The organism is Rhizobium sp. IY2 (genome assembly GCF_047532935.1).
Lineage (GTDB): Bacteria > Pseudomonadota > Alphaproteobacteria > Rhizobiales > Rhizobiaceae > Rhizobium > Rhizobium anhuiense.
The window spans coordinates 56244-111568 of sequence record NZ_JBLKNU010000002.1 but is presented as its reverse complement, the minus strand read 5'-3'; the positions used below and the strand labels follow the sequence as shown (position 1 = coordinate 111568).

Sequence of the window (55325 nt, the reverse complement as noted above, 5' to 3'; positions counted from 1 at the left end):
GTTCATGATCTTGGAAAAATGGCGCTCCCCGACGAAATTTTAACGAAACCCGGCAAGCTGACGGCTGAGGAAATGAGTCTCGTTCGCGGGCATCCTCAGCGGGGATATGAGCTGGTTTCTCATGTCGCCGATGTGCCCAAGCAGGTGCTCGACATTTGCCGCCATCACCACGAGAAATTCGACGGCTCCGGCTATCCTAGTCGGCTCGCGGGAAAGAATATCCCATACGTAGCCCGGCTCGCGGCCATCTGCGACGTGTATGAAGCCCTGACGACAATCAGGCCGTATAAGCGCGCTTTCTCACAAGCTGAGGCGATCAACATCATGATGAATTCGCCAGGTCATTTTGACAGCCAGCTGCTATCCGCGTTCGTGTCAAAAATGGTGATCAGCGGCACGCTTCACTAAGCATGTCGCGAAAAGGTGCCGCGGTGGCCCATCCGTCCAATTGCCAGAGTTGACCGAGAGGTCGGCCTTAGCGTTTGCCGATCGACGGACTAAACACCATGAGGCTCAGAATCTCGAAGAGCACCTGTGCTGCGGCGTGGGCCGTGTTGGTCGTTGCGTCATATTGCGGGGCGACTTCGACGACGTCCCCACCCACCAGGTTGATCCCTTTCAGCCCGCGTATCAGTTCCAGGACTTCACGCGTGGTCAATCCACCGACCTCGGGCGTGCCCGTGCCGGGCGCAAAGCTCGGATCAAGGCTGTCGACGTCGAAAGAAAGATAAGTCGGGCCATCGCCGACGATGGATTTTGCCTTGGCAATGACAGCGGCAATCCCCATTCCGCTGATGTCTTCTGCGTGGATCACCGTCATTCCCGACGCATAGGAGAATTCCCACAAATATTCCGCCGAACCCCGGATGCCGATCTGGATCGTCCTTGTCGGATCGAGCACGCCGTCCAGCACCGCATTGCGGAACGGTCCGCCGTGATGAAACTTCGTCTGATCGAAGGCGCCGCTTGTGTCGCAATGGGCATCGATGTGAATGAGGCCGACCGGTTGCTGCCGACCGATGGCCTTCAAAATCGGATGGCTGATGGAATGATCGCCCCCGACGGAAAGCGGGGCAACGCCGGCATCGACGATCTGGCCGACGCGTTTTTCGATGTCGTCGTGGCTGAGCTCCAGCCGGTAACGGCTCTGGAACTGGATATCGCCGATGTCGGCGACCCGAAGATCGAAGACCGGCGCCGTGGCGAGAACGTGATTGTAGGGGCCGATCCTTTCGATAGCGCGAAGTGCTCTCGATCCGAAGCGCGAGCCTGGACGATTGGTGACGCCAAGATCCATGGGGATGCCGGTGATCGCAACCTGGAGATTGCCGAAGTCCGGATCCTCGGCCGCAACCTGCATGTAAGGCGCGCTGAGGAAAGTCGGTATTCCGGCATAGGGCGCCAGTCTCGTGCCGTTCTTGGAGATGATCTTCTCCGCCACTTTCCGAAACTTCTCGTCGAAGATCTCGCCGCCATTGGCGTCCGCAAATTCTGCCCGCAGTTGTTCCAGCCGCGTTTTGTCCCACACCATGCGCTTGCGTCTCCGCTTCAGGTCCGTCTCGTCAGACAAAGAGGTTGAGAAAGCAATTGGTATCGTTGTAGCAATCGGTATCAAAGAGAAATCGACATGATCGCTGCAAAACCCAATTCCCTCGTTGCCCGCCTCTCTGCCCCGCCTATTCCTTCGGTCGTCGCCTGGAGCCGCGAATACAAAGGCGAAAAAGGACCGCTCATCGATCTGTCGCAAGCCGTTCCCGGCTATCCCACGCATCCGGAGATGCTTCGTCTTCTGGCCGAGGCGGCCGGTCAACAGGCGATGACCGGATACGGGCCGATCGAGGGCGAACCTCTGTTGCGCAAGACCTATGCGGCTCACCTTGCCGAGCTTTACGGCGCCGACCTTTCCGCCGGCAATATCCATATCACCGCCGGATGCAATCAGGCCTTCATGTGTGCGGCGATCGCGCTTGCAGGCGCCGGCGATACGGTGGCGCTCACCAATCCCTTTTATTTCAATCACGACACGACGCTGTCGATGCTGGGCATTGGGCGTCGATTGGTCGATTGCGACGCCGCCGGCGGGTTCCTTCCCGATCCGCGTTCGGCCGAGGCTGCACTTGCGGCCGGCGCGAAGATGCTTGCCGTCGTGACACCCAACAATCCCACCGGAGCGGTGTATCCGCCAAGCCTGCTGCACGAGCTTTTCGTCCTCTGCCGGAAATATGGCGCCTGGCTGATCCTCGATGAAACCTATCGCGATTTCCTTGGCGAGGATTATGGGCGGCCGCACTCTCTGCTGTCCGAGCCGGACTGGGAGGACACGCTCGTTCTTCTCTACAGTTTTTCGAAATCCTTCTGCATTCCCGGTCACAGACTGGGTGCGATCACGGCAGGCCCCAAGCTCATCGCCGAGATCGCCAAGGTCATGGACAATATGCAGATCTGCGCGCCGCGCTCGGCTCAGATCGCCGTTGCATCGGCCCTCCCGGCGCTCGCCGATTGGCGGGCCGGCAATCGGCTGGAGATCGCCCGCCGGGCCGATGCGTTGAGGCAGGTCTTTTCCGGGCTGCCGGATTGGAAGATCGGAGCGATCGGCGCCTATTTTGCCTTTGTCCGCCATCCCCACGCCGATCGATCGTCTTCAGAGGTTGCCGAAAAGCTCGCCAGGGAAGCCGGCATAGTTTGTTTGCCCGGCGCCTATTTCGGGGAGGGACAGGAGCGCTACCTCAGACTTGCCTTCGCCAACGCGGATGTCGCCTCGATCGGATTATTATCCGAGCGCCTTCGCTAGACCGCTGCGATCGGCCTCCGCCGGAAGTTGATGATAGCCACCGCGCCAGTAAAGCAGGGGTCCCATGCCCTGCCGGATTTCGATCGCGCAGACATGTCCGACCAAAATCGCATGGGAAGTGTAGTGGAATGCGGTTTCGAGCTTGCAGTCCAGGACCGTCAGAGCATTTTCAAGGGCGGCAGCACCCGTCTTGAGGCGATACCATCCTGCGCCGCCGTAACGTTCGGCGCCTTTTCGCCCGTCGAGACCGGCAAAGGATTGCGCCACCTGCTGCTGGTCGGCGGCGAGCACGTTGACACAGAAGCAGCCGTACCGCTGCAGCGCCGGCCATGAGGAAGACGCCCGGTTGACACTGACGATGACGGAAGGCAACGCCGCCGAAAGCGAGGACACCGAGGTTGCGGTGAAGCCGGTGCGGTCTTGCCCGTCGCCGACCGTAATCACGCTGACCGCCCCTGCCAGATGACGCATCGAAAGCTTGAAGTCCGCCTCGCTGATCAAAGCCTCGGCACTCATCGGGCTGACTCTTTCGTTTTGGCAAAGCGGTTTACAGGCATTGAAAGACCGAGGTTTTCACGCAAGGTCTTGCCCTCGTATTCCTCGCGGAACAGCCCGCGGCGGCGAAGCTCGGGCAGGACCAGCCGCACGAAGTCGTCGAGACTCGACGGCAAGGTCGGAAACATCAGGATGAAGCCGTCGGCGGCGCGCGTCTCGAACCATTCCTCCATGAAGTCGGCAATCTGGGACGGCGTGCCGGTGATGCCGTTTCCGGTATGTTTCTCGGCATAGTGCCGGATGAGTTCGCCGACGGTGTGGCCGCCTTTCACGAAATCGACCAGCTCGTCGAACAGAGCGCGTGACCCCTTCGGCGCCGCCGGCAGCCGATCCATAGGGAAGGGCTTGTCGAGAGCGACGTCGTGCAGGTCCGCTTCCAGGAATTCGGAGAGCATCAATCGGCCGACATCCGGATGCATCTTGTCGATCAGATAATCGACCTTGGCCTTTGCCTCGGCTTCGGTTTCACCGACATTGATCACGATGCCCGGCATGATTTTCAGATCGTCCGGATCGCGTCCATAGGCCGGCATCCGGCGCTTGACGTTTTCGTAGAAGGCCCGGTTACGCTCGATATTCGATGCGAGGCTGAAGACGATCTCGGCGGTTCGCGCCGCCATGTCCATTCCGGGTTCCGAACCGCCCGCCTGGGCGATGACAGGACGGCCCTGGGGCGTTCGCGCGATGTTGAGGGGTCCGCGAACCTGGAAGTGCTTACCTTTGTGATTGAGCGTATGGTGCTTGTCCTTGTCATAATAGACACCGTTTTCACGGTCGAGAAGCAGTGCGCCTTCCTCGAAGCTGTCCCAAAGACCGAACACGACATCGACGAATTCGTTGCCGCGCTCATAACGAAGCGCATGCGGGTCGAGCCCCTCGCGGTTGAAGTTGTAGCCGGTTTCGTCGTGATCTGACGTGACGACGTTCCAGCAGACGCGGCCCTTGCTCAGATGGTCGATCGAGGCGAACAGACGCGCGACATTGTATGGCTCGTAGTAACTGGTCGAGACGGTCGCCACGAGACCGAGATCGCTGGTGGTGACGGCCAGAGCCGAAAGCAGCGAGAGGGGTTCGAAACGGTTCATCTTGGTCGGAATGCGGGCAAGCGCATTGGCGTCGCCGACGGCAGCGGCGGGGGAATCCGCCATGAACATGAAATCGAATTTCGCCGCTTGGGATCGTTTGGCGACATCGAGCAGATGGGCGAAGTCGTTGGCGCCCTTGACGTCGCTTGCCGGATGCAGCCAGGAGGCAGGATGAAAGCCGAAGGTATAGACGAAAGTCCCGAGTTTCATCTTGTCGGTCCGCGCCATTGAGCTCTCCTGCTTTGTCGGGTCATGCCGCCAACGCAAGGCGACTGAGCGAATTATCGCCCGGCGCAAATTTTCATCAATATCGCCCAGCTGGGTTCCGTTTTAGTTTTTCTAAAGCATTAGCTTGGGCGCCGACGCCACAGCCTGCTGACGGGAAATAGCAACGAGCCAATCGCGGAATTCGCGCCCATGCGGCTTCTGCAACGCCGCACGATCCCAGGCGAGGAAATAGCTTTCACGCAGTGCAATGCGTATGTCGACCGGAATGACGAGCGTTTGCGCCGCGAGCTCATCCGAGATCATCGACATTTGCGCCAGCACGACGCCGCGTTTGTTGACGGCAGCGTCAATCGCACTGCTCGACAGGGTGAAAGAGAGGCCTGATATCGACGCATCGAAGGAAACGCCGGCCTTGGCGGCAAACTCCGCCCAGCTGGGATAGGGAGTGAAGTGTCGTTCCCACTCGACATGCAGGAGGGGCTGTTCGAAGAGATCGCGAGCCGCATGCGCGCGATCCTGCATCAGCGCCGGCGAGCAGGCCGGCACGACCCAATCCCGAAACAGTTCGGTGTAATGTTCGTGCTGCAGCACGTCCGACCCATAGCTCACGCGGAAATCGACATCATCGAAGCCGATCCGGGGCTCTTTGTCGCGTCCGATGATTCTCACCTGCACGTCGGGATGAAGGGCCTGCCAGTCGAAGATGCGCCTGCCGATCCATTTGTTGACGACAGAGGACAGCGCACTGAGGACCAGTGCCGTCTCATTGCGCGCCTTTTCCAGCAGTTGTTCGGCGCGCGCAAATTGCTCGAACCCCTTCGATATCTCCTGATGATAGAGCCGGCCCCAGGCGGTCAACTCGACGGTTCGTCCGCTGCGCTCCAGAAGTGAAACTCCCAGAAAGCTCTCGATCTTGCGAATCTGCTGGCTGATGGCCCCTGGCGAAACCTTGAGCTCCAGTGCCGCAGCCGTCACGCCGCCGCAGCGCCCCACGGCCTCGAAGGCTTGCAAACTCTTCAGCGGGATCGTCTTGAAGCGCTCATCGGTCACTTGCAGAGCCTCTCGTGATTTGCGCCACTCAATTTGCCATCGGATGAAAGGTCCCCGCAAACTGGAACCGGTTGCCTGGATGGACAAACTCGACATAAGTCACCGTGCGGCCATTCTGCCAGGTCTGGCGCATGAGGCTAAGGCAGGCCTCGCCTTTCTCTGTCTGCAGGATTCGGGCGGTCGCACTATCGGCCGAAACGGCACGAATGACATGTTTGGCCTTGGACCAGGGAACCTCCTGCAGCAGCCATTTGCCGGGGGGAGTTGAGGCAAAGCTTTCTTCTCTCGCCCGCGGGACGGCATCAAGCATGATGATGCGCCGCTCAATGGCATTCGGTCTGCCGTCGACGATGTGCAGGCATTGAAGCCTGAGGACTTCTGCATCGGCAGCTTCCGACAGCTGCTGCGCTTCCGCCTCTCCGAGGCGCTCGATCTTGCGGGCGAGGATTTCGAAGTGGTGTTCGTGCCCGGCCAGTTCCGCCTCGGTGCTGATATCCTGGATATCCATCACCGTGCGGTCGATCTGGGGGGAGGCGACGAACGAACCGGTCTTGCGCCTTCTGACGATCATGCCGCGCTCGGCCAGCGCCGACAGCGCCTTGCTGACCGTCATGCGCGAGCATTGATATTGCGCCACGAGTTCGCGCTCGACGGGAATGCAGTCACCTGGCCGCCAAATGCCGCTGATGATCTTCGTCTCGATATCCGTAAAAATACGCTGGTAAATCGATACCAAGTCCGCACCTCATCCGGCGTCAACGATCATAAGTTCCGGAACGGTCGGGTCGCGCCGGTGCAGATCGCTGCCGCCCGGCACAAATTTTGCGTTCCTCGTCTTTTACATTGACACTCTAGGCCCGCCTATATCTATTTGTATAGTCAAAAGCGGAGCATAGAAATCCGCGCAGAGGAAATCGAAGTCGAGAACCAAAACTCCTCCACCGGGGGAATGAAAACTGGAGAGATGATCATGAAGGCAAATTCACTGCTGAAGGGTCTGGTCGGCGCTGCGTTCCTCATCGGAGCAGCCGTTTCCGCCCACGCAGCCGACACGCTTGCGGCCGTCAAGGCAGCCGGCACCCTCAAGGTTGGCACCGAAACAGCTTTTGCCCCGTTCGATTATATCGATGCCGGGGAACATACGGGCTTGAACGTCGACCTCTTTGCCGAGATCGGCAAGGAACTCGGCGTCAAGATCGAGTGGGTCGCCCTTCCCTGGGACGGTGTCTTCCCCGCGCTCGAGGCCGGCAAATTCGATGTCGTCGCAGGTCCTGCAACAATTACCAAGAAGCGCTTGGAGCGCTATCGCTTCACGCCGCCGATCGCCGAAGCGACGATTGCCATTTTGAAGAAGGCTGGCGATACGACGATCAGCAAGCCGGAGGATATTGCCGGCAAGACGATCGGTGTCGGCAAGGCAACCGCTCAGCTCGACCAGTTGAAGGAGTTCTCCGCCACCCTGCCGACCAAAGTCGACGTGCGTGAATATCCCGCCTTTACCGAATCCTACGCCGATCTCGCCGCCGGCCGTATTGCCGGCGTTGCCAATTCGCTACCGAATATCGCCTTCGTCGCCAGCCAGCGAAAGGGCACGTTCGAAGTCGTTCTGCCGCCATTCGGCAAGAAGTCTTATTTCGGCTTTATCGGCCTCAAGGATGCCGATCATGCGCCCCTGATGGATGCGATCGATGCCGCGATGCTCAAGATCAAGGCAGATGGACGCATGGCCGAGTTGCAGAAGAAGTGGTTTGGTGCGTCTTTCGATACGCCTGATGCTGTCAAGGATCCGGCATTCTGATGAGCCACCGGTGAACGAACGCGCCCCGCCAATGGTCGGGGCGCAATCTGCCGTGGCATCAGAGCTCACGGCCGCAGCGCCAGGCAAACACCGCCCATGTCCATCAAACTTTTCGAACTGCTTCTGCAAGCGTCGATCTACACGGTAACGATCAGCGTGGTTTCTATCCTGATCGGCTTTGCGATCGCGATCGTTATTTCCGCCATGCTGCTGTCGCGACAGCAGCTCTTCGTCCTGCCGGCGCAAATTTTCATCAGTTTTTTTCGTGGCGTGCCGCTGCTGGTGCAACTGCTGCTGATCTATAACCTGCTGCCGGCGATTGGCCTCAACGTGCCGAGTATCGTTGCGGCCGTCGTTGGTCTTTCGCTGTGTACGGCAGCCTATCAGGCTGAAAATCTGCGTGGCGGTTTTGCCAGCGTTCCCATGGGTCTTGTCGAGTCTGCCGAAATGGTCGGCATGACTCCCGTTCAGATCTTCCGCCGGATCAAGGCCCCGATCGCCCTGCGCCTGACTTTCCCGGCGCTCGTCAACGAAGCGATCCTCATCTTGAAGGCATCGTCGCTGGTCTCGGTCGTCGGGGTCATCGAGCTGACGCGCATGGCCCAGGACCTTGCCGGCAGCACCTTCCTGCCGCTCGAGATTTTCGCGTCCGCTGGCCTGATCTATTTCGTCATCAATTGGATCGTCGCCCTTGCGGGCGGCCTTATCGAACGCTCCCTGCCGGGAGTGCCGCGATGACCTTCGACATCAATGTGATTTTCAACAACCTGCCCGATATCGTCAGCGGTGCATGGCTTACCCTCCTCATCTGGATCGTCACCACGCCAGTCGCTGCTGCGCTCGGCTTCCTTATCGCCGTTGCCAGACGTTTTGGCGGCGTCATCCCGGACAAGGCGTTCGGCATTGTCATTGCGGTGCTGCGCGGCACGCCCTTCCTCATCCAGATATTCCTCGTCTACTACGGCGGGCCCTTCGTCGGCTTGTCACTCGATCCGATCCCGGCCGGCATCATCGGCCTTTCCATCTACGGCGCGGCTTATTTCAGCGAGATCTTCCGCTCGGGTTTTGCCGCCGTCCCGAAGGGACATATCGAGGCCGGCCTGTGCGTCGGCCTGACACAAGGGCAGATCATCCGGCGCATATTGCTGCCGGAGATGACCATGCTGGTGCTGCCGCCTTCGATCAACATGACGATCATCCTCATGAAGGAGACGGCCGTGCTGTCCATCATCACCGTGCCGGAATTGACGGCGACGCTGAGTGCGATCGGCTCGCAGCAATATGCCTTCGTCGAGGCGCTCTTCGTGCTTGCCCTATTCTATTGGGCGCTGGTGGAAATCACCGGCTGGCTCGGTCATCTCGCCGAAACGAAACTCTCCAGATTCAGGTTTTTCAACATATGAGCGTTCCTGCGATCGCAGTCAAAAATCTCGTCAAGACGTTCGGCGGTTCCACCGTGCTGCACGGCATCGACCTCGATATCGTGCAGGGACAGGTTTCCTGCGTCATCGGCCCGTCCGGCTCCGGCAAGAGTACGCTGTTGCGCTGCATGGCCTTTCTCGAGGAATCGACGAAGGGGACGATCGCCATCAATGGCGAGGTGCTTGGCTTTACGGAAAACGCCAAAGGCGTCCGTGAGCGGGTGCCGGCGGCGGCGAACCGGCGGATCCGATCGCAGATCGGGATGGTTTTTCAGCAGTTCAATCTCTGGCCGCATATGACGGCGCTCGGCAATGTCAGCGAAGCGCTGAAGACCGTTCATAAGATGAGCCGTAGGGGTGCAGAGGAGCGGGCCATGGCCCAGCTCGTCAAGGTCGGCCTCGAGGCCAGGGCAGGGCACTATCCGTCGCAGCTTTCCGGAGGTCAGCAGCAACGCGTCGCCATCGCCCGGGCACTGGCCCTCAACCCGAAGATCATGCTGTTTGACGAGCCGACCTCATCGCTCGATCCCGAGCTGACCGGCGAAGTGCTGAACGTCATGCGCGATCTCGCCGCCGAGGGCATGACAATGGTCGTCGTTTCCCACGAGATCGGATTTGCCGCGACGGTCGGCCAGCAGATCGTCTTTCTCGATCACGGCAAGGTGCTGTTCACCGGCCCGCCGCAGGACGTCTTCAAACGGCCGAGAAACCCCCGGCTCGAACAGTTCCTGGACACCTATATCGATCGCGGAGCCTCGATGCTGCTCTGACGTTCATGTCCTTCTTGATCGTCGGAAAACCTCCAACTCCGACGTCGGGTTCAGGCAATATCGTCTTCGAGTATCTTCACGGGCCGGTCCCACTGGATGAGAACGACACAGCCGGCATCGCTCCAGACCGAGTGTTCGCTGCCCGGCGCATTGACGATATAACTGCCGCTGGCGTAATCGCCCGTCTCGTCAGATTGAACGCCATCGAGCACCAGGATGGTCTCGAGACCTTCGTGACGATGACGGGGAACGGAGGCGCCAGGCTCATATTTCAACAGCGCCACGCCCGGCTGGTCGCCCTCGAAGGGCCGGATCCAGTGAATGGTGACCGCGTCGCGAAAAGCGCCGAATTCCAACGCCCTCCAGCCGCCCGAGGTCAGCAGTTCGCGGGTCGTGTCAGGCATGGATAATGCTTTCCAGTATGTCGTCGACATGGGCGGTCCAGCCGACGATCGCGCCCTGAGCGCGGATCATGGCGATGGCTGCGGCTTTGAATTCCGGGAAATAGCTTTCCGTCGCCTCCTCGGCGAGCAGGCACTCATAACCGCGGTCGTTTGCTTCACGCATCGTCGTCTGCACGCAGACTTCGGTGGTAACGCCGGCAAAGACGAGTTGTTTGATACCCTTCTGCTGCAGCACGGTGCCGAGTTCGGTGGCGTAAAAGGCGCCCTTACCGGGTTTTTCGATGACGACTTCGCCCTTCACGGGCGCGAGTTCCGGCAGGATTGCCGTGCCGGGCTCGCCCGAGATCAGGATGCGGCCCATCGGGCCTTCGTCGCCGATCCTGAGCGCAGGATTGCCGCGGTCGCGTTTGGCCGGCGGCAGGTCGGAAAGGTCCGGCCGATGGCACTCCATCGTATGGATCACAGGCAGGCCGGCATTGCGGAAGCCCTGGATGAGGCGTTTGACATCGGGAACGATCCTGGTGATGCGGCTGACATCGTTGCCGAGGCTTGCACCGAAACCGCCGGGCTCGGCGAAATCGCGCTGCATGTCGATGACGATGAGGGCGAGCTCGTCGTGCTTCACCGGAAAGGCAAAAGGTTCGGCCTTGATCTTCACCATCAATGATGTCCCGCCATGTGGGCGCCGATCACGCCGATATCGGCCGAGCGTGCCGGTGTTTCGTAAACCAGCTTGCCTTCCGAAATGACCATGATGCGGTCGGACATCTCGAGCAGTTCGTCGAGGTCTTCGGACAGCAGCAGCACGGCGGCACCCAAATTGCGTGCCTTCATGATGCGGGCGCGGATTTCGGCAACGGCCGAGAAATCCAGACCGAAACAGGGGTTCGAGACGATCAGCAGATCGACATCGCCGGTCAGTTCGCGGGCGAGCACCGCCCGCTGCACGTTGCCGCCCGAAAGCGCTGCGATCGGCGAGGAGGAAGAGGCGGTCTTGACCTTGAAATCGGAGATCAGCGCCGAGGCGCGCTTCTTCATGCCGCCCCTGTTCAGCCAGATCGCGTCCTTGCCGTCCGGCTTCAAGTCGAAGGTGCGAAACGCAAGGTTCTCGCTCACGCTCATCTTGGGCGCGCAGGCATTCTGCAACGGCTCTTCGGGGATGAAACGCACCTTGTTCTTGCGGGTCTCGTCACGGGTGGCGCCGTAAGCCTCGCCATTGACCATGACCTCACCGGTATCGGTCGGGCGCTGGCCGGCGAGAATCTCCGTCAGCTCCTTCTGGCCGTTGCCCGATATGCCGGCAATGCCAACGATCTCGCCGGAGCGGACCGTCAGCGCGTCGATCTCGATCGTCTTCAGGCCGGAGCGATCGGGGGCCTTCACCTGGCTGACGGTCAGCACGGGTCTTGCCGCTTCGGCCACCGGCAGGCGGCTGTCGAGCTCGGCGAGCTTGACGTCGCCGATCATCATCGCCGCCATCTCGGCGGTGGAGAGTTCGCCGACCTTGCCGGTGCCGACCAGCTTGCCGCGCCGCAGGATCGAGACGGCATCGGCGAACTTCGTCACCTCGTGGAACTTGTGGGAAATCATCAGCACGGTGAGTTCGCCGCGCTCGGTCATTCCGCGCACGATGCCGAGCATCTCGTCGGCTTCGGCCGGCGTCAGCACCGAAGTCGGCTCGTCGAGCACGAGGAAGGAGCGGCCGAGATAGAGCTGCTTGACGATTTCGAGCTTCTGTTTTTCGCCGGCGGCAAGTTCACTTACCGGCCTGTCGAGCGGGATCTTGAACGGCATGCGCTCCATGAAACCCGCCAGGTCCTTGCGCTCCTTGGCCCAGTTGATCACCGCGGGGACTTCGGTGCGGCTGATGACCAGGTTTTCCGCGCCAGTCAGAGAGGGAACCAGGGTGAAATGCTGGTAGACCATGCCGAGCCCATAGGCTGCGGCATCCTTGGGGGAGGCGACCGCCACCTCGCGGCCGTCGACCGACAGCGAACCTGAGGTCGCGTGATAGAAGCCCATGATGCATTTGACCAGTGTCGACTTGCCGGCGCCGTTTTCGCCGAGAAGGGCGTGGAAAGAGCCGGCCGGAACGGCGATCGAGACGTTGTCGAGCGCGGTGAACGAACCGAAGCGCATGGTCATCCCGAGCGTATCGATACCGACCGCCTTGCCGGCCTTGGGGAGGGGCGTGTCGCGAACGGTGCTCATGGCAGCTGGCTCACAAAGGTTTCGGAATTGGAGACGGCGCCGAAGACGCCGCCCTGCATCTTCACCATCTTGATGGCGGCGAGGTGGTTTCCGTAGTCGGTCGCGCCGCAGCAGTCCTCCAGCAGCAGGCATTCGTAGCCGCGGTCGTTCGCCTCGCGCATCGTCGTCGAGACGCAGACATCGGTGGTGATGCCGGTGAGGATGATGTTCTCGATGCGCTTCCGGTTGAGGATGAGTTCGAGGTCGGTGGCGCAGAACGAACCTTTGCCGGGCTTGTCGATGATCGTCTCGCCTTCGACCGGGTAGAGTTCGGGGATGATGTCCCAGCCGGGTTCGCCCCGCGTCAGGATGCGGCCGCAGGGGCCGGGATCGCCGATACCGGCGCCGATCCGCTGCGAGCGCCAGCGTTTGTTGGCCGGCAGATCGGCGAGGTCGGGGCGATGGCCCTCGCGGGTATGGATGATGTGGTAGCCCTTGGCCCGCATAGCGGCAAGCACGCGTTTGATCGGTTCGATCGGCGCCTGCACCAGCGACAGGTCGTAGCCCATATGGTCGACATAGCCGCCCTTGCCGCAGAAATCCGTCTGCATGTCGATGATGATAAGGGCGGTGTTATCAGGCCTTAGAGCGCCGTTATAGGGCCACGGATACGGATCGGCGTCGATAAAATGCCCTTCGGTTTCGACCATCGCGTCCATCATTCTCTCTCCTATTCCGCGGCAGGTTTGGGGGGTTCGCCGTAGCGGCGCATCGGCTTGTCAAATCCGCAGGACGTGCCGTCCTTGACCTTTATCTCGTCTTCCCATGGCAGGCGGTATTTGCCTGCGACGAGGTCGTGCATGTAGGTATAGGGCGCATCCTGCGCGCCACCGGCGACGGCGACATAGCCGCGATGGCCGAACTGGTAGATATTGTTCTCCACGCCCCAGCCGAGCCGCGCCTCGCGCACCAGGTCAGGACGCACCTCGGCGGTGATGATCTCGTTGACGCGGCCGGAGGTGCCGTGGGCGATGATCGTGCCGTCGAAATTGCAGATCATGCCTTCACCCATGGAATCGAACGTGCCGTCCGAGCCGCACATGCAGACATTGGCGGTGATCATCAGATTGCAGAAGGCATTGGCCTGGTTGGTGAAGCGCCAGGCCTCGCGGATCGGCGCCGTGTAGCCGGCTGTGCGGATCATGATTTCGGCGCCCTTATAGGCGCATTCGCGCGCCATCTCCGGGAACATGCCGTCATGGCAGATGATCAGTGCGAGCTTGGCGCCTCGCGGGCCTTCGATGACAGGGATGCCAAGATCGCCGGGCTCCCAGGGCTCGACGGGGATCCAGGGATGCATTTTGCGGTAATAGAGTTTCAACTCGCCTTGGTCGTCGATGACGATGCCGGAATTGTAGGGCATGCCGCCAGGGTTCAGCTCCATGATCGAGAAGCAGCCCCAGATCGCATTGTCCCTGCAGGCCTTCCTGAAGGCCGCGACCTCCGGCCCGTCGAGCGTGCACATGATCTCCGGATTGATGTCCATGGAGAGGCCGTGCAGCGCATATTCGGGAAAGACGACCAGGTCCATGCCCGGCTGGTTGCGCCGCGCTTTGGCCACCAGATCGACGATCACCTGCGTCTGTTTTGCCAGATCCGCTTTGGTGACCGTCACCGGCAGCTGGAGCTGTGCCAGGCCGATACCCACACCGTGTTCGGATTTGTTGAGGCCGCCAAGTCCGTTCATCGGCAAGCTCCGTTATTTCGTAAGCGACAGCGCACCCGGCGCACCGGCGAGCGAGCGGGTGGGCGAGGACGTGGCGATCAGGATGATGAGGGTAAGCACGTAAGGTGCCGCGTAGAAGAGGTAGTAGCCTTGCGTGACGCCGACCGATTGCAGCGCCGGGCCGAGCGCGCCGGCGCCGCCGAAAAGCAGGGCAGCGAGAAAGCAGCCGATCGGGTTCCAGCGGGCAAAGATCACGAGCGCCACGGCCATCAGGCCCTGGCCCGACGAGATGCCTTCGTTCCACGAGCCCGGGTAGTAGAGCGACAGATAGGCGCCGCCGATCGCCGCCAGCGAGCCGCCAGCGGCCGTCGCCAGCAGGCGAACCCGGTCCGGGTCGATGCCCATGGCGCGGGCCGCGTCGGTGCTGTCGCCGACAACGCGCAGGATCAGGCCGATGCGGGTGTTCTTGAAGGCCCAGAACAGGAAGAGAGCCAGCGCTGCGCCGATGAAGAACAGCACGTTGATATTCAGTGCCGCCTGGATCTGCGGAGTGCTCGACCAGCCGCCGAGCGCAATCGAGGGCAGTTTCGGCGCCACCGGCTGGATGAAGGATTTGCCGAGGAAAAACGCCATGCCGAGACCGAACTGCATCATCGCGATGCCGATGGCGATGTCGTTGACCTTCGGGAATTTGCAGATCCAGCCGTGGATGAGGCCGAAGACTGCGCCCGCCGCCAAGGCGGCGAGCACGCCGAGGGTCGGCGAGCCGGTGATGACGGCCACCGCATAGGCCGTCATGGCGCCGAAGACCAGCGTGCCTTCCAGGCCGAGATTGATGCGGCCGGAGCGCTCGGTGATCGTCTCGCCGAGGCTGACGAAAATGAATGGTGTGGACACGCGGATGGCGCCTGCGAAGATCGCCAGCGGCACGCCCCAGATGCCGATGCCTGTCTCTTCCATCAGAGGCTCCTTTTCCAGAGGTCGGGATTGAAGATCTTGAAGCGGCCGTAGAAGGTCTCGCAGAAGAGAATGACGATGAAGAGCGTCCCCTGCAGCACCAGAACCGTCGCATCCGGCAGGCCCATGCGCCGCTGGATGAGGCCGCCCGAGGCGTCGATGCCGCCGAGCAGGATAGCGACCGGAATGATCGCCAGCGGATTGTGCCTGGCGAGGAAGGCGACGAGGATGCCGGTATAACCGTAGCCGGCGGCAAGCGAGGCGTTGGCGCTTCCCTGCACCGCCGCCACTTCAATCATGCCCGCCAGACCGGCAAAGCTGCCGGCAAGTGCGGTAAATCCCGCGATCAGTTTGCCCACAGGAAGTCCCTGGATCTGGGCGGCGCGCACGTTGCCGCCGGCGATGCGGGCGGCAAAACCGTAGCTCGTCGCCTCGATCACGATCCAGGACACAATGCAGGCGAGGATGCCGATGACGAGACCCCAATGCACGTCCATGCCGGGAATCTTGCCGAGCATATAGTCCGCCGGCAACGGCCTGGTCGACGGCTTGTTGAGGCTTGCAGGATCGCGGAGCATCCCTTCGACGAACTGGTTCATCAGGGCAATGGCGATATAGGATAGCAGCAGCGACGAGATGGTTTCGTTGACGCCGCGGTAGTGGCGCAGGAAACCGGCAAGACCGATCCAGATGCCGCCGACCACCATGGCGGCGATCGCCATCAGAATGAGGGTGAGGAAGACAGGCGCGGTGCCGGCAAGCGGCAGAGCCATGGCTGCGGCCGCAACGCCGCCCAGCACGACCGCTCCTTCCCCGCCGATGATGACGAGGCCGAGACGGGCGGGCAGGGCGACGCAGAGCGCCGTCAGGAGAAGGGGTGCGGCGCGGCTTAAGCTGTTCTGCACCGAAAACCAGCTGCCGAAGCCGCCGGTATACATCAGTTGGAAGAGGGTGACCGGCGACTTGCCGACCGCCAGGATGAAGAGGGAGAAGAGCGCAAGACCGATCAGTATGGCCGCAAGGCCGATGACGACAGGTTCGGCTCGCCGCGCGATCCATTCGAGGACGGGGCGCAGCGAAGCCGGTTTTTCCGCGATGGCGAGTGCGGGGTCATTGGCCTCGATGGTCATGGCGCTTATCCCTTCGCGGTTTACGCCGTGGACCCGACGACGCCCTCAACCAGGTAATTCATGCTCTCGAGCTCGATCGCATCTTCGGCGTAGCTCTTGTCGGCAGCCACGACGGTGTCGCCCTTATTGTCCTTCAACGGGCCCTTGAAGACCGAGAAGCCGCCCTTCATCATCTCCGCCTGCGTGGCTTCGAAAGCCTTGCGGCCCTCCGCCGACACGGCGGGGCCGAGCGCGCTCATCTTCACGAAGCCGTCCTTCAGGCCGCCGCGCACGAAGTTGCCGAGCTTTTCGCCGGCCTGCGCCTTCTTGACGAAATCGCTGTAGACGTTGCCCCAGGCCCATTCGGCGCCGGTGAGGTATTTTTTGGGAGCAAGCGGGCTCTGATTGGCGTGATAGCCGCAGACGAAGGCGCCGCGGCCGGCCGCCGTCTCGACGACCACTTTGGGGCTGTCGACGTGGCAGGTGATGACGTCGGCGCCCTGATCGACCAGCGCATTGGTGGCTTCGGCTTCCTTGACGGCGAGCGACCATTCACCGGTGAAGATCACCTGGCAGGTGATAGCGGGATCGACCGTGCGCGCGCCAAGCAGGAAGGCGTTGATGTTCTGCAGAACCTGCGGGATCGGCTTGGCGGCGACAAAGCCGATCTTTTTGCTCTTCGTTGCATGACCGGCGGCGATGCCGTTCAGATACTGGCCCTGGAAGATATAGCCGAAATAGGAGCCGGTATTGGCGGGGTTCTTGCCTTCCTGCCAGAGGCCGCCGCAATGGCGGAACTGGATATCGGGATATTTGGCGGCCATGGCCAGCATGTGGGGATCGAAATAGCCGAAGGAGGTCGGAAAGAGCAGGGTCGCGCCGTCGAGATTGATCATCGACTCCATGGTCTTCTGGACATCGACCGTCTCTGGCACATTCTCTTCTTCGACCAGCGTCACGCCCGGCAGCGCCTTGACCACGGCGGCACCTTCCGCATGCGCCTGGTTGTAGCCGTAGTCGTCCTTGGGGCCGACATAGATGAAGCCGACGGTCAGCGCGGTCTGGGCTGCGGCTGGAGAGCCGATCAGGCCCGGCATGGCGCCGGCGAGCGCACCGGCGGCGGAAGCCTGAAGGAAATTGCGGCGGTTCATGGAAAGGAGTTTGGTCATCGGAAATGCTCCTTGCGGCGCTGGGCCGGTTTCGAACGGGTACAGAAAAGTGCATGCAATGTGCGTGCCAGAAATCAATCTATTGTTTTTTATAATTTATTTGTTTCTGCAAAATGCACACTCCGAAAAGTGCATGCAGATTGATCGATTTCTTGCGCAAAAAGTAATCAACAGTTATTTCTTGGTCATCGTGACTGCGTGATTGCTGATACTTCGCGCAGGCGAAGCTCTCTTATTCATCAGAAAGCGAAAATTTAACAATATCTTCCCTGCTCGATTTGACTTATCGAGTCTCGGACGGCATCTGTATGCAGAGTGTTGATGTGAGCAGATTCGTATTGTGAAGCAGACTAGGCGCAGAGAAGTGATCCGCACCGGAACCACCGTCGAACAGATGGTGCGGGCGATTTCCGACATGATCGTCACAGGTGAAATCCTGCCGGGCGCGAAGTTGGACGAGGTATCGCTCGCGGTTCGTTTCGAGGTTTCGCGCACGCCGGTACGCGAGGCCTTGCGTGAGCTGGGCGCCATGGGATTGGTCGTCCGCGAGCCAAACCGCAGTGCCCTCGTGACCAATGTCACCGAGGCCTATCTGCATTCGATGTTCGAGGCGATGGCGGAGCTTGAAGCAATCTGCGCCAGGCTGTCGGCCGAGCGTATGACGGTCGATGAGCGGCGCGCGCTGGAGTTGGAGCATCGGGCGTCGGTGAGGCTGGTGCATGCCGGCGCCGAAGAGGAATATTCGGCTCACAATACCGAATTTCACACCCGGCTTTATCGCGGTGCGCATAATGATCATGTCTTCGAGATGGTGACGCAGACTCGGGCGCGGCTGGCACCTTTTCGGCGGGCACAGTTCCGTTTGCCCGGTCGCTTGGCAAAATCCTATGAGGAGCACGGCCGGATCGTGACCGCGATCATGCGCGCGGACGCCGCGGCCGCGGGGCAGGCGGCCTATTCCCATGTGGAAATTGTCAGCGATGCCAGCGCGGTATTTGCAACGGCCGGGGAGTAGAGAGGACGCGGCGCCTGAAATCAGGCGCCGCCCCCGCTACAAGACAAAGGCCTCCGACAACCAAACGCTCCAGTTGTTTCGCGGCATCTACTCCGCGGCTTCGACGAAACGGTGACGTTCGTAGAGGAACTTCAGCACGGCCTCGCGGCATTTGAGATATGTCCGGTCGGAGGCGAGTTCGATGCGATGGCGCGGACGAGACATGGTCACATCGAGCACTTCACCGATCCGGGCCGCCGGGCCATTGGTCATCATGACGATGCGATCGGACAGCAGAACCGCTTCGTCGACGTCATGGGTGATCATCACCATCGTATTGCCAAGCCGGGCGTGGATTTCCATCACCGCGTCCTGAAGATGGGCGCGGGTCAGCGCGTCGAGCGCGCCGAAAGGCTCGTCCAGCAACAGGATCTTCGGCTCCATTGACAGCGCGCGTGCAATGCCGACGCGCTGTTTCATGCCCCCTGATATTTCCGAAGGCCGCTTATCCCTGGCATGCGCCATCTGCACGAGGTCGAGGTTGGCCATGACCCAGTCGTGTCGCTCGGCCTTGGTCTTTGTTCGGCTGAAGACCTTGGTGACGGCGAGATTGACGTTCTCGTAGACCGTCAGCCAGGGCAGCAGCGAATGGTTCTGGAAGACGACGGCGCGTTCCGGACCCGGTTCGTTGACCTCGCGGTTTTCAAGCAGCACGGCGCCTGCCGATACCGGAGTCAGGCCGGCAATCAGGTTGAGCAGGGTAGACTTGCCGCAGCCGGAATGGCCGATGATCGAGACGAATTCACCCTCGGAAATCGTCAGGTTGATGTCCTTCAGCACCTCGGCGCGCACGCCGCCCCGATCGAAATGTTTGTCGATATGGTCGAGTTTGAGATAGGCGTTCATAGGTGCGTTCCTCAGTTGGCCATGGCGCCGCGGGTGATGAGTTTGCCGAGCGCAGCCACCAGCTTGTCAAGGGCGAAGCCGACGATGCCGATATAGGCGAGCGCGACGATGATGTCCGGAAGGCGCGACGAGTTCCATGCGTCCCAGATGAAGAAGCCGATGCCGACGCCGCCCGTCAGCATTTCGGCCGCGACGATGGCGAGCCAGGAGAGGCCGACGCCGATCCTGAGGCCGGTGAATATATAGGGCGCTGCCGAAGGCAGCATGATCTTCCAGAAAAACTCGAACTGGTTGAGGCGCAGCACTTCGGCGACGTTGCGGTAGTCCTGCGGGATATTGCGGACGCCGACGGCGGTGTTAATGATGACAGGCCAGATCGACGTGATGAAGATCACGAAGATCGCCGAAGGATTGGAATCCTGGAAGGCTGCGAGCGACAGCGGCAGCCAGGCGAGCGGCGGGACCGTGCGCAGCACCTGGAAGATCGGATCGAGGCCGCGCATCGCCCAGATCGACTGACCGATGATCGCCCCGATGATGACGCCGGCAACTGCGGCAAGGCCAAAGCCGTACACGACGCGCTGCAGCGAAACGAGCACGCGCCAGCCGAGTCCGATATCCTGGGAGCCGTAGTTGAAGAACGGATAGGCGATCAGGTCATAGCTCTCCTGCCAGACCTGATGCGGCGAGGGCAAGGACGCATCCGTCGATGAACAGAGCACCTGCCAGACGAGCAGGATGAGCGCCAGCACCACGGCCGGCGGAACGACATTGCGAAGTGCGGTCAGCGCCGCTCGACGAAAGTCGATCCGCGATCCATGCTTGCCGGAAAATGGCAGAACCTTTGCCGCCGGCTTGGCAGAGGCGACCGTGGAGGGATTTTGTTTATTTGCCAGGGCGGACATCGACGCGCTCCTCATACGAATGAAAGGCCGGCGCGCCGATCGCGCGCCGGAGCGGGTCAGGCGACGGCCTTGATCGAAAGGCTGTCGAGATAGGCGGAGGGATTTTCAGGGTCGAAGACCTTGCCGTCGAAGAAAGTCTCCTTGCCGCGAGACGACGATGCGGGAATATCGGCCGCCGCGACGCCGAGATCCTTGGCGGCCTCGCGCCAGATGTCTTCGCGGTTCACCTGGTTGACCAGCGCCTTGACGTCGGTGCTCGCCGGCAGATTTCCCCAGCGGATGTTTTCCGTCATGAACCAGGTATCGTGGCTCTTGAACGGGTAGGAGGCGCCGTCCTTCCAGAACTTCATGTAGAGGTCGGTGGCCTTGACCTCGCGGCCGTTGCCATAATTGATATCGCCCTTGAGGCGGCCGAGCACGTCCTTGGTCGGAACGTTGAACCACTGGCGCTTGCCGAGAATGTCGGCCATCTCCGCCTTGTTGTCCATGCTTTCGCACCATTGCTGAGCTTCCATGACAGCCATCAGCAGCGCCTTGGCAGCATTGGGATTCTTTTCGATCCAGTCGGCGCGCAGCCCGAGCGCTTTTTCGGGATGGCCCTTCCAGAGCTCGCCGGTGGTGGCGGCGGTGAAGCCGATGCCCTGGTTGACCAGCTGCTCGTTCCACGGTTCGCCCACACAGAAGACGTCCATGTTGCCAACCTTCATATTGGCAACCATCTGCGGCGGCGGCACGACGATGGTCGAAACGTCCTTGTTCGGATCGATGCCGCCGGCGGCGAGCCAGTAACGGATCCAGAGGTCGTGGGTGCCGCCCGGGAAGGTCATCGCGGCCTTGATCTCCTTGCCTTCCGCCTTCTTCTTCTCGAAGGCGGCCTTCAGCTTAGAGGCATCGAGCTGGACGCCGGTTTCGGCATATTCCTTGGCGACGGAAATGCCCTGGCTGTCGAGGTTGAGCCGGGCGAGGATTGCCATCGGCACCGGCTTATTGTTCTGCGTCACCTTGCCGGTGTGCATGAGATAGGGGAGCGGCGAGAGAATATGGGCGCCGTCAATGCCATTGGCTGCGCCGCCCAGCACGAGATTATCGCGGGTCGCACCCCAGGAAGCCTGTTTGGCCACATCCGCTTCCGGAAGGCCATGCTTGTCGAAAAAGCCCTTTTCCTTGGCGATGATCAGCGGTGCGGAATCGGTGAGCGCGATAAAGCCGAGCTTGACACCTTTCACCTCCGGCCCTGCTCCGGCTGCGAAGGCGCCCGATGGAAAGGCAGTCTTGACGGCGCCGATGAGGGCAGCCGCTGCAGTCGTCTTGAGCATGCCGCGGCGGGTCATGCCGGTTGTCGAAATCCCAGTCGTCGAATTTTTTGTCATGCGCAGGTTCCCTCTGCTGGCTGAATTTGGACACAAAAAAACGCCGCCGGAAATTGCGTCCAAGGATGAGAGATCCCGGATTGCAAAGACCTTGCGACGTCGGTGTCTAATGCAGGCGCTTATGCCGCGCCTATCCGCCCCGGTCGCCGTTGACCGGTGCATCTAAGAACGTGCAAGCAGCGTGCCAATTTCGAGAGGAGTTGGTAACAGCATGAAGCAAAAGGAGAAATGCGAAGAATTAACGATTGCCTATTTCTTGGGCGCTATCGTTTTCTGCTTCCGTTTTGTGCGATTGCCACGATAGTCACAGCCATGGAAGCGCTCTATTTGTGCAGTGCACGCAACATTAAAGCCGCGATGCAGCTGGCCGGATGGATGTCTTTCCAGCGGCAAAGCTCAACAGGAGAGGGGTAATGTGCGGCGATTGCCTTCGCTCTCACCCCATTCAGTGCAGCAAAGATACGAGTCCGTAGAACGCTGCGGATATTGCTGCCGCCGCCGGCATCGTGACGATCCAGGCGATCACGATGTTGCCGGCCAATCCCCAGCGCACGGCGGAAACACGGCGAGCCGCGCCCACTCCAACGATTGCTCCGGTGATGGTATGCGTCGTCGAAACGGGAATGCCGAGCCACGTCGCTCCGAACAGCGTCAGCGCTCCGCCCGTCTCCGCGCAGAAACCTTGCATGGGGTTGAGCCGGGTGATCTTCGACCCCATGGTATGAACGATCCGCCATCCGCCAAACAGCGTACCGAGAGCCATTGCCGATTGGCAGGTAATGACCACCCAGAACGGCACGTAGAATGTCGGGCCGAGATATCCCTGACTGAACAGGAGCACCGCGATGATGCCCATCGTCTTCTGCGCATCGTTTCCGCCGTGGCCGAGCGAATAGAGCGAAGCGGACACGAACTGCATGATGCGAAAGGTCCGATCCACCGCAAACGGCGTCTGCCGGACGAACAACCAGGAGACGGCGAGTACCAGCACCAGCGCAAGCAGGAAGCCGATGGCTGGTGAAAGGAAAATGGCGCCGACCGTCTTTAGGAGACCATTCCAGACGATCGAGCTGAAGCCCACCTTTGCCAGACCGGCCCCCACCAGCCCACCGACAAGCGCATGCGACGAACTCGATGGAATCCCGAAAATCCAGGTGAGGATATTCCAGATGATGGCGCCCATGAGCGCGGCGAAGATCAGTTGGGGCGAGACGATCGCGGGATCGATGATGCCAGTCCCCAGCGTCTCGGCGACATGCAAGCCGAAGAACAGGAAAGCGATGAAATTGAAGAACGCCGCCCAGGCGACCGCATATTGCGGCCGCAGGACGCGGGTCGAGACGATCGTGGCAATGGAATTGGCCGCATCATGAAGGCCGTTGAGAAAGTCGAAGAACAAAGCGACGACGATAAGGCCGACGAGCAGCGGCAGAGCGAGGGAGGCATCCATCAGACGTTCTCGATGAGAATGCCGCTGATCTCGTTGGCGACATCCTCGAAGCGGTCGACGACTTTCTCCAGCTCTCCGTAGATTTCGCTGCCGATCATGTAGGCCATCGCATTGCCGCTGGCGCCATGACGCAAGAACAGATCCTTCAAACCCTGGTCGTGGAGCTCATCGGAACGTCCCTCCACTCGGGTGACTTCCTCCGCGATGGCGGCGAGACGCTGCGCATTGGCCCCCAATCTGTCGAGCAGGGGTATCGCTTCCGCGACAAGATTTGCCGCCTTGACGATTTCGCTGCCCATCTCCTGCATGAGCGGATCGAAGCTGGATTGCTCGAACAAGCGGATCGTCTTGACTGTCTTGTGCATCATGTCGATCGAATCATCCATCGACTGGATAAGGTCCTTGATGTCTCCCCGGTCGAAGGGCGTGATGAAGCTTCGGCGAACGGCAAGAAGAACGTCACGCGTGATGTCGTCGGCCTCGTCTTCCAATGTGACGATACGTTCGCAGTTTTTCTCGACGTCATTGCCCTTCAGGAGTTGGTCGAGGGCGTAGGCTGCGGCAACGACGGTCTTCGAGTGCTTGGAAAACATGTCGAAGAATCTGTCTTCCCGTGGCATCAGCTTGCGAAAAATGCTCATCATGCCTGGGAACCTTCCTCGTGCGGCCGATTGTCATAAATCTGTCATAAACACGCTCAGGCAATTGAAGCAACATGCAAATTCGGTAATTCATCTACTATGACGCCGAGCAAGAAAAGCAGGAAGCCCCGACCGGACAAGTCCCAGCCACTGCTACGGCAGCTCGCTGCTGTTCCTGAAACGCTGTTCGCCGGTGCATTCCGTCAACAGTACGGCGCTCTTTGCTTCCGCTACGGCGATGCCGGATCCGCGATCGAAATCCTGGTGATCACATCGCGTGAGAGCGCACGCTGGGTCATCCCAAAAGGATGGCCGATGAAAGGGAAAAAGCCTTTCGAAGCAGCGGCAATCGAGGCGTGGGAGGAGGCAGGCGTGCGCGGTGTGGTGAAGAAGAAGCCGGTCGGCCGTTATACCTATCTGAAAGAACTCGACAATGGCGATGTGGCCCCCTGTATCGTCGACATGTTTCAGATTGAAGTCACTGATATCAGCGGCGATTTCAAGGAGCGGGGCCAGCGTATCCTCGAATGGGTCAGCCCGGATGAAGCGGCACGCCGCGTTCGCGAGATCGAACTCAAGTCGCTGCTCGTCCAATTCGAAGCGCGCGGCGTAAAGAAGCTCGACCGCGGCTGACCATCTTCGCCGGCAGATAGCAGCGCCGCGCGTCTTTATCGCTCGAATGGTTCGCCGAGCGAAGCAACGCCGTTCAGTTTCAGCAGGCGACGGTCGGCGGAGATGATGCCGAGCACGATGATCGTGACAAGATAGGGCAGGCTCGACAGCAGCTGCGAGGGAACATCCAGTCCGGTTGCCTGGGCTGCAAGCCCCATCAGCGAGACCGCCCCGAAGAGGCAGGCGCCGAGGAAGATACGGCCGGTGAGCCAAGTCCCGAAGACGACAAGGGCGATGGCGATCCAGCCGCGCCCGGCGATCATTCCATCGGCCCAGAGCGGTGTGTAGACCACCGACGCATAGGCACCGGCGAAGCCCGCCATGGCGCCGCCGAAGGCGATGGCGAGGACGCGGACTGAGATGACCGGATAACCGATGGCATGCGCGGCCTTGGGGTTCTCGCCGACAGCGCGGACGATGAGACCGAGCTTGGTGTAGGCAAATATGGCCCAGAGGGCGAGGGTCGCGGCGAGGGAAATCCACACGACGATGTCCTGGACGAAAAGGCCGCCGATAACCGGCAGTTCCGAAAGTCCGGGAAGGGCGAGCTTCGGAAGTCCTCTGACGGTGAGGCTTTCATAGGTCTTGCCGAAAAGTGCCGAGAGGCCCTGGCCGAGAATGCCGATGGCAAGGCCCGCCGCCACCTGGTTTGCCCGGAATCCGAGGGTGACGAAGGCGAAGAGCAGGGAAAGGACAGCGCCGCCGAACCCGGCGACGACGAAGCCCAGGAGATGTCCGCCGCCCTGATAGACGACGATGAAGGCGAGCACGGCGCCGAAGGCCATCAATCCCTCGACCCCGAGGTTGAGGACGCCGGCGCGCTCGGCCACCAGTTCGCCGAGGGCTGCGAGAAGAAACGGTGTCGCCGCCGCAAGCATGCCGGCAAGAATGAACTCGATGGCGTTCATGACGGGCTCCGGTGGGCGGCGCGGCGCCATTCCAAGCGGTAGCGCACGAAGGCGACGGCGATGAGATAGGCGAGCAGCAGACTGCCCTGGAAGACGCGGACGGCGGCGATCGGCAGGCCGGCCGAGACCATGGCATTGTCGCCACCGATATAGATGACCGCCATGACCAGCGCCGAGACCACGATGCCGATCGGGTGCAGGCCACCGAGATAGGCGACGATGATGGCCGCATAGCCATAACCGCTCGCGACCGAACGCTGCAGCTGGCCGAGCGGACCGGCGACTTCGGCAGCACCGGCAAGACCGGCGGCAAAGCCGCCGATCAGCAGCGACAGCCAGATTGCCCAACCCTCCTTGAAGCCGGCATAGCCGGCAGCCCGCGGCGCCAAGCCGCCGACCTGCAGCTTGTAGCCGATGAAGCTCTTCTGCATGAAGACCCAGGCGGCAACCGACAAAGCGAGCGTAATCAGGAAAGAGACGTTGAGGCGGGTCCCGGAAATCAGGGTCGGGACCATCGCATCATACTGGAACATCACCGACTGGGGGAAGTTGAAGCCGTTCGGATCCTTCCAGGGGCCGAGCAGCAGATAGTTCAGCAGCTGCGCCGCAACGAGGCTCAGCATCAGCGAAACGAGGATCTCGTTGGCGTTGAGGCGCACGCGCCAGAAGGCGGTGAGAGAGGCCCAGAGCGCGCCGCCGATGGCGCCGAGCAGCAGCATCGCCGGCCAGATCCACTGGCCCGTTGCCTGGGGAAACCAGACCGGAATGGCCGAGGCGAAGATCGCGCCGAGAATGAACTGGCCTTCGGCGCCGATATTGAAGACCTTGGCGCGAAAGCCGATCGCCAGTCCCTGGGCGATCAGCAGGAGCGGGCCTGCCTTTAAGAGCACTTCCGAAAATGACGCCCAGGAGAGGAAGGGCTCGAAAAGCATCGCGTAGACGACCGCGACCGGGTCGCGGCCCATCAGGATGTAAAGGCCGAGGTTGAGCGCGATCGCTATGACAAGCGCCATGACGGGCGCAAGCAGGCTCGCGGCAAGCGAGGCGCGCTCCCGGCGCACCAGGGTGGGAACGAAAGCAGGGGACCAAGCGCTCATAGACGGACTTTCTCGGGTGAGGCTTGTGCCCCGATCATGTATCGGCCGATCTCTTCGGGCTGTGTGTCCCGCGTTTTTAGCGGCGGGCTGAGCCGGCCGTGATGCAGCACCTGGATGGAATCGCAGAGCTCGAACAGTTCTTCCAGCTCTTCGGAAATAACAAGGATCGCCATGCCCTGATTGCGCAATGCGACCAGACGGCTGCGGATGGCGGATGCGGCGCCGATATCGACGCCCCAGGTCGGCTGCGCCACGAACAGCAATTTGGGAGCCAGCATGATTTCCCGGCCGACGATGAATTTCTGCAGATTGCCGCCGGAAAGCGTCCCGGCTTCCGCATCCGGGCCGGGTGTGCGGACATCATACTGACGGATGCAATCCTCGGTGAACGCCGTCGCCCGCGCCTTGTCGAGGAGACCATGGCGCAAAAGCTTCAGCGGATGGGCCGTCAGCAGGCTGTTGAGGATAAGCGACATTTCGGGCACGGCGCCGCGTCCGAGCCTGTCCTCCGGAACGAAGGCAAATCCGAGCGTCCGTCGCGCCGCGGCATCGAGCCTGCCGACATCCATCCCCATCATGTAGATCCGGTCGCGTTGGTCGCGCCCCAGCACCGTCTCGCCCGAGATCAACGCGGCAAGCTCGCTTTGGCCGTTGCCCGAAATACCGGCGATCCCCAGAATTTCACCGGCATGCACTTCGAGGCTGATGCCGGAGAGCGACACCGCAAAGGGATCGTCCGGCTGATAGTCCAGACCGATGATCTCCAGCCGCTTTTCCCCGCCGGACAGCGGCAGCGCCGACAAGGGTTCGGGCATGTCGCGGCCGATCATCATGCGGGCAAGGTCATGGGCATCATGTTCACGCGGGTCGACATTCCCGGTCACCCGGCCGCCGCGCAGAATGGTCGCCCGGTCGCAGATTGCCCGGATTTCCTCGAGCTTGTGGGAGATCAACAGGATGGAAACGCCGCCGTCGCGCAGCCGGCGCAGCGTGTCGAACAGCTTCTCCACCAGTTGCGGCGGCAGGACGGAGGTGGGCTCGTCAAGGATCAGCAGCTTCGGATCGGTCATCAGGCTTCGGATGATCTCCACCCGTTGCCGCTCGCCGACGGACAGCGCATGCACATGGGCGAGCGGGTCGACTTCAAGGCCGAACTCCCGTCCAAGCGTCCGGATGCGTTCCTTGAGCTCAGCCTTGCGGCCCGGCACGACCAGCCGAATATTCTCCAGGACGGTCAGGGTCTCGAACAGCGAAAAATGCTGGAAGACCATGCCGATACCGTTGCGCCTTGCCTCCGCCGGAGAGGCGAGGCGCAAGGGTTTTCCTTCCCAGACGACGTCTCCGTCATCCGGTTGCTCGACGCCGTAGATCAGCTTCATCAGGGTCGATTTTCCCGCGCCATTTTCTCCGAGAATCGCATGGATCGATTGCGGAGCCACGTCCAGATCGATGGCCTGGTTGGCGTGGATCTGGCCGTAGCTCTTCGAAATGCCGCGCAGCGACAGGAGCGGGGTCGTCATGACTTATTTCGGCAGCGGCGTGGACACGCCCTTGACGTGCCAATTCATGGCGATGATCTCGGGGTCGGCCATGGTCGCGCCGGATGCGACGCCTTCGCTGCCGTCGGCCTTGGCGATCGGCCCGGTGAAGGGCGAGAAGCTGCCGTCGGCGATCTTTGCCTCGATTTCCTTGATCTTGGTCATGACGTCAGCCGGAATATCCGGATTCCAGTCGACCACCTCGACGACCTTGTCGGCGACGCCGAGGAAGGCATTGGCGCCCTTGAAGGTACCGGCGAGATGGGCATCGACCGACGCCTTGAAGAACGGCGACCAATCCGTCGCGACGCAGCCGAGATAGGTTTTCGGCGCATATTTCTTCATCGAGGAATTGAGGTTGAAGGCGTAGACGCCGGCTTCCTCGCAGGCCGAGATGACGGACGGCGTGTCCTGGGCGTTGGAGAAGATCACGTCGCACTTCTGCGCAATCAGCGCCTTGGCGGCTTCCTGCTCCTTGGCCGGGTCGAACCAGGAGTTGACCCAGACGACCGAGACCTCGATGTCGGGCTTGACGGCCTGGGCGCCGAGCGTGAAGGCATTGATGGATGTGATGAGCTCGGGGATGGCAAAGGCCGACACGGAGCCGAGCTTGCCGGTCTTGCTGAGCGCTGCCGCTGCCATGCCGAGCAGATAGGTGCCCTGGAAATATTTGGCGGCGAATGGCGAGAAGTTCGGAGCGACCTGGAAGCCGGAAGCATGCAGAACCGTGACGCTCGGATCACGGCGGGCGATCTGCAGGGCGCCGTTCTGATAGCCGAAAGAGCCGGCGACCAGGAACTTGTTTCCATCGGCGACGGTCTTGTTCATGATGCGATCGGCATCTGGGCCTTCGGCAATATTCTCAAGCACGGTGACCTTCACCTTGTCGCCGTAAGCCGCCTTGATCGGCTCGAGGCCGGCGGCCAGTGCATGTCCCCAGCCGACATCGCCGATCGGCGAAGGGACGACGAGCGTGATGCCGAGCGGCGCGTCGGCGGCCAAAGCAAGGCGGCTGCCGAGCACACCGGCAAGGCCGGTGGCGGCAGCGGCCGTCATCAGGTTTCTGCGGGTCAGTTTGGTCATGGTCTCAGTTCCCTCTTTTGGTTTTCTAGAATTTCACGGCGGATAGTGCAGCTTCCGCCTCGGCAGCCAGCTTGGCCTCGTCGAGCCCGGGGAATTCGCCCTTCTGCCAGACGATGCGGCCATTGATCATGGTCATGTCGGTCGCCATGCCGATGCCGACGCGGGCAATCAGGCTCAGCGGGTCGTGCCGCGTGCCGACATAATCCATGCGGCGGGTGTCGATCGCAAACAGGTCGGCGGCCATGCCGGGCGCCAGTCGGCCGATATCGCGCCGGCCGAGCAGGCTGGCACCCCCTGACGTGCCGTAGCCGAGGAAATCGACCGGAGGCGGCACGGGGTGGGTGCGGGTGGATGATACGAGGCACTGCAGCATGTAGGCGGAGTGCAGGCAGTGCATCAGGTTGGAATTGTCATTGGAGGCAGCACCGTCGCAGCCGAGACCGACGCGCAGGCCGAAAGCGGCCATGGCGGGAATATCGGTGACTTCTGCGCCGACCAGATAGACGGGTTCCGGGCAGTGCGCCACCCCGGTGCCGCTGGCCGCCATCTTCCTGAGTTCGTCGTGGGTCAACTCCCAGCAATGGGCATAGAAGGCGTCGGGTCCGGCAAAGCCGAGTTCTTCCAGATAGTCGACCGTGCGCATGCCGTGACGCGCCTGGATGACCGGACTTTCGCCCTCGCCGACATGCGTGTGCATCATGACCCCGCGATCACGCGCCAGTGCCACCGATTCCACGAACGTCTCACGGTAGCAGTTCACCGGCTGGCAGGGCGCGACCACGACCTGGCGCATGCTGAAGCGGCTGGTATCGTGGTAGGCGTCGATCAGCCGGGCGCAGTCGGCGATGAATTCGTCCGTCGTTTCCAGCATCTCGTCGGGAATGGTCGAGCCTTCCGACTTCGGCAGGGTGTTGCCGCCGCGGCCGGCATGGAAACGCATGCCGAGCAGCTCGGCCGCTTCGAACTGGCGATCGATCAGCCGCTTCCCGGCATGCCGGGGGAAATTATACTGGTGATCCAAGGCCGTGGTGCAGCCATGCTTGATCATCTCGGCCATCGCGGTGACGGAGGAGTGGTAAAAGCACTCCTCGTTGAGCTGCGAAAAGATCGGGTAGATGCGGTCGAGCCACTCGATCACCGAGAGCTTCGTCCAGTCGAGATCGGCGCGGTTGCGCACGAAGCACTGGAAGAAGTGATGATGGGTGTTGACCAGGCCTGGATAGACGAACCAGCCGGCAGCATCCTGAACGGTCGTGCCGGCAGGCAGTGCGTCCGCCGCGAGATTTTCGCCGATCGCCACGATCTCCGGGCCGCTGGTCAGCAGATCGACATTGCGATGGACGACCGGTCCCTTGCCCTCGTCGACGATCACGGCCGCGCAATTCTTCAGGAGGTAGCCGGCCATCATCACGCCTCGCCCGGTTCGATCTGGGGTTCGGGCTTCAATTCGTGCAGCCGGTGAATGCCTGGCATCTCGATGAAGTTGTCGAGGGCGCGCAGCGCGCGGGACCAGAGCCGGATGGCGGGATAGGAATCCAGTATGACACCGCCATCGGGGGCCAGCGCCACATAGGGGAAGCAGGCGATATCGGCAATTGTCGGCCGGTCGGCTGCGAGGAAACGCATGCCGCGAAGGCCCTGCTCGACAAGCCCGGCTTCAAGCTCACGAAGCGCGGCGATGCCCTGGGCCTGCAGCGCGCCGATATCGCCTGGCCGCAGCAGCATTTCGTGAAGCCGCGCGGCCCCGAGGCTTGCCGTCAGCCGGCCGGAGAACGACAGCCACTGCTGCACCCGCGCCGCTTCCTCGGCCCTGCCGCCGCCGAGCCATTCGGGTACTGCCTTGGCGGCGAGATAGACGAGAATGGCCGAGGATTCGGTCAGGATCAGGTCGCCATCCTCCAGGATCGGAATCGAGCCTGCCGGGTTGAGCGCAAGCAGCTCGGGGCCGCGATGCTCGGCGCCGGGATGGAAATCGACCGGGCGGAGTTCCAGCTTCACGCCGGTCAGGGCCGCCATCAGGCGCACCTTGTAGCAGCTCGGCGAGAGAATGTAGTCGTAGAGTTTCATTGCGCCACCAGCTGTGCGCCATAGGTATAATTGTGGCGCTTCAGCCAGCGCCGATAGGCGATCGACGTCAGATCGGCCCGCGTCGGGATTTCCATCCCGGGGTCGAGCGGCAGCAGCCGCGGAATCTGATTTTCGAGGATCGAACGGTCCTGCAGAAAGATCGTCTGCTGGAAGTGGATGAGGTCGGTCATCGCGGTCTCGTCGTCAAAGAGCGCCATCCATGGCCAGACGTCGCAGAGGTCCTCGGCCAGCGGCTGCACGAAAAGCGTGATGACATCCCATTCGCTCGGGTGCGGCGGGCAGGTTTTGTAAAGCACGGAGCAGGTCGGTGCCGGCACGCGGTACATATATTCCGTGGTGATGCCGCCGCTTGCCGACTTGGCAGCCTGCGGCTGGTAGAATTTCACCTGCGTCGCCCAGACCTCGTCTTCTTCCTCGCGGATCTCGACCTTGTAGTTCTGAACCTCGGTGTGCGGCTCCGCGCCGAGAATGTCGGTGTGGACGAAGGGGAAATGGGCGATGTCGAGAAAATTCTCGACGGCACGCAGCGGCGAGCAGCGCACCCGCACCACGCCGACATCGACGAAGCGGCGGCCGGGCTGGTCGGCCTCGGGAATCGGGAAAAGTTCCTTCTTCGGCGCGCCGAGGGAAGACCAGACATGACCGTAACGCACGCGCACCGGCAGAACACGGCCGTCGCCGCCCGTCACCTTGGCATTGCCGTCGCCATCGCGCGCCACTTCGATCGGCTCGCCCATCAGTGCCGTCCTGCGACCAGCGCCGTCGAGCTGGCTGAAGAGCCCGACCGGATACCATTCGTCGGTCATCGCCTGCATGGTCATTGGCCGATCTCCTTCCTCTGAAGATCCTCGGCCTGGCGGCGCAGGCTCTCGGCGGCCCGCGAAGCGCCAATGCCCGCCGCAGGGCCGGTGGCCGCCTTCAGCAGCACATGGATCAGCGTCTGTCCATCTTCTTGAGCGGATAATAGCAGACTGATGGTCCCGGTTGTTGCATTGAACTCGAGCAAGCCTTCAGGACTTGCCTTCGCGCCAGCAGCCGCCTCGATCGCCGCGATGCCGGCCAACGCCGTCAGCGAACGCAGGGGAATGAAGCCCTCAAGCCGCGGCGGCTTCATGGCCGGCGTGCCCACGGCGACCCAGATCACGTTGTCCGCCTCCTCGACGTCATGGGTGGCGACGCGGATGGTTTCCGGTGGCGCCAGCCCTGGATGGGCCGGAATGCGGAGACAGTTTCCGGCCTGACCATAACTCCAGCCGTGATAGATGCAGGAGAGCGCCTCGCCGCGCACGAAGCCGTGAGACAGACGCATGCCGCGATGCGGACAGCGATCGGCCGATGCCGATATGCGCCCGGAAGCGCTGCGCCACAGGGCAATCGATCCGGCTGCCGTCCGTGCCGGCATGACGGTGCCGGCTGGCAAATCCCGGGACAGAGCGACTGGCGTCCAAAAGCCGGTCGTAGCGGATGGCATGACTAGAGTTCCCAAACAAAATCATATGCTTGCCGAGCACGTCCCGCCTCCGCATCGAGGCAATTCCGCTCAACCTTATCAGGTTTGCATAATTATTTCGCATTGGCAACATTGAGTAAATAATATGCACGGCGCAAAATACCCGGTAGCCGGTACTAGGCTCTTTCGTCGATGATCGTCGTGCGTTCTATGCTCTCGACCCATACGTCGATGGGCCCGAGAGAGCATCCCATCTCCATCATGTCGATCAGCTCCTCCGGCCCGGCAACCTCAAGTTCGATCCGCATGGGACTCGTATGAGAGATGGTGTGCGACAGCCCAAGCTTGGCGGCGTGGCGCCGGATCCAGGGGACAAAGGAGGCGGCCTCGAGATCACCGACGATCGTCATCCGTTCCAGGAGGTGGCTTGTATCTTGTCCCGTCATCACGCTCGCTCTTGCTTCCCCATACTATAACGCCTGGATGACCGTGCGGAAGGGGTCATCGTCAAGGCGAGGATGCTCGGCCGATCATGACGTGCTGCATTGACAAGCCTCTTCCGCTCAGGTCTACTGGTCCACTTACCGGACCAGTAGACCTGAGCGCGGGGAGGGGGAAAGCAATGGATGTTCGAGCAATGCTCGAAGACGACGTTGCGACGCTCGGCGGAGCGCCGAAGAAGTCGATGAAAGACTTCGTCGTCCAGAAGATTGCGACCTTCATAGCGACGGGCATCCTCAAAGTGGGCGATCCCTTGCCAAGCGAGCGCGAATTGGCTTCCGCGCTGTCGGTCAGCCGCGAGACCGTCCGTGGCGCGATCCTCATCCTTTCCACGCATGGGATTCTCTCCGTCGCGCATGGGACCCGAACCGTGGTGGCATCGGAGGATGTCGGCGAATTGGCTGTCCAGGCTGCGCGGTATCGCGACATTGCGGCCTACAGTCTCGACAATGTTCATGAGGCGCGACTTCTCATCGAAGCGCAGGTCGTCAGGGCTGCCGCGGTCAAGATGGAGCCTTCAACGCTTGATTATCTCCGCAAGTCGATCGCAGCACAGGAGGCCGCCTGTGACGATCCTGTCCGTTTTTTGATATGTGACCGGGAATTTCACACCGCTATCTACCGTTCCAGCGGCAACGCGGTGCTGGCTGATATGGCCGCCGACCTCTATTCCTATCTTCTCAGCCACCGAAGGCGCGTCGTATCGCAGCCCGGAAGCATCGCCACCAGCATCGCCGATCACCGGATGATCCTTGCCGGCCTGGAGACGCGGGACCCGGATGCTGCGGCCGCGGCCTTCGCAATCCACGAAACCCGTATTTATACGACGACCAAGTTACTCTTCTCGTAGTTCGCAGGGAGGCGAAACACGATGCATATTCTCATTATCGGCGCGGGAGGAATGATCGGCCGGAAGCTCGCCGCCACACTGGGGCGCAGCGGTTCCCTCGGCGGCGATACAATCACGCGCATGACCCTTGTGGATGTAACGCCTCCGCCGGTGCCCGCCGACATCTCCGTGCCGGCGGAAGCGCTGGCGGCCGATATTTCCGAAAGCGACGCAGCGGCAGCACTTGCGGCGGGTCGGGCCGATGTGATCTTCCATCTCGCCGCGATCGTTTCCGGCGAAGCCGAGCGCAATTTCGACCTCGGCTATCGGGTCAATCTCGACGGCACGCGAGCCTTGCTGGAAGCGATCCGCCGGGAAGGCAGTCGCCAAGCCTATGTCCCCCGTTTCGTCTTCTCCTCGTCGATCGCGGTCTATGGCGCGCCCTTTCCCGATCCCATTCCCGACGATTACGTGCTGGCGCCCCTCACCAGCTACGGAGTCCAGAAAGCGATATCGGAGCTTCTGCTTGCCGACTATTCGCGCCGCGGCTTCGTCGACGGCATCGGAATTCGGTTGCCGACCATCGTCATCCGCCCCGGCGCGCCGAACGCCGCCGCATCGGGCTTCTTTTCCGGAATCCTGCGGGAACCGCTCGCAGGCCAGCGTGCCGTTCTGCCGGTCGAAGAAACGGTCAAGCACTGGCTGGCGAGCCCGCGTTCGGCCGTCAGCTTCCTGATCCATGCCGCCACGCTCGATACAGCGTCGCTCGGTGTCCGGCGCACGCTCACCATGCCAGGGGTTGCCGCCACCGTTGCCGACCAGATTGATGCGCTGCGCCGTGCCGCCGGCCCCGAAGCGGCGGATTTGATCGATCGGCGCCGCGACGAGGTCATTGAGGAGATCGTCGCCGGGTGGCCGAAATCCTTTACGCCGCAACGCGCGGCGCAACTCGGATTTACCGCCGAAAGCAGCGTCGACGAGCTGATCGAGGTCTACCTCGCCGAAGATGCTCCGGCTGCATCCCGATGAGGTTGGGGACACGGCGCGAGCCGGATCATGAGGCAGGGGCCTGACCAGGCACCCCCACAGATGCGGGATTGCCGTGCTTGAGGAACTTGAGAGAGAAGATTGCGGCCGCCGGCAAGACATAACGACAATACGAATACATAGCACGTAGCGCTCGATATCTGGGAGGAGAGAGTATGGCAGGCGTTCAATTCGCGGATGTGCGGAAATCATTCGGTGCATTTCCGGTCATCAAAGGCGTGGATATCGATATCGCCGACGGTGAGTTCGTGATCCTGGTCGGCCCGTCGGGTTGCGGCAAATCCACCCTGCTGCGGATGCTGGCCGGACTTGAGAACATTTCCGGCGGCGAGATCAAGATCGGCGGGCGCGTGGTCAATACGCTGCCGCCCAAGGATCGCGACATCGCCATGGTGTTCCAGAACTATGCGCTCTATCCGCATATGACGGTGCAGCAGAACATGGGCTTCTCGCTGATGCTGAACAAGGCGCCGAAGGCGGAAGCCGAGAAGCGGGTGAAATATGCCGCCGGCATCCTCGGCCTCGACAAATTGCTCGACCGTTATCCGCGCCAGCTTTCCGGCGGCCAGCGCCAGCGTGTCGCCATGGGGCGGGCGATCGTGCGCGATCCGGAAGTCTTCCTGTTCGACGAACCGCTCTCCAATCTCGACGCCAAGCTGCGCGTCGCCATGCGCGCCGAGATCAAGGAGCTGCACCAGCGGCTGAAAACGACGACGGTCTACGTCACCCACGACCAGATCGAAGCGATGACCATGGCCGACAAGATCGTCGTCATGCATGATGGCGTCGTCGAGCAGGTCGGTACGCCGCTCGAGCTCTATGACAAACCGGCCAATCTCTTCGTCGGCGGCTTCATCGGCTCGCCGGCGATGAACATGATCAAGGGCCGGCTCGATCCGGAGAACCCGACACGATTCAGGGCACCCGACGGCACCGCGCTGCCGGTCGCCAATCCGCCCGCCGACGCCATCGGCCGCGATCTCGTCTATGGGCTTCGCCCGGAATACATCCTGCTCGATGCCAATGGCCTGCCCGGTGAAATCGTGGTGATCGAGCCGACCGGCTACGAGACGCATCTTATCCTCAAGCTCGGCGGCAGCGACCTCAGCTGCGTCTTCCGCGAACGTGTCAACGCGCGGCCGGGCGAAACCCTGCGCGTTGCGATCGACGCCGCGCATGTTCATCTCTTCGATGCCGAGAGCGGCCGGAGATTGACCGACTGAGGCCGGCCGGCGGCGGCGCGGGGCGGAGGAGCCCTCTCGTTGCCTGCAGGCAGGCACACATCCCCTCTCAGGGATGCAATGAGCGGCGTTCACCAAGCGGGAGGTGAGTGCCGGCAAGTTCGTACCCGCTTTTTTTGATGAGGAGGAATCTCATGAGGATCAGAAGACGTGACTTTCTTGCCGCCTCGGCTGCCGTCGCCGGCGCCGCCGGCCTCGGCATCCGGCCATCCCTGGCGCAGGCCGAGCCGACTTACACGCCGGAAAGCGGCGCCAGCCTTCGCCTGCTGCGCTGGACACCGTTCGTCAAGGGCGACGAGGAGGCATGGCTTGCCAACACCAAGAAATTCACCGAAGCGACCGGCGTCGAGGTGCGCATCGACAAGGAAAGCTGGGAGGACATCCGCCCGAAGGCCGCCGTCGCCGCCAATGTCGGCTCCGGCCCCGACCTCATCATGTGCTGGTTCGACGACGCCCACCAATATCCCGACAAGCTGGTCGATCTGACCGAACTCGGCAATTATCTCGGCAACAAGTATGAGGGTTGGTACGACGGCGTGAAGGGTTATGCCACACGCGGCGACACCTTCATCGCCATGCCGCTGACGGCCATCGGCAATGCCGTCGTCTATCGCGACAGCCACGTGAAGGCTGCCGGTTTCAACGAATTCCCCAATGATACCGCAGGCTTCCTCGAGCTTTGCAAGGCGATGAAGGCAAAGGGCACCCCGGCCGGCTTCCCGCACGGCAAGGCAGTCGGCGACGGCAACAACTATGCCCATTGGCTGCTGTGGAGCCATAACGGCATGATGGTCGACGAAAGCGGCAAGGTAACGATCAACAGCCCGGAAACGCTGGCGTCGATCAACTATGCCAAGGAGCTCTATGCGACCTTCATCCCCGGCACCGAAAGCTGGCAGGACGTCAACAACAACCGCGCCTTCCTCGCCGGCCAGGTTTCGCTGATCGCCAACGGCGTCTCGGTCTATTACACCGCCAAGAACGACCCGAAGCTCGCCGAGATCGCCAAGGACATCCGCACGACGAACTTCCCGATTGGTCCTGTCGGCAAAAGCGTGGAACTTTGCCAGACGAGTTCGCTGCTTCTCTTCAAGCACAGCAAATATCCGGAAGCGGCCAAGGCCTACATCAAGTTCATGATGGAAGCCGACCAGATGAATGCGTGGATCCAGGGCTCCAGCGCCTATTGCTGCCAGCCGCTCAAGGCCTTCGCCAAGAACCCGATCTGGACAGCCGATCCGGTCCACGCGCCCTATGCGCGCGCCTCGGAAAAGCTGCGCCCGAACGGCTATGCCGGCCCGCTCGGTTATGCCTCGGCAGCGACCATGGCCGACTACGTTCTGGTCGACATGTATGCGGCTGCCGTTACCGGCCAGATGTCGCCGGAAGACGCGATGAAGGAAGCCGAACGCCGGGCAAACCGCTACTATCGCGTCTGAGCCACACCTCGAACAAGCGGCATGCCGGCCTTCGGCATGCCGCAAGATCTGGGGGTTCAAAAGGCGATCTGGGAGATAAGCAATGTCGATGGCAAATTCGGGGGATAGACGTGGGCCGGTCTCTTCGCTCCTGCAGAACAACAATGTGCTCGGCTTCCTGTTCATGCTGCCGGCGGCAGTATTCCTCGTCTGTTTTCTGACCTATCCGCTGGGGCTCGGCGTCTGGCTCGGCTTCACCGATACGAGGATCGGTCGCGACGGCATCTTTATCGGACTGGAGAACTACCAGTTCCTGATGGACGACAGCGTCTTCTGGCTGTCGGTCTTCAACACCGTTCTCTATACCTTCGTCGCCTCCGTGCTGAAATTCGCGCTCGGCCTCTGGCTGGCGATGCTGCTCAACCAGCACCTGCCGTTCAAATCCTTCTTCCGGGCAATCGTATTGCTTCCCTGGGTGGTGCCGACGGTGCTTTCGGCGCTCGCCTTCTGGTGGATCTACGATTCCCAGTTTTCGATCATCTCCTGGTCGCTGATGCAGCTCGGGCTGATCAGCGGACCGATCAACTTCCTCGGCGACCCGATCAATGCGCGCATCTCCGTTATCGTCGCCAATGTCTGGCGCGGCATTCCCTTCGTGGCGATCTCGCTGCTTGCCGGCCTGCAGACCATTCCAGCATCGCTGCAGGAGGCTGCCTCGCTCGACGGCGCCACCAGCTGGCAGCGTTTCCGCTATGTGACGCTGCCCATGCTGACGCCGATCATCGCCGTCGTCATGACCTTCTCGGTGCTTTTCACCTTTACCGATTTCCAGCTCATCTACGTGCTGACCAAGGGCGGGCCGGTCAACGCCACGCATCTGATGGCGACGCTGTCGTTCCAACGCGGCATTCCCGGCGGCCAACTCGGCGAGGGGGCGGCCATCGCGGTCGCCATGGTGCCCTTCCTGCTCGGCGCGATCATGTTCAGCTTCTTCGGCCTGCAACGGCGCAAATGGCAGCAGGGCGGCCAGGATTAGGAGCCAAGATTAGGAGAATGACGATGTCGACACCTTCCAACACTGCCGATCAGGCCCTGACCGATAATGCCGAAGGCATGAGCTATCTGAACCGCCTGCCGCGGCGGATCGTGATGCTCTACCTGCCGATGGCCATCTTCGTCTTCGTGCTGCTCTTCCCGTTCTACTGGATGGCGATCACTGCGGTGAAGCCGAACGAGCAGCTGACCGACTATACCAATTACAGCCCGTTCTGGGTGGTAGGAGCAACGCTCGCGCATATCAAATATCTGTTCCTCGAAACCTCCTATCCGGGCTGGCTGTGGAACACGATGCTGGTGGCGGTCTGCTCCACCTTCCTCTCGCTGGTGGCCTCAGTCTTGGGCGCCTATGCCATCGAGCGCGTCCGCTTCACCGGCTCCCGATCGGTCGGCCTGGTGATCTTCCTCGCCTATCTCGTGCCGCCGTCGATCCTCTTCATCCCGCTTGCCTTCATCGTCTTCAAGCTCGGGATCTACGACTCGCGGCTGGCGCTGATCTTCACCTATCCGACCTTCCTCATTCCCTTCTGCACCTGGCTGCTGATGGGCTATTTCCGCTCGATCCCCTTCGAGCTGGAGGAAAGCGCACTGGTGGATGGCGCCAACAGGTGGCAGATCCTCACCAAGATCATCCTGCCGCTGGCCGTCCCCGGGCTGATTTCGGCCGGCATCTTCGCCTTCACGCTGTCCTGGAACGAATTCATCTATGCGCTCACCTTCATCCAGTCATCGGAAAACAAAACCATTCCGGTCGGCGTCCTGACCGAACTGGTGCGCGGCGACGTGTTCGAATGGGGGGCGCTGATGGCCGGTGCACTGTTCGGCTCGCTGCCCGTGGTCATCCTCTATTCGTTCTTCGTGGACTACTATGTCTCCTCGATGACCGGTGCAGTGAAGGAGTAGCTTCCGCTGGATTTCGCTGCGTGGCAGCGATGCGCAAACTGCGCCCTCGCAGTGAAACCAGCGTCCCGGGGTGGTTGTTCGATAATACTTGCTACGCCGCTAATTCGTGTAGGGGCTATTTAGAGATGCGACAGTCTCGCCTCTCGACGTTCTGATCAAGGTCAACGTTGAGCGCAAGGATGACGACCTCCGGCCCGGTCGAGACCATGAGGGGTCGGAATCTTGATGCCCTGTTTGACCACCATGTCGCATAAAGAATTGCATCGCCTCGAAGTTTATTCAGACGATCCGTGATCAGCGCCTGAGCGTCGTCCAGGCCGCTGAGCTGCTTGGGCTCAACCGAAGTCAGGTGCACAGGCTGTTGCAGGCCTCCTCTGCGCCGCCTCGCCGTAGAAGAACGTTCGCAGTGTCTTCTGCGAGAGCGGCGGAAGCAGCTTGTCGCGGAGGAGCTTCAGGTTGGCACGGCCGACTCCCGCTCCGCCCTTGCTACGACCGGGCTTTTTCGGCAAGACCGCCAGGACGCAAAGGGAGCATCCGCTTGAAGCATATCCAAATCATCGGCATCGGCACGGGCAACCCGGAACACCTCACCATACAGGCAATCAACGCCATGAACGCGGCCGACGTGGTCTTCCTGCCGGTCAAGGGCGCCGGCAAGGAAGAGCTTGCCGATATCCGCCGCGAGATCTGCCAACGCTACATCACGCGGCCAGCTGCCCGAATTTCGGAGTTCGCCGTGCCGCAACGGCAGACGGCAGAGAGGAGCTATGCGCAAAGCGTCGATGCCTGGCATGGCGAGATCGCCGGTATCTATGGAGAGCTGATCGCTAGTCTGCCGGATGAGGGCAGCGGCGCCTTTCTCGTCTGGGGCGATCCCAGTCTCTACGACAGCACGATCCGCATCATCGAACGCGTGCGACGGGAAAGCGGCCTGGATTTCGATTACACCGTCATTCCCGGCATCACCAGCATCCAGGCCCTGGCTGCCAGCCACAGGATCCCGATCAACCTCGTCGGCAAGCCGATCGAGATCACCACGGGGCGCCGGCTGGCGCAGGACGGGCTTCGGAGCGACAGCACCATCGTGATGCTCGACGGCGAACAGGCTTTTGCCAAGATCGACGATCCCGATGCCGAGATCTTCTGGGGCGCCTATCTCGGCACCCAGGATGAAATCGTCAGATCGGGCCGGCTTGGCGATATCGCCGCCGACATTGTGACGCTGAGGGCCGAGGCCAGGCAGCGGCACGGCTGGATCATGGACATCTATCTCCTGCGCAAGGGACGCGATTTCGAGGAATAGCCGTTCCGACCCGTTTCTCTCATGCTTTGCCGGCCCGGCCGCGATCATGTAAGAAATGCTCAGAGGATTGAGAATGAGTGTTGAGGCCGCAAGGGCAAACAACAGGACAGGCGAGGCGGATCTGCACGATCACCTGGCAGCAAAAATGCGCGCACGCGGCGCCTGCCCCGCCCTGTCAGCGCCGATGCCGACCGGCGACGGCCTGCTGGTGCGGCTGCGGCCAGCCGGCGGCGCGTTGACGCTGCCGCAATTTGCAAGCCTTGCCCGCTTAGCCGCAGTTCATGGAAACGGCATTCTGGAAATCACTGCACGCGGCAATCTGCAGATCCGCGGGCTCAGCGCCGAGACGGTCGGACCGCTCGCTGCCGATATCGATGCCGCCGGCATTGTCGTGCCGGAGGGGCCGGCGATCGAGATCTCGCCGCTGCACGGCATCGATCCGGAAGAAATAAACGATCCGGCCGCAATGGAATTGGCATTGCGCCGCACGCTCCGCGATCAGCTTCGCTCGCCACGGCTCGCGCCAAAACTATCGCTCGTCGTCGACGGCGGGGGAGCCTTCGGCTTGGCGGCGCTTTCCGCCGATATCCGTATCGTCGCGCAATCCCCCGCAGATTGGCTTGTGGCGATCAATGGCGACGGTGAAAGCGCAACGCCGGTCGCGATCGGTTCTGCGCAGGCGGCGATATCGGCCGTCGGCGACATTCTGAGCCTGTTGGCAGATCTCGGGCAGGCCAGGCGGGCACGCGATATCGATCCGGCGCTGCTGCGGGCGCGTTTTCCGGCGATGGATGGCATTCAGTTCTTTCCGTCCCGCGCGGCAGGGGTGCCGCTTTCCGGACCGCACAGGCTCGCCGACGGCAAAACCCTGCTCGGCGTCAGGCCGGAATTCGGACAGATGAGGACGTCCGATCTCTCCGCCCTGCTCGATCTCGCAGAGAGCCAGGGCGCGACAGCCATCCGGCTTGCGCCGGGTCGCGGTTTCTTCTTGATCGGACTTCCGGCTGATACCGTGCTGGCTATGCAGATTGCCGCGGCCAGACTTGGCTTCAGCGCCCAACCCGGCGACAACAGCGAGCATATCGCCGCCTGCGCCGGCGCCGGCGCCTGCGGCTCCGCCTTCTACGAGACGAGAACTCTGGCGCGCCGCATCATCGCTGCGGCACCTGCCCTCTTCGACGGTTCGCTGACGCTGCATCTGTCCGGCTGCGCCAAGGGCTGCGCCCATGCACGGCCGGCGCTGACCCTGACGGGCTCGCCGGAGGGTTATGACCTCATCCTCAATGGGCTTGCTGCGGATCGGCCGGACGAACGGATCGCTGGCGGTCGGATCGATTTCGCTATAGAGAGGCTCGCCCGCTCCATCGAAGACAACCGAGGCGCTGGCGAATCGGCCGCGGCCTGCCTTACACGGCTTGGCACAACCGGCGTTTCAAAGGCGCTGCGACAGGAATAGGAATGCCAGACTACGATTATATCCGCAGCGGCGACGCGATTTACGAGCGTTCCTTTGCGATCATCCGCGCCGAGGCCGATCTTTCGCGCTTTACCGAAGATCAAGCCGAAATCGCCGTGCGCATGATCCATGCCTGCGGGCTCGTCGAGGCGGCGGAGCATTTCCTGTTCTCCGCCGATGTCGTCGGCGCGGCGCGCGATGCGCTGAAAGGTGGGGCGCCGATCTTCTGCGACGCGGAAATGGTATCCCATGGTGTCACCCGGGCGCGGCTGCCCGCGCTGAACGAGGTGATCTGTACGCTGCGTGATCCCGCGACACCGGAGCTTGCACGCGAGACCGGCAATACCCGCTCGGCCGCCGCCATGCATCTCTGGCTCGATCGGCTCGGCGGAAGCGTTGTCGCCATCGGCAATGCGCCGACCGCCCTCTTCCATCTGCTCGAACTCCTGCGCGACGGCGCCCCGAAACCCGCGGCGATCCTCGGCATGCCTGTGGGCTTCGTCGGTGCCGCCGAATCCAAGGATGCGCTGGCGGAGAATTCCTACGGCGTCCCCTTCGCCATCGTCCGCGGCCGGCTCGGCGGCAGCGCCATGACGGCAGCCGCCATCAATGCACTGGCGAGGCCCGGCCTATGACCACAAGCGGCCGTCTCATCGGCGTCGGGACGGGTCCCGGCGACCCGGAGCTCCTCACCCTCAAAGCCGTGCGCGCCATCGAAGCCGCTGACGTCATCGCCTATTTCGCCAAACAGGGCAGGGGCGGCAACGGCAAGGCGATCGTCGAACCGCTGCTGAAATCCGGGGTGACGCTGCTGCCGCTCTATTATCCGGTGACAACCGAGATCGACAAGAACGACGAACGCTACCAGAGGCTGATCACTGAATTCTACGATCAGTCCGCCAAGTCGGTGGCCGACCATCTCGATGCCGGACTGACAGTCGCCGTTCTCAGTGAAGGCGATCCGCTCTTCTATGGCTCCTATATGCATCTGCATGTCAGACTTTCCCAGCGCTACCCGACGGAAGTGATCCCGGGCATCAGCGCCATGTCGGGCTGCTGGTCGCTGGCCGGCATGCCGATCGTCCAGGGTGACGATGTGCTTTCCGTACTGCCGGGTACGATGGCGGAAACCGAGCTGACACGTCGTCTTGCCGACACGCAAGCCGCCGTCATCATGAAGGTCGGCCGCAATCTGCCGAAGATCCGCCGGGCCTTGGCGGCAGCCGGCCGGCTTGCGGAAGCCGTCTATGTCGAGCGCGGCACCATGGCCAATGCGGCGATGGAAAAGCTTGCCGACAGGAGCGATGGCGATGCGCCGTATTTTTCGCTCGTGCTGGTGCCTGGCTGGGAGGCGAGCCGATGAGCGGCAGGCTTTTCGTGATCGGCACCGGCCCCGGCAATCCCGAGCAGATGACGCCGGAGGCTTTGGCCGTCGTCGACCAGGCAACGGATTTCTTCGGCTACGGACCCTATCTCGACAGGCTGCAACTCCGCGACGATCAGCTGCGCCATGCCTCGGACAATCGCGAGGAACTCGACCGGGCGGGGGCAGCCCTGGCCATGGCGGCTGACGGCGCGAAAGTCTGCGTCGTCTCCGGCGGCGACCCCGGCGTCTTTGCCATGGCCGCCGCCGTCTGCGAGGCGATTGAGAACGGGCCGGCCGCCTGGCGCTCGGTCGATCTCACCATTCTGCCCGGCATCACGGCAATGCTGGCCGTGGCGGCAAGAGCCGGCGCCCCGCTTGGTCACGATTTCTGCGCCATATCGCTGTCTGATAATCTAAAGCCTTGGAATATAATCGAAACCCGCCTTGAGCTGGCGGCGAAAGCGGGTTTCGTCATCGCGCTCTACAATCCGATCAGCCGGGCGCGGCCGTGGCAACTCGGCGATGCCTTCAAGCTGTTGCGCAACCATCTGCCGGCAACAACGCCGGTTATTTTCGGGCGCGCCGCCGGGCGCCCGGACGAACGCATCGCATTACAGCAGCTGTCGCAAGCGGACGCGTCGATTGCCGATATGGCGACCTGCATCATCATCGGCTCCGCCGAGACACGCGTCGTCGCGCGGCCGGGCAGGCTGGACCTCGTCTATACCCCGCGGTTCATGGCGGGAGGAAACAGGTGATCGATCACTGCCAGCGCCGCTTCGACCGTGTCGACCGTCGTGACCGCGGAGGCCGGCGCACGCGCGACCATCAACACCTCGATGCCGAGCAGCCGGGCTGCCTCGATCTTCGCATAGGTGGCGGCACCGCCGCTGTTTTTGGCGACGATGATGTCGATGTGGTGCTGCCTCAGGAGATCGCATTCGCCTTCCAGCGTGAACGGACCGCGATCAAGCAGATAATCGACATGATCAAGCGCAAGCGGCGGCTCGACAGGATCGACGCTGCGGACAAGATAGTGATGTTGCGGCGCGGCTTCCGCATGATGCGCGCCCTGCCGGCCCGTCGCCAGGAAGACCTGGCGGGGGGAAGGGCCGAGCGCTTCGATAGCCGCCGGAATGCTCTGCACCTCCCGCCAGCGATCGCCGGCTTCGCGTTGCCATTCGGGACGGCGCAGAGCGATCGCAGCGATACCGGTGACCTCAGCGGCAAAAGCGGCATTGGCCGAAATCCGTTCGGCAAAAGGATGCGTGGCGTCGATCAGCAGATGATAGCCGCCGGCCGTCAGGAAATCGGCGAGTGCGGCAGCGCCGCCGAAACCGCCGATGCGGACCGGAACAGGCTGTACGGCCGGTTTCTCGATGCGTCCGGCAAGCGACAGCATAACATCGCAATCGTCGCGCGCCGCGAGCGCCGCGGCCAACAAGCGCGCCTCGCTGGTGCCGCCCAGGATCAGGATGCGGGGTCTTCCCATGTCTGATGTCTCTCCTGCGTCCGGCCAGCGCTGGCTGACTATTATCGGCATCGGCGAAGATGGTCCAGAAGGGTTGGGTGAGGAGGCGAAGAGGCTGATCGCGGCAGCACCTGCGGTCTTCGGCGGTGCGCGCCATCATGCACTCGCGGCCTCGCTGATATCAGGCGAAAAGCTTTCCTGGCAGAGCCCGTTCGAACGCTCGGTCGACGCCATTCTTGAAAGGCGCGGCACGCCTGTTGTCGTGCTCGCCTCCGGCGACCCCTTCCTCTACGGCGTCGGCGCAACGCTCTCCCGCCACGTGGCGGCGGACGAGATGCGCATCATTCCGGCGCCCTCGGCCTTCAGCCTTGCTGCCTCCCGCCTTGGCTGGCCGCTGCAGGAGGTCGCGGCGGTCTCGCTGCATGGACGGCCGATCGACCTGATCCGGCCGCATCTGCATCCCGGGCGGCGCATCCTCGCGCTCACCTCGGACGAAAAGGGCCCCGGCGATCTGGCTGCCCTGCTTGCCGCGACCGGCTTCGGTCAGTCGCAGCTTACCGTGCTCGAGGCGCTTGGCGGCGCGCGGGAGCGGCAAAGACGTGCTGTGGCGGCGGATTTCGATCTCGTGGACATCGATCCTCTGAATGTCTGCGCCGTCGATGTTGCGGCAGGGGAGGGGGCTCGCATCCTGCCTTATGCTGCAGGGATCGAGGACGAGCTGTTCGAGCATGACGGACAAATCACCAAGCGTGAAATCCGGGCGATGACGCTTTCGGCGCTCGCGCCGCGTCACGGCGAACTGCTCTGGGATATCGGCGCCGGCGCGGGCTCGATCGGCATCGAATGGATGCTCGCCGATCCCAGTCTGAAGGCAATCGCTGTCGAGCAATCGCCGGAGCGGGCCGCACGGGTCGCCCGCAATGCAACCGCCTTCGGCGTGCCGCATCTTGCCGTTGTCGAGGGGACAGCGCCCCTCGCGCTGAAGGGCCTGCCGGAACCGGATGTGATTTTCCTCGGGGGCGGCGGCAGCGAACCGGGTGTTATCGAGACTGCGATCGCCGCGCTGAAGCGGGGAGGGCGGCTCGTTGCCAATGCCGTGACGCTGGAGATGGAAGCCGCGCTGCTCGGCGAACATGCCAAACGCGGCGGCTCCCTCACGCGGATCGAAATATCGCGCGCCCAGCCCGTCGGCGGCATGAGCGGCTGGCGGCCGGCGATGCCGGTGACGCAGTGGCGCTGGACGAAAGGATGACGAGATGACGGTGCATTTCATCGGCGCTGGCCCAGGTGCTGCGGATCTGATCACGGTGCGCGGCCGCGATCTCATCACCCAATGCCCGGTCTGTCTCTATGCCGGCTCGATCGTCTCGCCCGAACTGCTGCAATATTGCCCGCCGGGCGCACGCATCGTCGATACGGCGCCGATGTCGCTTGACGAGATCGAGGCGGAATATCTTCGCGCTGCCGCGGCCGGCCAGGATGTCGCCCGGCTGCATTCCGGCGATCTCTCCGTCTGGAGTGCGGTGGCCGAACAGGTGCGCCGGCTGCAAAAACACGGCATCGACTATACAATGACGCCAGGTGTTCCAGCCTTTGCCGCCGCCGCCTCGACGCTTGGGCGCGAGCTGACGATCCCGGCAGTGGCGCAGAGCCTGGTGCTGACCCGCGTTTCCGGCCGCGCATCACCGATGCCGAACGACGAGACGCTGGCAAAATTCGGCGCGACGGGCGCCACGCTGGCGATCCATCTGGCCATCCATGCGCTGAGCCAAGTGGTGGAGGAATTGACCCCGCTTTACGGCGTCGACTGCCCGGTCGCCATCGTCGTCAAGGCCTCCTGGCCGGACGAGCGCATCCTCCGTGGCACGCTCGCCGATATCGAAGCAAAGGTTGCGGTCGAACCGATCGAACGCACGGCGATCATCTTCGTCGGCCCTTCGCTCGCGGCCGAGGATTTCCGCGAAAGTTCACTTTATGATCCGGCCTATCAACGCCGGTTCAGAGGCAGGGAATAACTTCAAGCGATTGGCCGCGCCAGCGCGGCCAATCGTGACAATCGTTCCCCCGCCGTCCCGACACCAATAACAGTATCAGGCGACGTTTCACTCAGGTCTCAAACCCGTGCGCTGAGATAGTCCATGCTGGTGCGAAGCGCCCCGGACGGGTCCTTGACCGCATGAACTTCCGCTGCAAAGGGCTCAAGAGAGAACGGACCCTTATAGCCAGCCTGCAGCAGCGCCCTGATCTGCCCGGCATTATCGAGCCGGTCGTCGCCGTCCACGAGCACGCGATGGGAATCGCGCATATCGGCGACGGAAACTGTGGGATCACTGACTCCGGAGATGTGCACGAGGCCGGCCAGCTCAGGGAAGGTCGCCGCTTCGCCGGCAAGGTGATGGTGGAAGGTGTCGTGGACAAGCCTGAAGGTCGATTCCGCGCCGAGCTCCCTGATTGCCTCGGCCGCCTCGGTCTTCGAGCGAAGCGAGCAGATCTCGAAACCGAGCGGCTCGACGAGACCGATGATGCCGGCCTTCTCGAGCATCGGCTTCAGCGCCGCCAGAGACCGGCGCAGATTGGCCTGCCGTTCGCCATCGGCGCAGCCGGTGCCGTCGTTCTTCGGAACGAGGACGAGCGCCTTGGCGCCCGACGCGCTGGCATAGTCGATCAGTTCCTGCGCTTCGGCAGCCCTGGTCGCGTTCCACTCGTTGAAGCGCTGCAGGGCGTTGATCGAGATGATCGTTACGCCATGGCGGGCAGCCGCGTCCTTGATCGTTTCGGGTTTGGTGCCGTCAAGGATGGCATTGCCCGAAAGGTCGTTGCGGATCTCGACGGCATCGATGCCGAGCGATCTGGCCAGTGCAAAAAAGTCGTCGATGGCAAGCGATGGGGCGGCCATGTGGTTGAGCGCAAAACGGATCGTAGTCATGCTTGATATCTCCTCCTGATCTCCGCGTCACGCCGGAGCAGTCCTCATGAATGGGTCAGCGAATCTCTATCGGAATTCGCGTCGCAATCCATCCGTCATTGCCGGCGGTCGCTTTCATTCCTGAGAGAATTTCCAACGAAATGATGGAATTCCATCATTGTTTAGATGTTCTCCGAGATATGAATGTCGAAAGGCAGGAAGAGTTGTCCGGGAACCGCCGTTTCGCCGTTTTCGATGGCGCTCGTCATCAGCACCATCAGCTCCTTGCAGAGGGCAGGCAGGGGCGTGCCGATCGCCATGGCGACGACATCGTCGGCAAGGCCGGCTTTGCTGTCGGGGGTCAACTCGTTGACCACCAGCACGATCTTGCCGCCGACGCCTTCTTCGCGGAACGCCGAGATCGCCCCCTCCATGCCGCCGCCGCAGACATAGAGACCGACGAGATCGGGATGTTTCTGCAGCAGCGTCAACGTCGCCTCATGGGTGATTTCGGCAGTCTCGAGATTGATCAGCGTGTCGACGACATCGAACTCCGGCGCATTCTCGCGAAAATAGGAGCGGAAGCCGATTTCCCGCAGCTCATGGCCGTGGAAGCGGTGGCTGCCGACGAAACAGGCGACCTTGCCAGGCTGGCGCGCCGTGCGCGCGATCGTCCAGGCGGCGGTGCGCCCGACCTTGCGGTTGTTGACGCCGACATAGGCGTCGCGCACGCCCGTGGCGAGATCGGAGAGCAGCGAGAAGACCGGAATGCCGCGCTCCTTCAGTTCCTCCACCGCCGTCGTCACCGCCGGATAATCCGGGCCGACGAGCGCAACGGCCTGGTTGCGGGCACCAAGCGTCTTGATCTTTTCGACGATCGCGGCCGGTGTCGCCGCGGAGGGAAACTCGATCTGAGTCTGGATGCGCGCCGTCGTCAGCGCCCGCGCTGCGGTTTCGATCTCGCGCGCGAAGCTCTGGTAGAAGGACTGCGTTGGTTTCTGCAGCAGGAAGGCGAGCTTGTATTGCGGCAGATCCTCGAAGACGCGCTGCTTGATCAGGCCGACGGCGTGATAGCCGATCGACTGCGCCGCATCATAGACCCGCCGCGCTGTTTCCTCGCGCACCCGGTGGCGCGCGTTGAGAACACGGTCGACGGTGGCGACGCTGACGCCGGAGGCGCGGGCAAGATCGGATATGGTTGGACGGCGCATGAGCGTTCCTGATGGATTCAATCATGAATGCAAGCCATTCATGATGGCTTTTGATAGAATATATCAAGCCTGCATTGAGCGCCTGCCAAAGTCAACCTATTCTCCCAGGCAAGGGCATAACGGGAGGCGGATAATGGCGACCCAGACAAAGAAACGTGACTACGACCTGCTCGGCGAAAGCGGCCGCACCGCCGTCGAGACGGGGCTGGCGGCAGCCGAATGGTATCACACCGACATTCCGCGCAAGGAGATGAAGGCGCTGATGCAGCGCTCCGATGCGCCGGCGATCCGCGACACGGTCATCTGGCTCGGCAGCATGGCGGTCTTGGCCGGGCTCGTCATCTATTTCTGGGGCTCGTGGATCGCGCTGCCATTCTTCCTTGCCTATGGCGTGCTCTACGGTTCGGCCTCCGACAGCCGCTGGCATGAATGCGGTCATGGCACCGCCTTCAAGACGCGCTGGATGAACGATGCCGTCTATCAGATTGCCTGCTTCATGATCATGCGCAATCCGGTGACCTGGCGCTGGAGTCATGCGCGCCATCACACCGATACGGTGATCGTCGGCCGCGATCCAGAGATCGCCGTCATGCGGCCGCCGGATCTCTTGCAGCTGGTGCTCAATTTCTTCGGCATCCTCGACGCCTGGCATGCGGTCGTCGACATGCTGCGCAATGCCTTCGGCGGCGTCAGCGCGGCGGAAAAAACCTTCATTCCCGAGATGGAGCAGCCGAAGGCGATCCGTTTCGCCCGCATCTGGCTGGCGATCTATGTCGCGACGATCGCCGCGGCGATCGCCACGGGCTCGATCCTGCCGCTGATGCTGATCGGCCTGCCGCGCCTTTACGGCGCCTGGCACCATGTGCTGACCGGACTGCTGCAGCATGGCGGCCTTGCCGACAATGTGATCGACCACAGGCTGAACAGCCGTACGGTCTACATGAACCCGATCAGCCGCTTCATCTACTGGAACATGAACTACCACGTCGAACATCACATGTTTCCGATGGTGCCCTACCACGCGCTGCCGCAGCTGCATGCGATGATCAAGCACGACCTGCCGGCGCCGAACCCGTCGATCTTGTCGGGTTATCGCGAGATGATCCCGGCCTTCCTGCGCCAGCTGCGCAACGAGGACTATTTCCTGAAGCGCGAATTGCCGGCCACCGCGCGGCCCTATCGCGAGGAATTCCACAACGAGCTGGCTCCGGCCGCGCAATAACGACAATCGAGGGAGGATAAGATGAGCGGAAACTGGATTCAGGTCTGCGGTAAGGACGAGATCGACGAGGAGGATGTCATCCGCTTCGATCACGACGGGCGCACCTTCGCGGTCTATCGCAGCCCGGATGACGAATTCTTCGCCACCGACGGGCTCTGCACCCATGAACATATCCATCTCGCCGACGGGCTTGTCATGGATGAGATCATCGAATGTCCGAAACATAACGGCCGCTTTAACTACAAGACGGGCGAAGCCAAGGGTGCGCCGGTCTGCGTCAATCTCAAGACCTATCCGGTCAAGATCGAAGACGGCGCCGTCTTCATCTCGCTCTGAGGGAGGCCGGCATGGCTCATTACGTCATCCTGGGCGCGGGCGAATGCGGTGCGCGCGCTGCCTTCGCCTTGCGGGAAAAGGGCTTTGCCGGCGAGATAACGCTAGTCGGCGCCGAGCCGCTTCCGCCCTATGAACGGCCGCCGCTCTCGAAGGCCGGCTCCACCGATGCAAGCGATCCGAAATTCATCGCCGCGGCGGAAACATATGTCGAAAACGGCATCCGGCTGCTGACCGGCCTCGTGGCAAGCGATCTCGACACCGCGTCCAGGACCGTCACGCTTTCGGACGCTACCGTGCTTTCCTACGACAAGCTTCTGCTTGCCACGGGCGCCGCCGCGCGTTCTTTCCCCGGCGCGCCGCAGGGCAGCCCGCATATTCGCGCGCTGAGGACGCATCACGATGCAGCGGCGCTGCGTGATGTCATGAAGCCGGGACGGCATGTCGCCGTCATCGGTGGCGGGTTCATCGGACTGGAGCTTGCGGCAACGGCGCGGCTGCTCGGCGCCGAGGTCACGGTCATCGAAGGGCTGGAGCGCGTGCTGAAGCGCGGCGTGCCGGAGGAGATCGCCCATCTGCTGACCGAGCGCCACCGCGCCGAGGGAGTCGATATCCGCTGCGGTGTCTCCATCGAGGCGCTGACTGCGGAAAACGGCAAAGCCCAGATAAGATTGTCGAGCGGTGAGGCGATCGAAGCCGATCTCGCCCTTGTCGGCATCGGTGCCCGGCCGAATGTCGAGATCGCCGAAAGAGCGGGGCTTACTATCGAAAACGGCATTGCCGTCGATATTCATCTGCAGACCTCGGCGCCGGATGTCTTTGCCGCCGGCGACTGCTGCTCCTTTCCGCTGTCGATCTATGGCGGCCGGCGGGTGCGGCTCGAATCCTGGCGCAACGCCCAGGAGCAGGGCACATTGGCTGCGGCCAACATGCTCGGCCTCGACGAGGCCGTATCGGCCGTGCCGTGGTTCTGGTCGGATCAATACGACATGACGCTGCAGATTGCGGGCCTTGCCGAAGGAGCCGCCACGCATCAGCGCCGCGATCTCGGCGCAGGCGCCTTCATTCTTTTCCATCTCGACGCCACCGGCCGATTGATCGCCGCAAGCGGCATCGGACCGGGCAATGCCGTGGCGCGTGACATCAGGCTCGCCGAAATGTTGATCGCAGCGCGCGCCCATCCGGATCCGGCAGCGCTCACAGCCAGCGACATCAAGCTGAAATCCCTGCTGGCCGCGTGAGCTGGCGGATATTTTCACCCGCTTTTTTTAAAGGAATTTGACGATGAAGAAACATAGACGCGCAACAGTCGCCGATCTGCTTGCGGAAAAAGGCAAGCGCCAGCTCACCATGCTGCGCGTCACCACGCTGGAGGAGGCGGAAGCCGCCGAAAAAGCGGGCATCGATATCGTCTCGGTGCCGCCCTCGCTGCTCGGGCCGGTCTTTCGCGAGGCCGCGCCCACTCCCTTTGCCATTCCGGGGCTCGAATATGGCGACCATGTCTCGGCGGAGGATTATCTGCGTGCGGCTTTCGCGGCGCTGAAGGCCGGTGGCGATGCGGTCTATTGCGCCGCAAGCCTGCAGACGATCCGGCGCCTGCGGGACGAGGGCATCCCTGTCTGCGGCCATCTCGGGCTGATCCCTTCGAAGGCGACCTGGACCGGCGGCTTCCGCGCCGTCGGCAAGACGGCGGCGAGTGCGGCCGAAATCTGGCGGCAGACCAAGGCGCTGGAAGAGGCCGGCGCCTTCGCCGCCGAAATCGAAGTCGTGCCGGGGGATGTCGCTGCCGCCATCAGCAACAACACCTCGATGCTGATGATCTCCATGGGGGCCGGCAGCGGCTGCGACGCCCAATATCTCTTCGCCGACGACGTGCTCGGCGCCAATCGCGATCACTATCCGCGCCATGCCAAGGTCTATCGCAACTTCGCCGCCGAACATGACCGGCTACAGCGCGAACGCATCGCCGCCTTCACCGAGTTCGCCGAGGATGTCAGGACCGGCGCCTATCCGGAAAAGCGCCATCTCGTCAGCGTCGACGACGCGGAGCTGAAGGTTTTCCTGGATCGGTTGAGGAGTGAGACGGGCAATAGCTGAGGGCAAACCCGCTCTCTTGTCTCGATGATGTGGGAAGCGCCGCAAAGGCGCTTCCTTTCCATTGGCTTCCGTCCCGGCCTGTGTCAGGAATGATCCGTTCGACCCATTCGGAACGGAGTATTCGGTCCCCTGTGACGATCGGCTTTGCGCATGCGGAATTGATTGCGGTGCTCGTCGCGGTGACGGGGGACGAGCCGCGCGTGATGACCATCCGCTCCGGCAATGCGCTGCCGTCAGGCCCCTTCGAAATGGGGCATCGCACGCTGCAATCGGGGCTGCGCGAATGGGTGCAGGAGCAGACGGAACATCCCGTCGGCTATCTCGAACAGCTCTATACCTTCGCCGACCGCGACCGGAACAACGACATCCCAGGCGGACGGACGATCTCGATCAGCTATCTCGGCCTCGTCAACGAGCAGTCGGGCGCCGGCCGGCCGGGATGGCACGGCTGGTACGAATATTTCCCCTGGGAAGACCATCGCCAGGGCCGACCGCCAGTGCTCAATGAAATCATGACGCGCCTGAAGATCTGGGCCGATGCCGATCCGGCAAGGCGCGACCATCGCCATCGCCGGGCGGATTTCACCTTCGGCCTCGACGGCGGCGGCTGGAACGAAGATCTGGCGCTGCAGCGCTACGAATTGCTTTACGAGGCGGGGCTCGTCTCGGAGGCCGGATGCGGGGCGGAGGCCAATCTCGGCCGTGCGATGTTTGCCGATCACCGCCGCATTCTCGCGACCGGGATCGCCCGGCTGCGAGCCAAGATCAAATACCGTCCCGTCGTCTTCGAGCTGATGCCGGAGAGTTTTACCCTGCTGAGACTGCAGCGCACCATCGAGGCCTTGGCGGGGCTGACGCTGCACAAGCAGAACTTCCGCCGGCTCATCGAACAGCAGGAATTGGTCGAGGAAACCGGCGGAACCGAAAGCGAAACCGGCGGCCGGCCGGCCAAGCTCTTCCGCTTCCGCCACACGGTGCTCGAAGAACGGGCGCTTGCCGGAACGAAATTACCTCTCTCCCGCAATTGACATATGCTCACTGTGAGAATATCTCTTTGCCTATGATATGCTCAAAGAGAGCATAATTAGGAGCCGGTCATGAATTATCCTGTTTCCGCATCCTCGCTCTATGAGCGCGTTAGCCGCGTCATTCCCAAAGCCGAATGGATGACGTTCGAAAATGACGTCGACGCGATCCTCGAGCTCAAGCGCCGCCGCAACGCCGTCATTCTCGCGCACAATTACCAGACGCCGGAGATCTTCCACGGCGTGGCCGATATCGTCGGCGACAGTCTGGCGCTTGCCCGCAAGGCAATCGAGGTTGATGCCGATGTCATCGTGCTGGCCGGCGTGCATTTTATGGCCGAGACCGCCAAGCTGCTGAACCCCGAAAAAACCGTGCTGATCCCCGATCTCGGCGCCGGCTGTTCGCTGGCGGACTCGATCACGCCCGAGGATATTGCGCTGCTGCGCCAGGCCCATCCCGGCGTGCCCATCATCACCTATGTCAACACATCGGCCGCGGTGAAGGCCGCCTCCGACATCTGCTGCACATCCGGCAACGCCAAACAGGTCGTGGAATCGCTCGGCGTACCGAAGGTGCTGATGATCCCGGACGAATATCTGGCGCGCAACGTCGCCCGCGAGACGGATGTCGAGATCATCGCCTGGCATGGCCATTGCGAGGTGCATGAACTCTTCACCGCCGAGGATGTGCGCCAGCTGCGTGAAAACCATCCCGGCGTAACGGTGCTCGCCCATCCGGAATGCCCGCCCGACGTCGTGGCCGAAGCCGATTTCGCCGGCTCCACCGCCGTCATGTCGGACTATGTCGGCAGGCAGAAGCCGGCGCGCGTCGTGCTGCTCACCGAATGCTCGATGAGCGACAATGTCGCCGTGCACCATCCCGATGTCGAGTTCATTCGCCCCTGCAATCTCTGCCCGCATATGAAGCGGATCACGCTTGCCAATATCCGCGCCGCCCTTGAGGAAAACCGCCACGAGGTGACGGTCGATCCGGCAATTGCCGTGGCCGCCCGCTGCGCCGTCGAGAGGATGCTGGCGATATGACCGAGGTCCTCGAGCATCTGGCCGGACGCACGGTGATCGTCGGCAGCGGCCTTGCGGGGCTGATGACCGCACTGACGTTGGCGCCCGAACCCTCGGTGATCGTCACCCGCGCCGCCCTTGGCGCGGAGACGTCGAGCGCCTGGGCGCAGGGCGGCATCGCCGCCAGCATGGGCGCCGACGACAGCGCGGCGCTGCACCTTGCCGATACGCTTGCCGCCGGTGACGGGCTCTGCGATCCCGTGACCACCACCGGCATCATCGCCGAAGCACCAGCCGCAATTGCCGCGCTGGAGCGAGCCGGTGTGCGTTTCGACCGGAATGCCGCCGGCCAACTGTCGCTCGGGCTGGAGGCGGCCCATAACCGCCGCCGCATCGTCCATGCCGAAGGCGACGGGTCGGGTGCTGCGATCATCGCCGCGCTGATCGAGGCGGTGATGAAAACACCTGTGATAACAGTCCTCGAAGGCTTCGAGGCGCGGCGGATTCTGATGGATGGCGAAAAGGTCGCCGGCCTGCTCTGCGCGACTGCGAAGGGGGCTGCC

58 protein-coding genes and 1 pseudogene (2 of these 59 cut by a window edge) are annotated in these 55325 nt (G+C 62.2%); 29 read left to right on the top strand and 30 right to left on the bottom strand.

The window, feature by feature from the left end; genetic code table 11:
- Positions 1–408, top strand: partial view of an HD-GYP domain-containing protein gene (locus tag ACMUVN_RS09260; RefSeq protein ID WP_025570087.1) — the end only. The gene continues 552 nt to the left of window position 1, outside the view; only the last 408 of its 960 coding nucleotides appear in the window; the start codon falls outside the window, past its left edge; it ends in the stop codon at positions 406–408.
- A gap of 67 nt (positions 409–475) precedes the next feature.
- On the opposite strand, the gene speB is transcribed toward ACMUVN_RS09260, so the two are convergent.
- Positions 476–1531 carry an agmatinase gene (gene speB / locus ACMUVN_RS09255; RefSeq protein WP_414815031.1) on the bottom strand — a complete coding sequence of 352 codons (1056 nt, stop codon included), beginning with the start codon at positions 1529–1531 and terminating at the stop codon, positions 476–478.
- Between the two features lie 96 nt (positions 1532–1627).
- On the opposite strand from speB, the gene ACMUVN_RS09250 reads away from it, so the two are divergent.
- Entirely contained in the window at positions 1628–2791 is a 1164-nt protein-coding gene (locus tag ACMUVN_RS09250) for an aminotransferase (protein WP_414815030.1), read from the top strand.
- Here the strand turns inward: ACMUVN_RS09250 and ACMUVN_RS09245 are convergent.
- The 4 genes from ACMUVN_RS09245 to ACMUVN_RS09230 form a co-directional block, all read right to left on the bottom strand.
- The gene (locus tag ACMUVN_RS09245) at positions 2771–3307 is read right to left on the bottom strand and encodes a flavin reductase family protein (protein ID WP_047612067.1); all 537 of its coding nucleotides are present in this window, start codon (positions 3305–3307) and stop codon (positions 2771–2773) included. The genes ACMUVN_RS09250 and ACMUVN_RS09245 overlap by 21 nt on opposite strands.
- Complete coding sequence (locus tag ACMUVN_RS09240; protein WP_047612066.1) at positions 3304–4659, bottom strand: LLM class flavin-dependent oxidoreductase; 1356 nt, start codon at positions 4657–4659, stop codon at positions 3304–3306. The genes ACMUVN_RS09245 and ACMUVN_RS09240 overlap by 4 nt, the downstream gene beginning before the upstream one ends.
- Positions 4660–4770: 111 nt before the next feature.
- Positions 4771–5709, bottom strand: coding sequence for a LysR family transcriptional regulator (locus ACMUVN_RS09235; protein WP_414815029.1), 939 nt, complete (start codon positions 5707–5709; stop codon positions 4771–4773).
- Between the two features lie 28 nt (positions 5710–5737).
- The gene (locus ACMUVN_RS09230) at positions 5738–6445 is read right to left on the bottom strand and encodes a UTRA domain-containing protein (RefSeq protein WP_414815028.1); all 708 of its coding nucleotides are present in this window, start codon (positions 6443–6445) and stop codon (positions 5738–5740) included.
- A gap of 234 nt (positions 6446–6679) precedes the next feature.
- Between ACMUVN_RS09230 and ACMUVN_RS09225 the strand changes: the two genes are divergently transcribed.
- The 4 genes from ACMUVN_RS09225 to ACMUVN_RS09210 all read left to right on the top strand — a co-directional run bounded on the left by ACMUVN_RS09225 (position 6680) and on the right by ACMUVN_RS09210 (position 9698).
- A complete protein-coding gene (locus ACMUVN_RS09225) occupies positions 6680–7507 on the top strand; it encodes a transporter substrate-binding domain-containing protein (protein WP_025570099.1) in 828 nt (275 codons plus the stop codon).
- Positions 7508–7603: 96 nt separating this feature from the next.
- Positions 7604–8245, top strand: a complete 642-nt coding sequence (locus tag ACMUVN_RS09220) for an amino acid ABC transporter permease (RefSeq protein ID WP_025570101.1) — start codon at positions 7604–7606, stop codon at positions 8243–8245.
- A complete protein-coding gene (locus ACMUVN_RS09215; RefSeq protein ID WP_025570102.1) occupies positions 8242–8910 on the top strand; it encodes an amino acid ABC transporter permease in 669 nt (222 codons plus the stop codon). The genes ACMUVN_RS09220 and ACMUVN_RS09215 overlap by 4 nt, the downstream gene beginning before the upstream one ends.
- Complete coding sequence (locus ACMUVN_RS09210; protein ID WP_063475752.1) at positions 8907–9698, top strand: amino acid ABC transporter ATP-binding protein; 792 nt, start codon at positions 8907–8909, stop codon at positions 9696–9698. The genes ACMUVN_RS09215 and ACMUVN_RS09210 overlap by 4 nt, the downstream gene beginning before the upstream one ends.
- Positions 9699–9748: 50 nt before the next feature.
- Here ACMUVN_RS09210 and ACMUVN_RS09205 read toward each other — a convergent pair whose 3' ends face one another.
- The 8 genes from ACMUVN_RS09205 to ACMUVN_RS09170 are packed head-to-tail and all read right to left on the bottom strand — an operon-like array spanning position 9749 to position 17253.
- Positions 9749–10102, bottom strand: a complete 354-nt coding sequence (locus ACMUVN_RS09205) for a cupin domain-containing protein (RefSeq protein ID WP_414815027.1) — start codon at positions 10100–10102, stop codon at positions 9749–9751.
- The gene (locus ACMUVN_RS09200; protein WP_025570106.1) at positions 10095–10763 is read right to left on the bottom strand and encodes a cysteine hydrolase family protein; all 669 of its coding nucleotides are present in this window, start codon (positions 10761–10763) and stop codon (positions 10095–10097) included. The genes ACMUVN_RS09205 and ACMUVN_RS09200 overlap by 8 nt, the downstream gene beginning before the upstream one ends.
- Positions 10763–12313 (bottom strand): ABC transporter ATP-binding protein, encoded by a 1551-nt coding sequence (locus tag ACMUVN_RS09195; protein WP_097630187.1) that lies wholly within the window; start codon positions 12311–12313, stop codon positions 10763–10765. Before ACMUVN_RS09195 ends, ACMUVN_RS09200 begins: the two co-directional genes overlap by 1 nt.
- A complete protein-coding gene (locus ACMUVN_RS09190) occupies positions 12310–13011 on the bottom strand; it encodes a cysteine hydrolase family protein (protein ID WP_025570110.1) in 702 nt (233 codons plus the stop codon). Before ACMUVN_RS09190 ends, ACMUVN_RS09195 begins: the two co-directional genes overlap by 4 nt.
- Before the next feature lie 11 nt (positions 13012–13022).
- The gene (locus ACMUVN_RS09185) at positions 13023–14039 is read right to left on the bottom strand and encodes a formamidase (RefSeq protein WP_063475747.1); all 1017 of its coding nucleotides are present in this window, start codon (positions 14037–14039) and stop codon (positions 13023–13025) included.
- Between the two features lie 12 nt (positions 14040–14051).
- Positions 14052–14978 carry an ABC transporter permease gene (locus ACMUVN_RS09180; RefSeq protein ID WP_414815026.1) on the bottom strand — a complete coding sequence of 309 codons (927 nt, stop codon included), beginning with the start codon at positions 14976–14978 and terminating at the stop codon, positions 14052–14054.
- Positions 14978–16105: an ABC transporter permease gene (locus tag ACMUVN_RS09175; protein ID WP_047614568.1), complete on the bottom strand. Its 1128-nt coding sequence runs from the start codon at positions 16103–16105 to the stop codon at positions 14978–14980. The genes ACMUVN_RS09180 and ACMUVN_RS09175 overlap by 1 nt, the downstream gene beginning before the upstream one ends.
- 20 nt (positions 16106–16125) lie before the next feature.
- Positions 16126–17253 (bottom strand): BMP family ABC transporter substrate-binding protein, encoded by a 1128-nt coding sequence (locus tag ACMUVN_RS09170; protein ID WP_414815025.1) that lies wholly within the window; start codon positions 17251–17253, stop codon positions 16126–16128.
- Positions 17254–17593: 340 nt separating this feature from the next.
- On the opposite strand from ACMUVN_RS09170, the gene ACMUVN_RS09165 reads away from it, so the two are divergent.
- Entirely contained in the window at positions 17594–18268 is a 675-nt protein-coding gene (locus tag ACMUVN_RS09165) for a GntR family transcriptional regulator (RefSeq protein ID WP_025570068.1), read from the top strand.
- An 87-nt stretch (positions 18269–18355) separates the two neighbouring features.
- Here ACMUVN_RS09165 and ACMUVN_RS09160 read toward each other — a convergent pair whose 3' ends face one another.
- From ACMUVN_RS09160 to ACMUVN_RS09140, 5 genes are all read right to left on the bottom strand, one after another.
- Positions 18356–19153, bottom strand: coding sequence for an ABC transporter ATP-binding protein (locus ACMUVN_RS09160; protein WP_025570514.1), 798 nt, complete (start codon positions 19151–19153; stop codon positions 18356–18358).
- A gap of 11 nt (positions 19154–19164) precedes the next feature.
- The gene (gene ntrB, locus ACMUVN_RS09155) at positions 19165–20058 is read right to left on the bottom strand and encodes a nitrate ABC transporter permease (RefSeq protein WP_414815024.1); all 894 of its coding nucleotides are present in this window, start codon (positions 20056–20058) and stop codon (positions 19165–19167) included.
- Between the two features lie 56 nt (positions 20059–20114).
- Positions 20115–21428 (bottom strand): CmpA/NrtA family ABC transporter substrate-binding protein, encoded by a 1314-nt coding sequence (locus ACMUVN_RS09150; protein WP_047612030.1) that lies wholly within the window; start codon positions 21426–21428, stop codon positions 20115–20117.
- 445 nt (positions 21429–21873) lie between these two features.
- On the bottom strand, positions 21874–22878 hold the full coding sequence (locus ACMUVN_RS09145; RefSeq protein WP_025570519.1) for an inorganic phosphate transporter: 1005 nt from the start codon (positions 22876–22878) through the stop codon (positions 21874–21876).
- Positions 22878–23522, bottom strand: coding sequence for a DUF47 domain-containing protein (locus tag ACMUVN_RS09140; protein ID WP_025570521.1), 645 nt, complete (start codon positions 23520–23522; stop codon positions 22878–22880). The genes ACMUVN_RS09145 and ACMUVN_RS09140 overlap by 1 nt, the downstream gene beginning before the upstream one ends.
- Positions 23523–23618: 96 nt before the next feature.
- On the opposite strand from ACMUVN_RS09140, the gene ACMUVN_RS09135 reads away from it, so the two are divergent.
- The gene (locus ACMUVN_RS09135) at positions 23619–24152 is read left to right on the top strand and encodes an NUDIX hydrolase (protein ID WP_025570523.1); all 534 of its coding nucleotides are present in this window, start codon (positions 23619–23621) and stop codon (positions 24150–24152) included.
- A gap of 35 nt (positions 24153–24187) precedes the next feature.
- Here ACMUVN_RS09135 and ACMUVN_RS09130 read toward each other — a convergent pair whose 3' ends face one another.
- The 9 genes from ACMUVN_RS09130 to ACMUVN_RS09090 all read right to left on the bottom strand — a co-directional run bounded on the left by ACMUVN_RS09130 (position 24188) and on the right by ACMUVN_RS09090 (position 32801).
- Entirely contained in the window at positions 24188–25099 is a 912-nt protein-coding gene (locus ACMUVN_RS09130) for an ABC transporter permease (RefSeq protein ID WP_025554754.1), read from the bottom strand.
- Entirely contained in the window at positions 25096–26196 is a 1101-nt protein-coding gene (locus ACMUVN_RS09125) for an ABC transporter permease subunit (protein WP_025570524.1), read from the bottom strand. The genes ACMUVN_RS09130 and ACMUVN_RS09125 overlap by 4 nt, the downstream gene beginning before the upstream one ends.
- Entirely contained in the window at positions 26193–27716 is a 1524-nt protein-coding gene (locus ACMUVN_RS09120; protein WP_028757903.1) for an ABC transporter ATP-binding protein, read from the bottom strand. The genes ACMUVN_RS09125 and ACMUVN_RS09120 overlap by 4 nt, the downstream gene beginning before the upstream one ends.
- 3 nt (positions 27717–27719) lie before the next feature.
- The gene (locus ACMUVN_RS09115; RefSeq protein WP_025554779.1) at positions 27720–28817 is read right to left on the bottom strand and encodes a BMP family ABC transporter substrate-binding protein; all 1098 of its coding nucleotides are present in this window, start codon (positions 28815–28817) and stop codon (positions 27720–27722) included.
- A 25-nt stretch (positions 28818–28842) separates the two neighbouring features.
- The gene (locus tag ACMUVN_RS09110) at positions 28843–30222 is read right to left on the bottom strand and encodes an amidohydrolase family protein (RefSeq protein ID WP_025570527.1); all 1380 of its coding nucleotides are present in this window, start codon (positions 30220–30222) and stop codon (positions 28843–28845) included.
- A gap of 2 nt (positions 30223–30224) precedes the next feature.
- Positions 30225–30884 (bottom strand): glutathione S-transferase N-terminal domain-containing protein, encoded by a 660-nt coding sequence (locus ACMUVN_RS09105; protein ID WP_025570528.1) that lies wholly within the window; start codon positions 30882–30884, stop codon positions 30225–30227.
- Positions 30881–31726: a (2Fe-2S)-binding protein gene (locus tag ACMUVN_RS09100; RefSeq protein WP_025570530.1), complete on the bottom strand. Its 846-nt coding sequence runs from the start codon at positions 31724–31726 to the stop codon at positions 30881–30883. Before ACMUVN_RS09100 ends, ACMUVN_RS09105 begins: the two co-directional genes overlap by 4 nt.
- The gene (locus ACMUVN_RS09095; protein WP_025570532.1) at positions 31723–32376 is read right to left on the bottom strand and encodes a Rieske 2Fe-2S domain-containing protein; all 654 of its coding nucleotides are present in this window, start codon (positions 32374–32376) and stop codon (positions 31723–31725) included. Before ACMUVN_RS09095 ends, ACMUVN_RS09100 begins: the two co-directional genes overlap by 4 nt.
- 155 nt (positions 32377–32531) lie before the next feature.
- Positions 32532–32801, bottom strand: a complete 270-nt coding sequence (locus tag ACMUVN_RS09090; protein ID WP_025570640.1) for an acylphosphatase — start codon at positions 32799–32801, stop codon at positions 32532–32534.
- A 176-nt stretch (positions 32802–32977) separates the two neighbouring features.
- Between ACMUVN_RS09090 and ACMUVN_RS09085 the strand changes: the two genes are divergently transcribed.
- From ACMUVN_RS09085 to ACMUVN_RS09030, 12 genes and pseudogenes are all read left to right on the top strand, one after another.
- Positions 32978–33706: a FadR/GntR family transcriptional regulator gene (locus ACMUVN_RS09085; RefSeq protein WP_025554837.1), complete on the top strand. Its 729-nt coding sequence runs from the start codon at positions 32978–32980 to the stop codon at positions 33704–33706.
- 21 nt (positions 33707–33727) lie between these two features.
- Positions 33728–34714, top strand: coding sequence for a D-erythronate dehydrogenase (denD, locus tag ACMUVN_RS09080; protein WP_025570638.1), 987 nt, complete (start codon positions 33728–33730; stop codon positions 34712–34714).
- A gap of 173 nt (positions 34715–34887) precedes the next feature.
- On the top strand, positions 34888–35955 hold the full coding sequence (locus ACMUVN_RS09075; protein ID WP_025570637.1) for an ABC transporter ATP-binding protein: 1068 nt from the start codon (positions 34888–34890) through the stop codon (positions 35953–35955).
- A gap of 152 nt (positions 35956–36107) precedes the next feature.
- Complete coding sequence (locus ACMUVN_RS09070; RefSeq protein WP_025570636.1) at positions 36108–37412, top strand: ABC transporter substrate-binding protein; 1305 nt, start codon at positions 36108–36110, stop codon at positions 37410–37412.
- Positions 37413–37494: 82 nt separating this feature from the next.
- A complete protein-coding gene (locus tag ACMUVN_RS09065) occupies positions 37495–38427 on the top strand; it encodes a carbohydrate ABC transporter permease (protein ID WP_028758286.1) in 933 nt (310 codons plus the stop codon).
- A gap of 23 nt (positions 38428–38450) precedes the next feature.
- On the top strand, positions 38451–39350 hold the full coding sequence (locus tag ACMUVN_RS09060) for a carbohydrate ABC transporter permease (RefSeq protein ID WP_025570624.1): 900 nt from the start codon (positions 38451–38453) through the stop codon (positions 39348–39350).
- Positions 39351–39575: 225 nt separating this feature from the next.
- Positions 39576–39720 (top strand): annotated as a pseudogene (locus tag ACMUVN_RS09055) (helix-turn-helix domain-containing protein); the annotation flags it as partial.
- A gap of 168 nt (positions 39721–39888) precedes the next feature.
- On the top strand, positions 39889–40653 hold the full coding sequence (cobF, locus tag ACMUVN_RS09050) for a precorrin-6A synthase (deacetylating) (protein ID WP_025570626.1): 765 nt from the start codon (positions 39889–39891) through the stop codon (positions 40651–40653).
- A 73-nt stretch (positions 40654–40726) separates the two neighbouring features.
- Positions 40727–42109 carry a precorrin-3B synthase gene (cobG, locus tag ACMUVN_RS09045; protein WP_025570628.1) on the top strand — a complete coding sequence of 461 codons (1383 nt, stop codon included), beginning with the start codon at positions 40727–40729 and terminating at the stop codon, positions 42107–42109.
- Positions 42110–42111: 2 nt separating this feature from the next.
- A complete protein-coding gene (locus ACMUVN_RS09040) occupies positions 42112–42744 on the top strand; it encodes a precorrin-8X methylmutase (RefSeq protein WP_025570630.1) in 633 nt (210 codons plus the stop codon).
- Positions 42741–43472, top strand: a complete 732-nt coding sequence (locus ACMUVN_RS09035; RefSeq protein ID WP_028758288.1) for a precorrin-2 C(20)-methyltransferase — start codon at positions 42741–42743, stop codon at positions 43470–43472. Before ACMUVN_RS09040 ends, ACMUVN_RS09035 begins: the two co-directional genes overlap by 4 nt.
- Complete coding sequence (locus tag ACMUVN_RS09030; protein ID WP_047611991.1) at positions 43469–44233, top strand: precorrin-3B C(17)-methyltransferase; 765 nt, start codon at positions 43469–43471, stop codon at positions 44231–44233. The genes ACMUVN_RS09035 and ACMUVN_RS09030 overlap by 4 nt, the downstream gene beginning before the upstream one ends.
- On the opposite strand, the gene ACMUVN_RS09025 is transcribed toward ACMUVN_RS09030, so the two are convergent.
- On the bottom strand, positions 44197–44967 hold the full coding sequence (locus ACMUVN_RS09025; protein WP_028758290.1) for a cobalt-precorrin-6A reductase: 771 nt from the start codon (positions 44965–44967) through the stop codon (positions 44197–44199). The genes ACMUVN_RS09030 and ACMUVN_RS09025 overlap by 37 nt on opposite strands.
- On the opposite strand from ACMUVN_RS09025, the gene ACMUVN_RS09020 reads away from it, so the two are divergent.
- Together ACMUVN_RS09020 and cobM are read left to right on the top strand one after the other, a co-directional pair.
- Positions 44966–46198, top strand: a complete 1233-nt coding sequence (locus ACMUVN_RS09020; RefSeq protein WP_028758291.1) for a bifunctional cobalt-precorrin-7 (C(5))-methyltransferase/cobalt-precorrin-6B (C(15))-methyltransferase — start codon at positions 44966–44968, stop codon at positions 46196–46198. The genes ACMUVN_RS09025 and ACMUVN_RS09020 overlap by 2 nt on opposite strands.
- A 4-nt stretch (positions 46199–46202) precedes the next feature.
- Positions 46203–46961 carry a precorrin-4 C(11)-methyltransferase gene (cobM, locus tag ACMUVN_RS09015; RefSeq protein WP_028758292.1) on the top strand — a complete coding sequence of 253 codons (759 nt, stop codon included), beginning with the start codon at positions 46203–46205 and terminating at the stop codon, positions 46959–46961.
- A 98-nt stretch (positions 46962–47059) separates the two neighbouring features.
- On the opposite strand, the gene ACMUVN_RS09010 is transcribed toward cobM, so the two are convergent.
- Positions 47060–47872: a TIM barrel protein gene (locus tag ACMUVN_RS09010; RefSeq protein ID WP_028758293.1), complete on the bottom strand. Its 813-nt coding sequence runs from the start codon at positions 47870–47872 to the stop codon at positions 47060–47062.
- Between the two features lie 161 nt (positions 47873–48033).
- A complete protein-coding gene (locus tag ACMUVN_RS09005) occupies positions 48034–49062 on the bottom strand; it encodes a substrate-binding domain-containing protein (protein ID WP_028758294.1) in 1029 nt (342 codons plus the stop codon).
- A 133-nt stretch (positions 49063–49195) separates the two neighbouring features.
- Between ACMUVN_RS09005 and ACMUVN_RS09000 the strand changes: the two genes are divergently transcribed.
- The 7 genes from ACMUVN_RS09000 to ACMUVN_RS08970 form a co-directional block, all read left to right on the top strand.
- Positions 49196–50284, top strand: a complete 1089-nt coding sequence (locus ACMUVN_RS09000) for a fatty acid desaturase (RefSeq protein WP_028758295.1) — start codon at positions 49196–49198, stop codon at positions 50282–50284.
- A gap of 21 nt (positions 50285–50305) precedes the next feature.
- On the top strand, positions 50306–50620 hold the full coding sequence (locus tag ACMUVN_RS08995) for a MocE family 2Fe-2S type ferredoxin (protein WP_028758296.1): 315 nt from the start codon (positions 50306–50308) through the stop codon (positions 50618–50620).
- An 11-nt stretch (positions 50621–50631) separates the two neighbouring features.
- Positions 50632–51858 carry an FAD-dependent oxidoreductase gene (locus ACMUVN_RS08990; RefSeq protein ID WP_028758297.1) on the top strand — a complete coding sequence of 409 codons (1227 nt, stop codon included), beginning with the start codon at positions 50632–50634 and terminating at the stop codon, positions 51856–51858.
- A gap of 43 nt (positions 51859–51901) precedes the next feature.
- Positions 51902–52714 carry a 3-methyl-2-oxobutanoate hydroxymethyltransferase gene (locus tag ACMUVN_RS08985; RefSeq protein ID WP_028758298.1) on the top strand — a complete coding sequence of 271 codons (813 nt, stop codon included), beginning with the start codon at positions 51902–51904 and terminating at the stop codon, positions 52712–52714.
- A gap of 29 nt (positions 52715–52743) precedes the next feature.
- A complete protein-coding gene (locus tag ACMUVN_RS08980) occupies positions 52744–53742 on the top strand; it encodes an NUDIX hydrolase (RefSeq protein WP_179877526.1) in 999 nt (332 codons plus the stop codon).
- 69 nt (positions 53743–53811) lie between these two features.
- Entirely contained in the window at positions 53812–54783 is a 972-nt protein-coding gene (gene nadA, locus ACMUVN_RS08975) for a quinolinate synthase NadA (protein ID WP_028758300.1), read from the top strand.
- A protein-coding gene (locus tag ACMUVN_RS08970) for an L-aspartate oxidase (protein WP_028758301.1) crosses the window boundary here: on the top strand, positions 54780–55325 show its 5' end (the start). The gene runs 996 nt beyond the window's last position; 546 of the gene's 1542 nt are visible here — the first part of the coding sequence; its start codon is at positions 54780–54782; its stop codon lies off the right edge, out of view. Before nadA ends, ACMUVN_RS08970 begins: the two co-directional genes overlap by 4 nt.

Bases quoted from the DNA above. Each gene is read 5' to 3' on its own strand.
- speB (WP_414815031.1), bottom strand. From the start codon at position 1,531: ATGGTGTGGGACAAAACGCGGCTGGAACAACTGCGGGCAGAATTTGCG.
- ACMUVN_RS09250 (WP_414815030.1), top strand. From the start codon at position 1,628: ATGATCGCTGCAAAACCCAATTCCCTCGTTGCCCGCCTCTCTGCCCCG.
- ACMUVN_RS09245 (WP_047612067.1), bottom strand. From the start codon at position 3,307: ATGAGTGCCGAGGCTTTGATCAGCGAGGCGGACTTCAAGCTTTCGATG.
- ACMUVN_RS09240 (WP_047612066.1), bottom strand. From the start codon at position 4,659: ATGGCGCGGACCGACAAGATGAAACTCGGGACTTTCGTCTATACCTTC.
- ACMUVN_RS09225 (WP_025570099.1), top strand. From the start codon at position 6,680: ATGAAGGCAAATTCACTGCTGAAGGGTCTGGTCGGCGCTGCGTTCCTC.
- ACMUVN_RS09220 (WP_025570101.1), top strand. From the start codon at position 7,604: ATGTCCATCAAACTTTTCGAACTGCTTCTGCAAGCGTCGATCTACACG.
- ACMUVN_RS09215 (WP_025570102.1), top strand. From the start codon at position 8,242: ATGACCTTCGACATCAATGTGATTTTCAACAACCTGCCCGATATCGTC.
- ACMUVN_RS09210 (WP_063475752.1), top strand. From the start codon at position 8,907: ATGAGCGTTCCTGCGATCGCAGTCAAAAATCTCGTCAAGACGTTCGGC.
- ACMUVN_RS09205 (WP_414815027.1), bottom strand. From the start codon at position 10,102: ATGCCTGACACGACCCGCGAACTGCTGACCTCGGGCGGCTGGAGGGCG.
- ACMUVN_RS09200 (WP_025570106.1), bottom strand. From the start codon at position 10,763: ATGGTGAAGATCAAGGCCGAACCTTTTGCCTTTCCGGTGAAGCACGAC.
- ACMUVN_RS09195 (WP_097630187.1), bottom strand. From the start codon at position 12,313: ATGAGCACCGTTCGCGACACGCCCCTCCCCAAGGCCGGCAAGGCGGTC.
- ACMUVN_RS09190 (WP_025570110.1), bottom strand. From the start codon at position 13,011: ATGGACGCGATGGTCGAAACCGAAGGGCATTTTATCGACGCCGATCCG.
- ACMUVN_RS09185 (WP_063475747.1), bottom strand. From the start codon at position 14,039: ATGAACGGACTTGGCGGCCTCAACAAATCCGAACACGGTGTGGGTATC.
- ACMUVN_RS09180 (WP_414815026.1), bottom strand. From the start codon at position 14,978: ATGGAAGAGACAGGCATCGGCATCTGGGGCGTGCCGCTGGCGATCTTC.
- ACMUVN_RS09175 (WP_047614568.1), bottom strand. From the start codon at position 16,105: ATGACCATCGAGGCCAATGACCCCGCACTCGCCATCGCGGAAAAACCG.
- ACMUVN_RS09170 (WP_414815025.1), bottom strand. From the start codon at position 17,253: ATGACCAAACTCCTTTCCATGAACCGCCGCAATTTCCTTCAGGCTTCC.
- ACMUVN_RS09160 (WP_025570514.1), bottom strand. From the start codon at position 19,153: ATGAACGCCTATCTCAAACTCGACCATATCGACAAACATTTCGATCGG.
- ntrB (WP_414815024.1), bottom strand. From the start codon at position 20,058: ATGTCCGCCCTGGCAAATAAACAAAATCCCTCCACGGTCGCCTCTGCC.
- ACMUVN_RS09150 (WP_047612030.1), bottom strand. From the start codon at position 21,428: ATGACAAAAAATTCGACGACTGGGATTTCGACAACCGGCATGACCCGC.
- ACMUVN_RS09145 (WP_025570519.1), bottom strand. From the start codon at position 22,878: ATGGATGCCTCCCTCGCTCTGCCGCTGCTCGTCGGCCTTATCGTCGTC.
- ACMUVN_RS09140 (WP_025570521.1), bottom strand. From the start codon at position 23,522: ATGATGAGCATTTTTCGCAAGCTGATGCCACGGGAAGACAGATTCTTC.
- ACMUVN_RS09135 (WP_025570523.1), top strand. From the start codon at position 23,619: ATGACGCCGAGCAAGAAAAGCAGGAAGCCCCGACCGGACAAGTCCCAG.
- ACMUVN_RS09130 (WP_025554754.1), bottom strand. From the start codon at position 25,099: ATGAACGCCATCGAGTTCATTCTTGCCGGCATGCTTGCGGCGGCGACA.
- ACMUVN_RS09125 (WP_025570524.1), bottom strand. From the start codon at position 26,196: ATGAGCGCTTGGTCCCCTGCTTTCGTTCCCACCCTGGTGCGCCGGGAG.
- ACMUVN_RS09120 (WP_028757903.1), bottom strand. From the start codon at position 27,716: ATGACGACCCCGCTCCTGTCGCTGCGCGGCATTTCGAAGAGCTACGGC.
- ACMUVN_RS09115 (WP_025554779.1), bottom strand. From the start codon at position 28,817: ATGACCAAACTGACCCGCAGAAACCTGATGACGGCCGCTGCCGCCACC.
- ACMUVN_RS09110 (WP_025570527.1), bottom strand. From the start codon at position 30,222: ATGGCCGGCTACCTCCTGAAGAATTGCGCGGCCGTGATCGTCGACGAG.
- ACMUVN_RS09105 (WP_025570528.1), bottom strand. From the start codon at position 30,884: ATGAAACTCTACGACTACATTCTCTCGCCGAGCTGCTACAAGGTGCGC.
- ACMUVN_RS09100 (WP_025570530.1), bottom strand. From the start codon at position 31,726: ATGACCATGCAGGCGATGACCGACGAATGGTATCCGGTCGGGCTCTTC.
- ACMUVN_RS09095 (WP_025570532.1), bottom strand. From the start codon at position 32,376: ATGCCATCCGCTACGACCGGCTTTTGGACGCCAGTCGCTCTGTCCCGG.
- ACMUVN_RS09090 (WP_025570640.1), bottom strand. From the start codon at position 32,801: ATGACGGGACAAGATACAAGCCACCTCCTGGAACGGATGACGATCGTC.
- ACMUVN_RS09085 (WP_025554837.1), top strand. From the start codon at position 32,978: ATGGATGTTCGAGCAATGCTCGAAGACGACGTTGCGACGCTCGGCGGA.
- denD (WP_025570638.1), top strand. From the start codon at position 33,728: ATGCATATTCTCATTATCGGCGCGGGAGGAATGATCGGCCGGAAGCTC.
- ACMUVN_RS09075 (WP_025570637.1), top strand. From the start codon at position 34,888: ATGGCAGGCGTTCAATTCGCGGATGTGCGGAAATCATTCGGTGCATTT.
- ACMUVN_RS09070 (WP_025570636.1), top strand. From the start codon at position 36,108: ATGAGGATCAGAAGACGTGACTTTCTTGCCGCCTCGGCTGCCGTCGCC.
- ACMUVN_RS09065 (WP_028758286.1), top strand. From the start codon at position 37,495: ATGTCGATGGCAAATTCGGGGGATAGACGTGGGCCGGTCTCTTCGCTC.
- ACMUVN_RS09060 (WP_025570624.1), top strand. From the start codon at position 38,451: ATGTCGACACCTTCCAACACTGCCGATCAGGCCCTGACCGATAATGCC.
- cobG (WP_025570628.1), top strand. From the start codon at position 40,727: ATGAGTGTTGAGGCCGCAAGGGCAAACAACAGGACAGGCGAGGCGGAT.
- ACMUVN_RS09040 (WP_025570630.1), top strand. From the start codon at position 42,112: ATGCCAGACTACGATTATATCCGCAGCGGCGACGCGATTTACGAGCGT.
- ACMUVN_RS09035 (WP_028758288.1), top strand. From the start codon at position 42,741: ATGACCACAAGCGGCCGTCTCATCGGCGTCGGGACGGGTCCCGGCGAC.
- ACMUVN_RS09030 (WP_047611991.1), top strand. From the start codon at position 43,469: ATGAGCGGCAGGCTTTTCGTGATCGGCACCGGCCCCGGCAATCCCGAG.
- ACMUVN_RS09020 (WP_028758291.1), top strand. From the start codon at position 44,966: ATGTCTGATGTCTCTCCTGCGTCCGGCCAGCGCTGGCTGACTATTATC.
- ACMUVN_RS09025 (WP_028758290.1), bottom strand. From the start codon at position 44,967: ATGGGAAGACCCCGCATCCTGATCCTGGGCGGCACCAGCGAGGCGCGC.
- cobM (WP_028758292.1), top strand. From the start codon at position 46,203: ATGACGGTGCATTTCATCGGCGCTGGCCCAGGTGCTGCGGATCTGATC.
- ACMUVN_RS09010 (WP_028758293.1), bottom strand. From the start codon at position 47,872: ATGACTACGATCCGTTTTGCGCTCAACCACATGGCCGCCCCATCGCTT.
- ACMUVN_RS09005 (WP_028758294.1), bottom strand. From the start codon at position 49,062: ATGCGCCGTCCAACCATATCCGATCTTGCCCGCGCCTCCGGCGTCAGC.
- ACMUVN_RS09000 (WP_028758295.1), top strand. From the start codon at position 49,196: ATGGCGACCCAGACAAAGAAACGTGACTACGACCTGCTCGGCGAAAGC.
- ACMUVN_RS08995 (WP_028758296.1), top strand. From the start codon at position 50,306: ATGAGCGGAAACTGGATTCAGGTCTGCGGTAAGGACGAGATCGACGAG.
- ACMUVN_RS08990 (WP_028758297.1), top strand. From the start codon at position 50,632: ATGGCTCATTACGTCATCCTGGGCGCGGGCGAATGCGGTGCGCGCGCT.
- ACMUVN_RS08985 (WP_028758298.1), top strand. From the start codon at position 51,902: ATGAAGAAACATAGACGCGCAACAGTCGCCGATCTGCTTGCGGAAAAA.
- nadA (WP_028758300.1), top strand. From the start codon at position 53,812: ATGAATTATCCTGTTTCCGCATCCTCGCTCTATGAGCGCGTTAGCCGC.